This window comes from Sphingopyxis sp. GW821-FHT10B01, from assembly GCF_059415685.1.
The window spans coordinates 113,821-170,039 of sequence record NZ_JBWKNS010000005.1 but is presented as its reverse complement, the minus strand read 5'-3'; the positions used below and the strand labels follow the sequence as shown (position 1 = coordinate 170,039).

The following is a 56,219-nucleotide window of genomic DNA, read 5'->3' as shown; positions in this document are numbered from 1 at the left end:
GACCTTGATTCGGTCGGTGATCGACGTCGGACCGACGCGGATCTTATCGGACGACAACAGCAAAAACGACCAGGAAATTACTCTATTCTCAGACGGTTATGGACCATCTTGGATAGGTATTGGTGCCCCTGGCCGGACTCGAACCAGCACTCCTTGCGGAACCGCATTTTGAGTGCGGCGCGTCTACCAATTTCACCACAGGGGCATACGCCGTAGCCGGCGCGGCGCTTCCCCTAGGGCGAAGCGCCATATTTTGCCAAGCTATTTCTTGAGCTCCTTCGCCAGCGTCTTGGCGGTTGCCTTGCCATAGGGCGGTTTGAAACCCGCCAGACCCGCGACATCGAGCTTCGGCTGGCGGTACACCGCGCGTGCGTGGCTGAAGGTGCGAAACCCGTCGACCCCGTGATAATTGCCCATGCCCGACGGACCGACCCCGCCGAACGGCAGATCCTCCATCGCATTGTGGAAGAGGACGTCGTTGACCGTGACGCCGCCCGAGATCGTCCGCGTCAGCACGCGATCCTCCTCGCTCTTGTCCTGCCCGAAATAGTAAAGGCCGAGCGGCCGGTCGTTGGCGTTCACATAATCGATCGCGTCGTCGATCGTCTTGTACGTCTTGACCGGCAGGATCGGGCCGAAGATTTCCTCCTGCATCACCTTCATATCGTCGGTCGGATTGCGCACGATATGGAGCGGCATTTTGTGGCCGTTCGAACTCGCGAAATCCTCACCGCCCGGATTCACCTCGATCACCTCGGCGCCCTTCTCGCGCGCATCGGCGAGATAGCTCTGCAGCCGGTCATAATTGCGCGTGTTCACGACCGACGTGTAATCGTCGTTCGCAAGCAAGGTCGGATAGAGCGCGGTCGCGCCCTTGGTGACGCTGTCGATCACCGCGCCTTCCTGATCCTCGGCGACAAGCAGATAATCGGGGGCGAGGCATATCTGCCCTGCGTTCATCATCTTGCCGAGCGCGACGCGCTGGCCGACCAGATCCTTGTTCGCACTGCGCCCGATAAAGGTCGGCGACTTGCCGCCAAGCTCAAGCGTCACCGGCACCAGATTGTCCGCCGCCGCGCGCATGATGTGGCGCCCAACGCTCGTCGCGCCGGTGAAGATCATATGATCGAAGGCAAGTTTCGAGAACGCCACGCCCACGTCGGCATTGCCGGTGAACACCGCCATTTCGCTCTCGTCGAAATAGTCGGGAACGAGCCGCGCCATCAGCGCCGACACATGTTCGGTGAACTCGCTCGGCTTGATCATCGCGCGATTGCCCGCCGCCAGAACGCCCGCCATCGGTACAAAGACCATGCCGACCGGGAAGTTCCACGGCGCGACGATACCGACGACGCCCTTCGGCTGGAACACGACCTCAGCCTTAGCTCCAAGCAGCCCGAGCGGGAAAGTCGGCTTGCGCTTCTCGCCCTTCGCCCAGCTCGCCAGATGCTTTTTCGCATGTTTGAGCGCGCTGACGGAAGGCATGATGTCGGTCATCAGCGTCTGGTCGCGGCTGCGATGGCCGAAATCCTCGCTCACCGCCTTGGCAAAATCTTCGGCATTGTCGACGAGCAGCGCGATCGCGCGGTCGATGCGGTCGGTGCGTACGGCAAGGGTTTCGGGCATCGCCGCTGTAAAGCTAGCCTTTTGCGCGGCGAGCACTTCGTGCATGCGCGCCGTTTCGTCGGCAATATCCTTCGTAATCGCGGTGGCCATGACCCGTCCCCTTTTTGAATTTGCGCGAGTTCACCATGCCCGGCAGCCGGTTGCAAGTTGAAACCTGCGTAGGCGGCGCGATCCAGGAGCCACGGCTCGGTCCCGACGGCGAGGCATCAGAACCGTGAGGGAACGCGGACGGTCTGGAAACGACCGAAAGCGGCCACATTTTCTCCCTTTGTCATGCCCGTGAAAGCGGGAACCCAAGGATGGGCCAGCCGGCAGACGCTCTGGGTCCCCGCTTTCGCGGGGATGACGAAGTAAGGAAGGGACAGCGTCCGCTCCTCACCCCTCTCTGGTCCTTCGTCGCATTACGGTTCCCCAAACGGCCTCCCGGAAAAACCGCTTTCCTACAATATCCCGCTATGCTTCAAGCTTGTAGATGGATAGCATCCTTCCCGTCCCGGCACGCAATCCGCCCACCCGCCATCGCGCGCGGCAGTCCAGCGCGGGATCGCCATTGGGCTGAACTTCACTGAACTTTGAAACCGGCTAACATCGCGTTGATCCGCGCCTTCGCGCCGGGGAATGGTTGCAAGGCGAGGCGCGCTTCCCATCTTGCTTCATGCCCCTTTCGCAGTTGCAGCAATTCCGCTAATCGGGCCGCCGACCAACTTTCCCCTACGGAGTCTTGTCCCATGACCGCTACCGATCCCGTCGTCTTCCTCTCCTACGCTCGCACCCCGATGGGCAGCATGCAGGGCAGCCTGTCGGACGCGAGCGCGACCGATCTCGGCGCCACCGCGGTGAAGGCGGCGGTCGAGCGCGCAGGCGTGTCGGGCGACGATATCGAGCGCATCTATATGGGCTGCGTGCTTCCCGCCGGGCTCGGCCAGGCGCCGGCGCGTCAGGCGGCGATCAAGGCCGGCCTGCCCAAGTCGGTGCAGGCGACCACGGTGAACAAAGTGTGCGGTTCGGGCATGCAGACCGTAATCATGGGCGCCGAAGCGCTCGCCGCGGGCAGCGTCGACCTGATCGTCGCGGGCGGCATGGAATCGATGACCAACGCGCCCTATCTGCTCAAAAAGCATCGTTCGGGCGCCCGCATCGGCCACGACACCGCCTATGACCATATGTTCCTCGACGGTCTCGAAGATGCCTATGAAGCGGGCCGCGCGATGGGCACCTTCGCGCAGGACACTGCCGACGCATACCAGCTCTCGCGTCAGGCACAGGATGATTATTCGATCGAATCGCTGAGCCGCGCCAAGGCCGCGATCGCCGATGGCGCCTTCGCCAATGAAATTGCGCCCGTGACCATTTCGGGCCGCAAGGGCGACGTGATCGTCGACACCGACGAAGCCCCCGGCAAGGGCATGCCCGACAAGATCCCGACACTGAAGCCTGCTTTCGCCAAGGACGGCACGATCACCGCCGCGACCAGTTCGTCGATTTCGGACGGCGCCGCCGCGGTCGTGCTGACACGCCAGTCGGTTGCCGATGCGAAGGGCGCAAAGCCCGTTGCCCGCCTCGTCGCACACGCCGCGCACGCACAGGAACCCAAGGATTTCACTGTCGCCCCGGTTGGCGCGATCAACAAATTGCTCGCCAAGACCGGTTGGGCGATCGGCGACGTCGACCTGTTCGAAGTCAATGAAGCCTTTGCCTGCGTCGCGATGTTCGCGATGCACGACCTCGGCATCCCGCACGACAAGATCAACGTCCACGGCGGTGCCACCGCGCTGGGCCACCCGATCGGCGCCAGCGGCACCCGCATCATCACAACGCTGATCGCGGCGCTGCAGCGCCACGGCAAGACGCGTGGTATCGCCAGCCTCTGCATCGGCGGCGGCGAAGCGACCGCGGTGGCGGTCGAACTCGTCTGATACGATAAATCGGAAAAGTTGCACGGCGCCGTCGCAGGACGGCGCCGTTTTGTCGTTTTGGCCGCGACAAATTGCGACACTAATGTCCTGAAAATAAACGGAGCATTCCGGCTCCGTTCAATTCGAATCGCCTATTCCATCCTTGTCATCGGGCAAATCCCCTCCCCCTGACCGATTGAAATTGAAAAGGAATGGCACAATGAAGAGCAAATTTCTCACCGCCGGCCTGATCGCCGCGATGATGGTCCCTGCCATGGCGCAGGCGCAGACCCGCGAGATTCGCAACGACCGCAAGGAACTGCGCGAAGAACAGCGCGATCTGCGCAATGCCCAGCATCGCGGTGATCGCGGCGATATCCGCGATGCCCGCCACGATGTGCGCGATGCGCGTCAGGATCTGCGCGAGAGCCAGCGCGACTGGCGCCGCGACACGCGCTACCAGAATTATCGCGCGCCGTTCAAATATCAGCAGTTCCGAGTTGGTTCGACCCTTCGCTCGAACTATTACGCCCCGAGCTATCGTCCGACCTGGGACAGCCGTTGGGGTGTGCCGCGCGCGGGCCGCAACCTGACCTATGTGCGTCACTACAACGACCTGCTGCTCGTCAACGAACGCAATGGCAAGGTCGTGAAAATCTATCGCAACCACTTCAACTGGCGCCGCTAAACGACAGATATCCTTTCGTTTCAAAGAGGGTCGATGGGCAACCATCGGCCCGTTTTCGGTACGGCGATTATCGTTGCCGCGCCCGCGCGAAAGGCATAGCCTTCGGGTTCCTGACGGGGAGAAACGGACATGAAAAAGCTGGTTCTGCTTGCCGCGCTCACCGCGCTGTCGGCCTGTTCGCAAAAGGCTGAAGAGAAAAAGGAAGTTGCTGCCGCGCCGACCGCCGAGGCGACGCCGGCCCCCGCCGCCGACTCGGGGACGCCGCCAGGCACTTATGACGTCAAAATGGCCGATGGCACGATGGCCGTCACGACGATCAACGCCGACGGCACCTATGTCGACACCGACGCCAAGGGCAAAGCGATCAAGGGCCAATATGCGACCCATGACGGCAAGGATTGCTTCGATCCCGAAGGCGACGAAATGGGCATGTGCTGGGCGGTAACGAAACCCGAAGCCGATGGCAGCTTTACCGCAACCGCCGACGACGGCACGGTCGTAACGGTCACGCCGAAGAAGAAATAATCACGCGCCCGGATCCGGGGCGGATCAATCGCCCCAGATATGGCCGGTCTGGATCCAGCCCTTGCGGCCGTTCACGTCGAACAGGCACCAACCGTCCTTGCAGTCGGTAATGCGGCCGACGACGCCGGGTTCGGCGCGATAGGCGACCCCTGCCGACGCGCTCGCCGCTTCGCGCAACGGGCGAATTTCATCCGTGACGATCGCGGTGCGCGTCCGGCTGAGCAGCCGCGCCGCCATCCAGCCTTGCGTCCCGTCGGGATCCTCTATCTTGCGCCAGGTCTCGAACCGCGCGATCACCTTCACCGGCAGATCCTTGCGCCGATATTCCCAGATCACCGGGACGTCGGGCGACGGCCCCTTGCGCATCCGCGCCTCGTCAACGCTGATCGACGCCCAATAGGGCAATTGCGGGTCGGATTGTGCCGATGCCGGTCCCACGACGGTCATCAGTGCGGCGACTAGTAATATATGGCGGCTGGTCATCATTCTGCCTTGTCAAACTCGGGTCGGCAATTCAACCGCTCGCCGCGCAAAAGGCTGCGTTCATCCCCAGTCTTTTCGCAGTTGTTTTAGCGCCCATGCTCTTGACCACCGTGCCGCGGCGCGCTCTATCGGCGGCCATGCCCGATTCATCCCGTCCAAAACGCCCGCGCGTTATCGTCACCCGCCAACTGATGCCGCATGTCGAGGGCCGCATGGCTGAATTGTTCGACGTCGCACTGTCGGCACATGACGCCGCCTATACGGTCGACGAACTGAAAGCCGCCGTCGCCGACTGCGACGTGCTTGTCCCCACCGTGACCGACCGCATCGATGCCGATGTTCTGGCCGCCGCCGGCGACCGGCTGAAGCTGATCGCCAATTTCGGCGCCGGGGTCGATCATATCGATTTGGCCGCGGCGCGCGCGAAAGGCATCATGGTGTCGAACACGCCGGGCGTGTTCACCGAAGACACCGCCGACATGACGATGGCGCTGATCCTCAGCGTGCCGCGTCGCCTTGCCGAAGGCGAGAAGCTGATGCGGTCGGGCCAATGGGCCGGCTGGGCGCCCAGCGCGATGCTCGGCCATCGCGTCGGCGGCAAATTGCTCGGCATCATCGGAATGGGCCGTATCGGGCTGGCGGTCGCACGCCGCGCCCGCGCGTTCGGCCTGTCGATTCACTATCATAACCGCAGGCGTCTGCCCGAGGCGATCGAGGAAGAGTTGGGTGCCAGCTATCACGCCAGCGTCGACACCTTGCTGCGGATCAGCGACATCGTGACGCTCCACTGCCCACACACCAGCGAGACGCACGAGATGGTCAACGCCGCACGGATCGGCGCGATGAAGCCGACCGCCTATCTGATCAACACCGCGCGCGGCGAGATCGTCGACGAAAAGGCGCTGGTCGCGGCGCTCCAGACCGGCCGCATCGCGGGCGCCGGGCTCGACGTCTATACCCACGAGCCTGCGGTCGATCCGGCGTTGCTCGCGCTCGACAATGTCGTGCTGCTCCCGCACCTCGGCTCGGCGACGATCGAGGGGCGCGAAGCCTCGGGCGAAAAGGTCATCGCGAACATCCGCGCCTGGTGCGACGGGCATCGCCCGGCCGATCAGGTTCTGGAGGGGTGGGCGTAGCTCCACCCCTGCCAATCAATCCCCCGTCAAAATCCGGTCCACCAACTCCTTCACCGTCGGGGTGAAGTTGTTCGAGTAGAAGGGATCGGTCTTGAAATTGAATGCGGCGTGGCCCGCAAACATCAGATTTTTCTCGGGATCCCCGCCGTGCGCGATGTCCTGCAATGTCTTCTGGATGCAGAAGCTGCGCGGGTCGGCAAGGTAGCCGGTGGTGTAGTCGTCATGGTCCTTCCACGACGAGAAACCGCAATGCGACAGACAGCCCATGCAATCGGTTTGGTCCTTGCGGATCACCGCCTTGTCCGCTTCGGTGACGAAGACGACCGTGTTGTCGGGCGTTTTCAGCGCCTCGGTATAGCCTTCGGCCGCCCAGTCGCGCGCTCTGGCCCGGTCATGCGGAGTGACCCAGAAATTCTTGCCCTTCACCCCGACGTCGAGCTGGACGATATGATCGCCGGCTTCCTGCTTCGAATAGGGAATCTGACGCTCCGAGCGCGCTTCCAGGTCGCGCAGGAAGGGTGTGCGCACCGCGCTGGAATAAAAACCCGTCGGCGAGAAGCGGTGCAAAAGCACGTCGCCATCGTCGAGCGTACGGAGCCGGTCTTTCCACGCCTGCGGAATCGGGCTTTCTTCGGTCAGCAGCGGCCGCGTGCCATATTGGAAGACGATCTGGCCGAGTTCGGGATTGTCGATCCAGTTTTCCCAATCGCGCAGATACCAGACGCCGCCCGCCATCACGATCGGCACGCTGTCGGCAATTCCTTCGGCGCGCATCGTTTCGCGCACCGCGGCGACGCGCGGATAGGGATCCTGCGGCACCAGCGGATCTTCGGCATTCGACAGGCCGTTGTGCCCTCCGGCGAGCCAGGGATCCTCGTAAACCACCGCGCCCAAAAGATGCGGGACCTTGTGATAAGCGCGCTTCCACAGCGCACGAAAAGCCCGCGCCGAGCTGATGATCGGCAGATACATGACATTGTGCCGCTCGGCGATTTCGCTGAGCTTGTACGGCATCCCCGCGCCGCAGGTGACCCCGGCGATCATGCCCTTGGTGCGTGCGAGCACGCCTTCGAGGATCTGCTGGGCGCCGCCCATTTCCCACAGGACGTTGATGTTGATCGCCCCCTTGCCGCCCGACACCTCATAGGCGCGTTCGACCTGTGCCACCGCGCCGTCGATGCCGTACTGGATCAGCTCTTCGTGGCGTTCCTTGCGCGTCAGCGCGTGATAGATCTGCGGGACGATCTTGCCCTCGGCGTCGTAGCTGTCGGCGTTGACCGCCGACACGGTGCCAATCCCGCCTGCGGCAGCCCACGCGCCGCTCGACATATGGTTGGTTGCCGACACGCCTTTGCCGCCCTCGACCAGCGGCCAGACTTCGCGTCCGCCGTAAAGGATGGGCTTCAAACCTTTGAACATTCTAAATCTCTTTCTCTCCACCGGTCGCGTCCCGCAAACCGGCCCCCTGTGCCGTTTCCGTAAGCGGAACACGGCCATGAAAGTCAATGGGCGCGGCGCCTAGTTCGCCGAGAACAGCCGCCGTCCCGCAAGCATCCGAGCATAGAGATTTTCATAAGCGGCGACCATGGTAGATTCGTCGAAGCGTTCGGCGGCGCCGCGCCGGTTGGCGGCGCCAATATGCGCCCGCTGATCGGCGTCGTCTGCGAGTTCGGCCAGGGCGCCGCGAAAAACCGCCTCGTCGGCAGCGATGAAACGGTGGTTTTCTGTCGAGACCATCGCTGCGACGTCGCCGACATCGGGACTGACCACCGGCAACCCCGCCGCCATCGCCTCGATCACCGCGATCGGCGCCTGTTCGCTCCGCGACGACAACGCGAGCAGGTCGAAATGACCGATCCAGCGCGCCGGCTCGGCCATGAAGCCCGGCATCACCAACCGGTCGGCTAGGCCGCACGCCGCCGCCTCGGCCGCGATGGCGCCGCGCTCGGGCCCCTCGCCAACGATCGCCAGCCGGACATTCTTCGGCAGCGTGGCGACCGCACGGACGAGGCGCAGCAGGTCCTTGACCTTGCGCAGCCCTGCGACGGTGCCGATCACCACCTCGCCTTCGCGCCGTTCCAGGCCCGGAATTTCCATCGACGGCCCTGCGGCATAAGCTGCGACATCGATGCCGTTGCGGATCAGCGTCGTCCGCCGGGCCGCGCCCCACTCATCGGCCGCGATCCGCTCGAGCAAGGTCGAGGGCACTACGAGCGCCTCGGCGGTTGGCAGCGCGAGCCGGCGAAAGCCGTTTCGCTTCCAGTTGCGCCGGACGCTTTCGTCCTCGTTGAACCCGTCCTCGTGATGGATCAGCGGCGGAAGGGCGCGGAAGGGCGCAAAGATACGACGCGCCATCACCCCGTCCATCGATCCCCAATTATAGCTCAGCACCAGATCGAACTGCTGCATATAGCGCGCAAGATCGCGGTAGCGGGCGGGTCCCGGCTTTCCATACAGCGGCGGCGCATCGGCAGGAAACGCGACATCGATACGCGAATCGATCGCATCGCGCGCGCCCAGGGCCCCGGGCACCGCCGACAGGATGGTGTGGCGCGCGCGCGCTCCCATCAAATTCATCAGGCGCACGGCGCGCGCTTCCTTCCCGCCCAGCGAGAAGCTCGAATGGAGATGCAGCAGGCGCGCGGGACCGTTCGCCTCGGTCACGCGGCGGGCAGTTCCGCTGCCCATGCGTCGATCGCGGCGCGGGCCTCGGGCTCGTCCATCGTCGGCGCATGGCCGACCCCCGGCACCTCGACCAGCCGCGCCTTCGGCAATCCGGCGACCATCTTTGCGGCCGCCGACCGCGCGAGGATGTCCGAAAGCTCGCCACGCAGGATCAGCAGCGGGATATCGCCAAGCGCACGATATACGGGCCACAAATCGACGCCCGCATCGGCACCGCCGGGCACGCGCAAAGGCGCCGCAATCTGCTTGTCATAATCGGTGACGACACGCCCCTCGGCGGTCAGCCGGTGCGTCCGCTTGGTGAGCCGCAGCCAGTCGTGGATTTCATAGCCCGGATAGATCGCGCCGTTGAGTTCGGCAAAAGCGCGCGCGGCGTGCATCCACGTCGGCTGGCTGCCGCCCGTGCCGATATAGTCGCGGATTCGCGCAAGGCCCGCAGTCTCGAGTTCGGGCCCGACGTCATTGAGCACCGCACCGACGAGCCGCCCCGGCAGCGCCGCCGCCATCAACATCGCAACCAGCCCGCCCAGCGACGTGCCGATGACCGCAAAGCGTGCAATCTCCAACTCGTCGAGCATGGCCACGACATCCTGCACATAGGTCAGTGGGACATAGGTCATCGGGTCCTTGGCATAGGCACTCTCGCCCCGGCCGCGAAACTCGATCACGATCGTCTTGCGATGACACGCGACCTGCGGCGCCAGCGCCTCGAAATCGCGGGCGTTGCGGGCAAGGCCGGGCATGCACAGGATCGGCAACGCATTTCCGACCCCTTCGGGACCGGCATAGATACGCGCATGCAGCCGGACACCCTCGGACGACCACCAATAATGGTCCGACCAGTCGCGGCGGCTGTCCTGCTTGGCCAATATGGCACGTCCCCTTCGCTCGTGTCCCGGGGCCTGTGCCCCGGCACGTCCCGGCACGCGGGACTCGTCCGCGTCTATCGCCAACCCTGCCGCAGGGCGCAAGCAATCCGTCACGCCCGCCCGCCACAGGTTGCCGCCGCCCGCTTTCGCCGATAAGACCCGGGCGACCATGAGCGAGCCCCTGATTTCCTTCGAACCCGCAACCGGCGAAGAGCTCTGGCGCGGTCCGGTCAGCAATATCGACGACGAAGTCGAAATCGCCCGCCGTGCCTGGCCCGAATGGGCCGCCAAGCCCGTCACCTTCCGCACCGAGACGCTCCGCCGCTTCGTGGACCGGGTGAAGGCAGAGGGTGAGGCATTCGCCGACCTGATCGCTCGCGAAACCGGAAAACCGCTGTGGGAAGCGCGCACCGAGGTCGAATCGGTGTGCAACAAGGTCAATATTTCGGTCACAGCTTATGCCGAACGCACGCCCAACCGGCGCATCGAAGGCGCGATGGGGCTGCGCAATGCGGTCCGCCACAAGCCGCATGGCGCGCTCGCGGTGCTTGGCCCGTATAATTTCCCCGCGCACCTGCCCAACGGGCATATCGTCCCGGCGCTGATCGCGGGCAATTCGGTGCTCTTCAAACCCTCCGAAAAAACCCCGGCGGTCGGCGCCAAGCTGGTCGAGCTGTTCCACAGCGCCGGCGTTCCGCAAGAGGTACTCCGCCTCGTCATCGGCGGCCCCGACACGGGCAAGGCGCTCGCCGGCCACGAAGGCATCGACGGACTGCTGTTCACCGGTTCGGCACGCACCGGCCTCGCGCTCAACCGCCAGTTTGCGGGCCAGCCGGGCAAGATGCTCGCGCTCGAGATGGGCGGGAACAACCCGATCGTCGTATGGGACACCGCCGACATTCGCACCGCGGCCGTCATCGTGGTCCAGTCGGCGTTCCTCAGCGCCGGACAGAGGTGTAGCAATGCGCGGCGCTTGATCGTCCGCGACAGCCTCGCCGACCGGCTGATGGAGGAAGTGCGCGACCTGACAAACCGGTTGATCGTCGACCATCCGCACGCCGAACCCGCACCCTATATGGGCCCGGTGATCGATAATGAGTCGGCCGACGGATTGACCGAAAGCTTCCTGATCCTGATGTCGAACGGCGGCAAAGTGATCCGCCACATGACGCGCCCCGTCGCGGGCCGCCCCTTCCTCACGCCCGGCATCATCGATGTGACGGCGATGCCTGAACGTCCCGATATCGAGCTGTTCGGCCCGCTGCTCCAGGTCGTCCGCGTCGACAGCTTCGAAGCTGCGATTGCCGAGGCAAACAACACCGCTTTCGGCCTTTCGGCCGCGCTGATCGGCGGCACACCCCAGCTATACGACCAGTTCTGGGCGAATGCGCGCGCGGGGGTGATCAACTGGAACCGGCCGACGAATGGCGCCTCGTCCGCCGCGCCCTTTGGCGGCATCGGCCTGTCGGGCAATCACCGGCCGAGCGCCTTCTATGCTGCCGACTATTGCGCCTATCCGGTGGCGTCTGCCGAAAGCGATGCGATGCGCGCCTCGATCGGCGTTGGCCTGCGCGATCCTGAGGGCTCGCAGTTGGTGACCAAGAACTACCTCTAGATCATCCCAATTTTACCTTCACTGGTGTCAAAAAAGCCTGCTTTGCCATCCGGGCAGTGCGCGACCATTTACGGTGCATGGAAAAGACTCTCCCTCCTGCGGGTAAGCTATGGCTCGTTGGCGCCGGCCCCGGCGATCCCGACCTGCTCACGCTGCGCGCCGCGCGGTTGCTCGAAAGCGCCGATCTTGTCGTTCACGACGGGTTGGTCGGTGAAGGCGTGCTCGCGCTGATCCCAGCGGATGTCGAGCGGATCAGCGTCGCCAAGCAGCGCAGCCGCCATACGATGAAGCAGAATCTCATCAACGAATTGCTCGTTCGCGAAACGCTTGCCGGCAAACAGGTGGTGCGCCTGAAGGGCGGCGACCCTTTCATTTTCGGCCGTGGCGGCGAAGAACTTGAGGCTGCGCGCGAAGCGGGTGTGGCGTGCGACGTTGTCCCCGGCATCACCGCTGCTGCGGGTTGCGCCGCGCAGGCCGGCCTTCCCCTAACCCACCGCGAAGACGCCAGCGCGGTCAGCTTCGTCGCGGGCCAGTGCAAGGATCTGACCGACCAGGACTGGTCGGGCCTCGCGGGCCACGGCCGTACCCTCGTCATCTACATGGGCCTCGCGACTGCAACCGCGATCGCCGACAAGCTGATCGCCGACGGCGTGGCGCCGGACTTGCCCGTCGCGGTGATCGAGCGCGGAACGACCGCCGACGCGCGTGTTCTGCGTAGCCTGCTCACCGATCTCGGCGACCTTGTCGTCCGCGAAAACGTCCAAAGCCCGTCGTTGATCATCGTCGGCAAGGTCGCGGCACGCGCCGACGCGCTTGACTGCCTCGGCGCGCCGGGCATCGCCGCACAAATAAGGGATTTCACATGAAGCTGCTGACAGGCAATGACCTGAAAACAGGATTTGTCACCTGGTGGACCGGTGCCGACTGGTCGCTGCATATCGAGGACGCCGCCGATGTCGGCGAAGCAGGCGAAGCCATTCTCGCCGTCGAAGAAGGCGCGCGCCGCGTCAATGCGCCCTATATCATCGCCGGCGAAGCAACCCCTGAGGGACCGCGCCCCGCGCATATCAAGGACCGCATCCGCGCGCTCGGCCCCACCGTGCGTCCCGACCTGACTTTGAAACCTGCCGATCCTGCGGCCGGCGACTGGGTGATCTGACATGTATAAATATGACGAATATGACCATGCGATGGTCGATGCCCGCGTCGCCGAGTTCAGCGATCAGGTGCGCCGCCGCCTTGCCGGCGAGATCACCGAGGATCAGTTCAAGCCGCTGCGGCTGATGAACGGCCTCTATCTCCAGCTTCACGCCTATATGCTGCGCGTCGCGGTGCCGTACGGCACGCTCGACGGGCGCCAGATGCGGATGCTCGCGCACATCGCGCGCAAATATGACCGCGATTACGGCCATTTTACCACGCGCCAGAACATCCAGTATAACTGGATCAAACTCGAGGACGCGCCCGCGATCCTCCAGGATCTGGCATCGGTCGAGATGCACGCAATCCAGACGAGCGGCAATTGCATCCGCAACATCAGCTCGGACCAGTGGGCCGGTGCCGCCGCCGACGAAATCACCGACCCGCGTCCGTGGGCCGAGTTGCTTCGCCAATGGTCGAGCTTCCACCCCGAATTCAGCTATTTGCCGCGCAAGTTCAAAATTGCGGTGATCGCGGCCGAGGAAGATCGCGCCGCGATGCGCCTTCACGATATCGGCATCCAGATCGTCGAGAAGGACGGTGTCCACGGTGCCGCCTTCTACGTCGGCGGCGGCATGGGCCGCACCCCGATGATCGCGCCGCTGATCAAGGATTTCGTGCCGCTCGACGACATGCTGAGCTACGCCGAGGCGTGCCTGCGCGTTTACAATCGCTACGGCCGCCGCGACAATATCTACAAGGCACGCATCAAGATCCTGATCCACGAACTCGGCGCCGACGAATATCGCCGCCAGGTCGAGGAAGAGTTCAAGCATGTGAAGTCGCTCGGCATCGACCCGCCGAAGGCCGAATTCGACCGCATCGCCGCGCAGTTCGCGCCGCCGCCGCTCGACGCCTCGGCACCCGACGCAATCGACCGCAGCGATCCCGACTTCGCGGTCTGGGTTGATCAGAATGTCGCGAAGCACAAGGTTTCGGGCCATGCGATCGTCAACATCAGCCTGAAGCCCGTCGGCGGCATCCCCGGCGACGCCAACTCGGCGCAGATCGACCTGATGGCCGACCTTGCAGAGAAATACAGCCATGACGAACTGCGCGTCACCCATGCGCAGAATATCGTGTTGCCGCACGTCCGCAAGGCCGATCTCTTTGCCGTGTGGCAGGCGCTCGACGAAGCGGGACTTGCGACGCCGAACCTCGACCTGATCAGCGACATCATCGCCTGCCCCGGCCTTGATTATTGCAGCCTCGCCAATGCGCGCTCGATCCCGGTCGCACAGAAGATTGCAAAGCGCTTCGCGGATCCGGTGCGCCAGCGCGATCTGGGCGAACTCAAGCTCAAGATTTCGGGCTGCATCAACGCCTGCGGGCACCATCATGCCGGCCACATCGGCATCCTCGGCGTCGACCGCAAAGGCACTGAAAATTACCAGCTGTCGCTCGGCGGATCGGGCGCAGAGGATGTCAGCCTCGGCACGATCACCGGCCCCGGGTTCGACGAGGACGGCGTGGTCGATGCGATCGAGCGCGTCACCGACAAATATCTTGCCGAGCGGACCGAGGGCGAGCGCTTCGTCGATACCTTCCGCCGCGTCGGCATGGCCCCGTTCAAGGAAGCGATCTATGGTTGAGCATATCCACTCGGACGGCGAAGAACCCGCGGTCACCCTCGACGCCTTCCTGTCGCAATCGAACGCGACCGCGGTCCGGCTCGAGCCCGATGAGGATGCGCGCGCGCTGATCCCCCATCTCGGCCGGCTTGCGCTGATCGAGGTCGCCTTCCCCAAGTTTCGCGACGGCCGCGGCTATTCGTCGGCGCGCATCCTGCGCGAGGCGGGCTACGCCGGGGAACTGCGCGCCCAAGGCGACGTCCTCGTCGACCAGATCGCCTATCTGAAGCGCTGCGGTTTCGATACATTCGCGCCCGAAAAGGAGCTGAATTCGGCCGATGTTGACGCCGCGCTGTCGCGCTGGCCCGAACATTATCAGGGCGCCGCCGACGGTGCGGTGCCAATCTGGAAGTTGAGGCATGGCTGACGTGAAGACCTCTCCGCACGACCGCACCCGTGACCGGATCGACGTGGCGCCACGTTTCACGCAGGCCGATGTCATCCGTCTGAACAACCTCTTCCGCGGTCAGGATGCTGTCGAAGTGGTCGCGAGCGTAATCGGTGCGGGCTTGCTGGGCGAGACCGCGATCGTCTCGAGCTTCGGTGCCGAGAGTGCGGTGCTGCTTCATCTAGTGGCACAGACCGCGCCCGACATGCCGGTGCTGTTCCTCGATACCGCCAAGCATTTCCCCGAAACGCTCGCCTATCGCGACACCCTCGCGGCGCGGCTGGGGCTGAATATTGTCAACCTGACCCCCGACGCCGACGATCTCGCCACCAAGGACGCGACCGAATTGCGCTGGTCCTACGACCCCGACGGCTGCTGCGAAATCCGCAAGGTCAAGCCGCTCGAAAAGGCGATGACCGATTTCGACACGTCGATCACGGGCCGCAAGGGGTTCCAGTCGTCGACACGGCAGGGGCTGGCGCGCTTCGAACTCGACGGCAGCAGCGGCCGGTTGAAATTCAACCCGCTCGCCAACTGGACGCGCGCCGAACTCGACGCCTATTTCGAAGCGCATGAGCTGCCACGCCACCCGCTCGAAGCCGAAGGCTATCCCTCGATCGGCTGCTCGCCGTGCACCTCGAAGGTCAAGCCGGGCGAAGACCCGCGCTCGGGCCGCTGGCGCGGCTGGGACAAGACCGAATGCGGCATCCACGAAGTGGTGACGCCGATCGACGACGATCCCGCGAACGATCCGGCGTTCTAGGCCGCCTCACTCATAATCCTCGAATGCCTGGCTGCCGTCCGCCAGATCGCTGAATTTCGTCGTCTTCGCCTCGAAGTGGAGGCGAACCTTGCCGATCGAGCCGTGTCGTGACTTTGCGATGATCACCTCGGCCAAGCCGAAGACCCGCTCCATCTCGGCCGCCCATTCTTCATGCTGCGCGTGGATTTTGACATCGTCGCCCTCCATCGGGCGTTTGGGCTCGCGTGAGCCGACATAATAATCCTCGCGAAACACGAACAGCACCATATCGGCGTCCTGCTCGATCGAGCCCGATTCGCGCAGATCGGACAGCATCGGCCGTTTGTCCTCGCGGCTTTCGACCGCACGGCTAAGCTGCGACAGCGCCATCACCGGTACATGAAGTTCTTTCGCCAAGGTTTTCAAGCCGCGCGAAATTTCCGAGATTTCCTGCACGCGATTGTCGCCGCTTTTCGAAGAGCCCTGCAGCAACTGGAGATAATCGACGATGATGAAGCCAATGCCGTGGCGCCGCTGCAGGCGCCGCGCGCGCGTGCGCAGGCCGGCGATTGTGAGCCCCGGCGTGTCATCGATGAACAAAGGCAGCGTCTGGAGCTGTTGCGCCGCACGGCTCAGCTGCTGGAACTGTTCCTTGCTGATCTTGCCCATGCGCAGCGCCTCGCCCGACACCCCCGATTGTTCGGCGAGCACGCGCGTCGCGAGCTGGTCGGCGGACATTTCGAGGCTGAAGAAGGCAACCTTCGCGCCCATATTCTTCTCGGGCGGAATGCCGTCATCCTCGTCACGACGCCAGCGTTCGGCGGCGTTATACGCTATATTGGTCGCAAGCGAGGTCTTGCCCATGCCCGGACGTCCGGCGAGGATCATGAGATCCGAATTGTGCATGCCGCCGATTTTGGCGTTCATGCTCGCGATCCCGGTCGTGATTCCCGATAGATGACCGCCCGAGTTGAGCGCGCGCTCGGCAGCCTGCAGCGCGGTCAGGCTGGCCTGACTGAAGCTCTTGACCGAACCCATTTCGGCTTCGCCCCCGGCAACGCGGTACAGAGCGGTTTCGGCTTCCTCGATCTGCGATTGGGGATCGACGCTTTCGCTGGTGTCGAGTGCGTTGTCGACCAGAACGCGGCCGACACCGACGAGCTCGCGCAGCAGCGCAAGGTCGAAAATCTGTCGCGCGAAATCGCGCGCGCCGATCAGGCCCGCGCCGCTGCCGGTCAATTGTGCCAGATAACCGACCCCGCCGACCGCCTTTATCGCCTCGTCGGCTTCGAAAAAGGGCTTCAGCGTCACCGGCGTCGCGATACTGTTGCGCTCGATCAGCGCCATCGTCTGCTGGAAAATGCGGCCATGCAGCGGTTCGAAGAAATGATCGGGGGTCAGCGCGACCGGCAGGTCCTCGACGACTCGGTTGTCGATCAGAATCGCGCCGAGAAACGCGGCCTCGGCTTCGATATTGCGCGGCATTCGGCGCTCGTCGCTGTTGGCGACTGCGGTCGGGATAAGAGCTAGTTCGGGCATCTTTGTCTTCATGGGCCGGTGCCCAAGGCGGTGCAACCGGCGATGTCGCCCAGCATATCATAACTGTGGAATGCTGTGAATAAGTCGGCTTGCCCTTCGCCGCGCGCCAAGTAGAAGCACGGACAGCATGAGCGAAGCAGACCCCTCGAAACAACGGATCATTTCGGTCGAACTCGACGAGGGTTCGATCGTCTGGCGCAATCCCGACGTCGAGCAGGAACGCCGCGTGGCGATCTTCGACCTGATCGAGGACAACAAGTTTGTGCCGCAGCGCGGCCATGCCGACGGCTATGCCGGCCCCTATCGCTTGATGCTGCGTGTCGAGGAAGGCCGCCTGATCTTTGAAATCAGCCGCGAAGATGGCTCGCCGCTCGAGGCGATCATCTTGGGGCTCGGGCGATTTCGCCGCCCGATCCGCGACTATTTCGCGATCTGCGACAGCTATTACCAGGCAATCAAGACGTCGACCGCGCAGCAGATCGAGACCGTCGACATGGCGCGCCGCGGCCTGCATAACGAGGCGGCCGAAATGCTGATGGATCGGCTCGACGGCAAGATTGCGGTCGACTTCGACACGGCGCGGCGGCTGTTCACGCTGATCTGTGTGCTTCACATCAAAGGTTAGGCATGGCGACGGGGGCGATCAGGGGCAAGCGACCGGCAAAGCCGGGCGGCGATTGGCGCGCCTCCATCGCGCGCGCGCTGCGCAAGATCGGCGCCGCCATCGTGCTGTCGCTGCTCGCCGCCGGCCTCGCCTTGTGGTGGGCGGCGCGCTGGACGCCCGACCGCACGCTCTATCCGACGCAAGGGGTGACGATCGACGCGGGCAATGGCGATGTCCATTGGGGCTCGATCAAGGCCGCCGGCGCCGATTTCGCCTATATCATGGGAACCGATGGCGCCACGAACATCGACCCGGTCTTTGTGCGAAACATGGCAGCGGCGCGCGAGGCCGGCGTCCAGGCGGGCGCGATCCACCGCTACAGCCTCTGCCAGCTCGCGACCGATCAGGCCGCCAATTTCATCCGCCATGTCCCGCGCCGTGCCGATGCGCTGCCAGCCGTCGTCTGGCTCGACTATGACGATCGGTGCCCCGACCGGCCGACGCGCGCGCTGCTTCTGTCCGAGCTTGCGACCTTTCTCGCACAGATCGAGGCGCATATGGGCAAGCGGAGCCTGATCGCGCCCGGCCCGGCATTCGAGAGCGATTACAGGGTGACACAGGGTATTGCGCGGACAACATGGCTGCGGCGCGATTTCTTCGAACCCGACTATGGTGCGCACCCTTGGGCGATGTGGCAGGCCAATAATTATGTTCGCCTGTCGGGTGCTGCCGGCACCGTCGGCTGGAACGTGCTGCGCCCGGAAGGAGATATGCAATGACCGAGGACCGTGATGCGCTGATCGACGCCGCGCGCGACGCCGCGAGCCGCGCCTACGCCCCCTATTCGGGCTTTCATGTCGGTGCCGCGCTATTGCTCAAAAATGGCGACGTCGTCACCGGCGCCAATGTCGAAAATGCCAGCTATGGCCTGACCCTCTGCGCCGAAACCGTGGCGGTCGCAAAAATCGTCAACGAAGGCTGGATCGGCGAGCTTGCCGAGGTCGCCATCGTCGGCGGCCGACCGCATGGCGATGGACTGCTGGGCGCCGATCCGGTCAACCCGTGCGGTCGCTGCCGCCAGATCCTCAACGAAGCAGCCGAGCGTTCGAAAACCGACATCCTTGTCCATTGCGCGTCGGGCGACGGCAAGGAAGTCAGGACCTACCGGCTCAGCCAATTGCTGCCCGCCGCCTTCGGGCCAAAGGATCTTGGCCTCATCCCCGACTGACCGCTTGCGCAATCGCGCGGCCCCCGACAAGACAGCGCCATGGCTATTCTTTCGGACAAATGGATTCGCGAAGCCGCCCGGACGCAGGGCATGATCGAGCCTTTCGTGGAGGCGCAGCGCCGCGACGGCTGTATCAGCTACGGCCTCTCTTCCTATGGCTATGATGCGCGCGTCGCGCCCGAGTTCAAGATTTTCACCAATATTGATTCGACGATCGTCGATCCGAAGGATTTCGACCCGAAGAATTTCGTCGACCGCAACACCGACGTCTGCATCATCCCGCCGAACAGCTTTGCGCTCGCGCGCACGGTCGAATATTTCCGCATTCCGCGCGACGTGCTTGTCATCTGTCTCGGCAAATCGACCTATGCGCGCTGCGGCATCATCGTGAACGTCACCCCGCTCGAACCCGGCTGGGAAGGTCATGTGACGCTGGAGTTTTCGAACACCACCCCCCTGCCCGCCAAGATATACGCCAATGAAGGCGCGTGCCAGTTCCTGTTTCTGCAGGGCAACGAGCCGTGCGAGACGAGCTACGCCGACCGCGCGGGCAAATATATGGGTCAGAAGGGCGTCACGCTTCCCAAGCTTTGACACCGTAAATTACGCGAGCGGCTTGCTCTCGCGACTGAAATTAATAACGTTCCCACAAATCAAAACGGCGGGGACGAGACCATGAAATTCCGTTTCGTTGTAGGGGCTCTCGCAGCCATATTGTCTTCCACGACCGCCCATGCCGAAGGCTTTCTGAAAGTCGAAGGCACGCAGATCGTCGACGACAGCGGCAGGCCGGTCATCCTGCGCGGCATGGGGCTCGGCGGCTGGATGCTGCAGGAAGGCTATATGCTGAAGCTCGGCGAAGTCGGGCAACAGCACAAGATCCGCGCCAAGCTCGTCGAACTCGTCGGCGAGGAGCGCACCGCCACCTTCTATCGCACGTGGCTCGACAACCACACGACCGAGGCCGACATCGCCGCGATAGCGAAATGGGGTTTCAACTCGGTGCGCCTGCCGATCCATTTCGACCAGCTCACCCTGCCCGCCGATCAAGAGCCGCGTGCGGGGCATGACACATGGCATGAAGAGGGTTTCCAGCGCATCGACCGCCTGCTCGAATGGAGCAAGGCGAACCGCATCTACCTGATTCTCGACCTCCACGCCGCGCCGGGCGGTCAGGGCAACGACCTTGCCATCTCCGACCGTGACCCCGCCAAGCCGTCGCTGTGGGAAAGCGAGGAAAACCAGCGCAAGGCCGTCGCGCTGTGGACAAAACTCGTGCAGCGCTACGCGAACGAGCCGTGGATCGGCGGCTATGATTTGATCAACGAACCCAACTGGAGCTTTGCGACCCCCGGCAAGGGCAATGGCTGCGACGAAACCGAAAACAAGGCGGTGTGGAGCCTGCAACAGCGCTTCACGACCGCGATCCGCAAGGCCGACAAGCGGCATATCGTCATCGTCGAAGGCAATTGCTGGGGCAATAACTACAAGGGCCTGCCGCCCGCTTGGGACGCCAATATGGTGCTGAGCTTTCACAAATATTGGAACCGCAACGACGACGCGAGCATCGCGGAGATAAAGGCGCTGAGGACCCGCTATAATCGCCCCGTCTGGCTCGGCGAGTCGGGTGAGAACAGCAACGGCTGGTACCGCGACGCGATCGCCCTGGTCGAAGGCGACGGGATCGGCTGGAACTTCTGGCCGCTCAAGAAGATCGGCTTCAACCAGCCGCTCGAGATCGTCGCCGGCGACGGCTGGATGCGGATCGTCGCGTGGATGACCGGCAAGGGTCCAAAGCCCCGCGCCGACGACGCCTTTACCGCAATGATGCAGCTCGCCGAAAACACCCGCTTCGACCGCAACATTCCCAAACCCGACGTGATCGACGCCATGATGCGCCAACCCCGCGACGCGACCACCCGCCCCTTCACGCCGCGCGTGCTGGACAAGGCGCCGATGACGATCCGCGCCGCCGATTATGACCTGGGTCCTCCCGGGGCAGCCTATCGCGACACGGTCGACGCCAATTATCATGTCGCGACGGGGGGCGAGCGGACGCCGTGGAACGATGGCACGACCTGGCGCAACGATGGCGTCGACATCGCACGCGGTGTCGACGGCACCCCCTATGTCAGCGACTTCGTCACCGGCGAGTGGATGCGGTACAGCGCCGACGTCGCGAAACCCGGCCGCTGGGCCGTGACCGCCCGCATGCGCTCGGCAAAGGGCGGGCGCATCGGTATCGATGAGCGCGGTGTCACGATCCCCGCCGGCAAAGCCTGGAAAATCATCAAGCTTGCCGATGTCGATCTGCCCGCCGGGCCCGGCACCGCCACCCTGCGCGCGATCGATTGCAGCGATTGCGAGATCGCCGAGCTGGTCTTCGCACCGCGCTAGGGCGGAACCCCATCCCCTCCCCGCGCGTCCTGTCTGCACAAGCGGACGGGGCCTGTTTGGAGGATCGATCCATGTCCATGCTTGCCGTTTTCATCGGACGCCTGTTCATCGCCGTGATTTTCATCGTGTCGGGGATCAACAAGCTGATCCATGTGTCCGACACCAGCGCGATGATTTCCGCCGCCAGCCTGCCCGGCGGTCTCGCCATCCCCACCGGCCTTTTCGAACTGATCGCGGGGATCTGCATCGCGCTCGGGATCGCGGTGCGCACAGTATCGATCTTGCTCGCGGGCTTTGTGCTCGCGACGATCCTCTTCTTCCACCGCGACCTCACCGATCCGATGCAGGCAATGGCGGCGATGAAAAATCTGGCGATTGCGGGCGGCCTGCTATGCCTGTTCGGCTATGGCCATACCCGCTGGAGTTATGACGCGCTGCGCCAGCGCCGCCGGGCGGAAGTTGCCGAAAGTGCCGCGCAGCGTCATGCGCTCGAAGCTGAAATGCGCGCTGCACGGGCAGAAGGTCGCGCCGAAGCGGCTGGCGCGCCGGTGGTTGTCGAAAAGCGCCCGTTCTGGCGTCGCTGAACCTTCGGGCTTGGAAAGTTTCACCGCCTGCGCTAGCCTCCACTTAACGTTTACGTAAAGGGAGGATAGCCATGGCGGGGACCCGCGAGTTCGATATCATCGTCTATGGCGCGACCGGTTTCACCGGGCGCCTCGTCGCCGAATATCTCGTCCAGCATTATGCCGGCCGCAAAGATGCGCCGAACTGGGCGATGGCGGGGCGCAGTGCCGACAAGCTTGCCGAAGTCCGCGACCTGATCGGCGCGCCGAAGGACACCGCGCTGATCGTCGCCGACGCGAGCGACCCGGCCAGCCTCGACAGCATGGCGGCGCGGACCGAGGTCGTGCTGACCACCGTCGGCCCGTACCAGCTTTACGGCGCGCCGCTTGTTGCCGCCTGCGTCAAGGCGGGCACCGCCTATGCCGACCTTTGCGGCGAGCCCGGCTGGATGCGCGAGATGATCGACGAGTATCAGGATGCCGCCAGGGCATCGGGCGCGCGGATCACCTTTTCGTGCGGCTTCGACAGCATCCCCTTCGACCTCGGCGTCCATTTCCTGCAAGCCGAAGCGGTGAAGCGTCACGGCAAGCCCGCGCCGCGCGTCAAGGGCCGCGTCCGCAAGATGGCAGGCGGCGCATCGGGCGGCACCGTCGCCAGCCTGACCGAAACGATGAAGGCGATCGCGCGCAAACCCTCGCTCGCGCTGCTGCTCAAATCCTCCTTCGCGCTCACTCCGGGTTTCGAAGGCCCGTCGCAGCCGACCGGCCTCATCCCCGAATATGACAGCGCGACAGGCACGTGGACCGCGCCCTTTGTGATGGCGGCGATCAACACCAAGAATGTCCACCGCACCAACTTCCTGCTCGGCCACGCATGGGGCGAGGATCTGGTCTATGACGAGATGATGATGACGACGATCGGCGACGCGGGCAAAGCGATGGCCGAGGCGATCGCCAAGGCGAACCCGTTCGGCGAATCCAAACTGAAGCCGGGCGAAGGACCGAGCAAGGAAGAACGCGAAAACGGCTTTTACGACGTGCTGTTTGTCGGCGAATATCCCGACGGAACGACTGTTCGCGCGAGCGTTCAGGGCGACCGCGACCCCGGCTATGGTTCGACGTCAAAAATGCTCGCCGAAACGGGCATCGCGCTGCTGGCGAACAAGGGTGACGGCGGCGTCTGGACCCCGGGCGCGTTGCTCGGCGATGCGCTGATCGACCGGCTGACCGCCAACGCGGGCCTGACCTTCCAGATCGAGGAATAACGACCAGATGACGACCTCTCCCAGCGCGCTCGACGCGCTGCTCGCGACGCTGCGCACCGAGGACGGCGTGGCCAAGGCGCATATCGACGCAGGATGGATGCAGGGCCGCACCGCTTATGGCGGGATCAGCTCGGCGGTCGCGCTCGCGGGCACGATGGCGCTCCACCCGACCGAAACGCCGCTACGCTATGCGCAGATCAGCTTCGTCGGTCCGGTGGGCGGCGATTGCACGGTCAATACACGCGTGCTGCGCCAATCGAAATCGAGCCTGTTCATCGACGCGGGGGTATCGAGCGATCAGGGTTTCGGCACCGCCGCAGTCTTTGCCTTTTCCGGGGATCGGACCAGCCACCTGGACCATAATCGCATCTCCATGCCCGATACGCCTGATCCCGAGACGCTGGCACCCGTTCCCGATCATCACGCACGTCCCCCCTTTACGCGCCATTTCGACATGCGCCCGACCACCGGCCCGCGCTTCGGCTGGAAAAGCGATGTGGGCGAATATCTGACCTGGGTCCGCTTCGTCGAGGAACCGGTGTGTCACCCGGCCGTCGCCCTGCTCGCTATGGGCGACGCGCTGCCCCCTGCGGCGATGGCGCTGTTCAGCGAATTCGGGCCGATCAGCTCGATGAATTGGACGGTCAACATGCTCACCGGCAGGCCGACGACCGACGACGGCTGGTGGCTGCTGTCGGCGAAGACCAGCTATGCGCGCCACGGGCTGTCGGTGCAGGACATGATGCTGTGGAACCGCGCCGGCGAGCCGGTGCTTAGCGGCAGTCAGGCGATCGCGATTTACGCCTGAAGCGGCAGCGCAATCACCGCATCGAGGCCGCGGCCGGTGCGGTTGGACAGCGCCAGCGACCCACCCTCGCCCTCGGCGATATCGCGCGCAATCGACAGGCCCAGTCCAGCGCCACCGGTCGCGCGGTTACGCGATTGTTCGCCGCGCGCGAAGGGCTCGATCAGCGTCCGGATCTGTTCGTCGGACAGGCCCGGGCCGTCGTCCGATACGACAATCCGCGTTACGGCTCCATCGATCACGACCGACAACCGCGCCCGCACGCCATAAGCCAGTGCATTATCAACCAGGTTGCGCAATGCGCGCTTGAGCAGCATCGGCCGCGCCAGCACGATTGCTTCGGCAATATCGCCGACCCCGACATCCTTGCCGCGCTCCTGATAATCGGCCGCGAGTTCGCCAACCAGTTCGCGAAGCGGGATGCGCTCCTGCGCCTCGGTCCCGGCTCCCGACCGCGCGAGCGACAATATGTCGGTCAGCATCGCGGTCATTTCCTCGATGCTCGCAATCATCTTGTCGCGAAGCTTATCGTCCTCGACCTGCTCGACCCGCACGCGCAGACTGGCGAGAGGCGTGCGCAGATCGTGCCCGACCGCGCCAAGCATCCGGTCCTTGTCCGAGAGCATCGTCGAAATGCGGCTACGATAGGCATTAAAGGCACCGATCAGCTCGCGGACGTCGGACGGCCCCTCTTCCTCAAGCGGTTCGACATCGCGCAGCGCCGGATTGGCCCGCGCCGCGCGGGTCAGGTCGCGCAGCGGCCGCGCAGCACGATACGCGATCAACATGATCGGGACGAGGAGGAGCAGATAAAGCGACAGCGTCTGCCAGACGAGAAAGCCCTTCAGCCGGTTGCCGCCTGCGGCGATGCGCGTCCGCACCGAAAAATAGCGACCCTCGACCTTGGCGACGACGATGACGGGGCGATCCGGGAAGGCCGGGCGCCGCAACCGCGGTCGTAGCGGCAATGCCCAGGCATCGACCGTATCGACCCGAATATTGGTCTCGCCGAGCAAACCGCCCACATACGCCGCCATATCGGGCAGCCGAACGGCGCCGGTGGGCATTGCGGGCTGTTGATCGGAGATCGACAGCTTCTCGGCGCGCTCGCGCTCCTCGTGCCTCTCGCGTTCATTCCGCGGCGGGCGAAAGTCACCGCGCCGGTCGCGGTCGATCGCATCGATGATCCGCGCGACGGCCATGCCGCCGCCATGCGCAAGTGTCTGCTGCTTTTGCCCGCGCGCCAGCAGAACGAAATTGATCGCCTGCGCAACGAACAACATCACCGCGACGGCGAAGACGAGTTGCCCGATCAGGCTTTTCGGCCACAGGCGCAGTTTCACGCGGCGGGCCCCATACGCCGGACCTCGCAGGCGAGCGTATAGCCACCGCCCCACACCGTCTTGACGAGCTGCGGATGCGCGGCGTCGACCTCGATCTTCTTGCGCAGCCGGCTGACCAGATTGTCGATAGCGCGGTCGAAAATATCGGCCTCGCGCCCACGCACCATGTCGAGCAGCCGGTCGCGGCTCATCACCTGCCGCGGATGACGCACCAGCGCGTGGAGCAGATGATATTCGCCCGACGACAGCGCAACCTCATTGCCCTCGCCATCGACGAGCACGCGTTCGACTTCGCGCAGCACCCAGTCGCCAAAGGCGTAAGCGGTTCCGCCCGGGTCGAGCGCGCGGCCGCCCTGTTGTGTGCGGCGCAGCACGGTGCGGATACGCGCCACCAGCTCGCGCGGATTGAAGGGTTTGACGACATAATCGTCGGCACCGATTTCGAGCCCGATGATCCGTTCGGTATCCTCGGCGCGGGCGGTCAGCAGGATGACGGGAATGTTGCTTGTCTCGCGCAAATGGCGAGTCAGCGACAGGCCGTCCTCGCCGGGCATCATGATATCGCTGACGACCAGATCGACGCCCTGCGCGCGCAGCACCGAACGGGCCTCGGCCGCGCTGGCGACATCGGTCACCGCAAATCCCTGCGCGGTCAGATATTCGCCCAGCGGTTCGCGGATCGACGGTTCGTCGTCGATCAGCAGGATGCGGGGCGTGTCGCTATCGGTCATGAAGCTTCCGTCAAAAATATGCTGGTTCGCCCACCGGCCGCGAGGCCGATGGGCGATAGCTGACAGGGACCGGCGGCAAAGGCAATGCCGGGAGGGGGGAAGGCCTTGCGCTTTACCGCCGGGCCCCTGCCAAATGGCTTACTGGCTGGCGGGGGCAGCCGGCGCCGCGCCGCGCTTGGCGCGCCATGCAGCGCGCTGCGCCTGACGCTCCTCGGCGGTCACCTGACCATCCTTGTTCGCGTCTGCCGCGTCGAAGCGGGCAAGCGCCGCGGTCTGGAATTCGGACTGGCTGATCGCCTTGTCGCCATTGACGTCGGCTTTCATCCAGCCGCCGCGCATGCCGTGTCCGCCGCGCTTGCCACGATGGCCGCGCATGCCATCGCGCTTGCCTTCGCCGGTCTCACCCGCAGCAACGCGCTTTTCCTTACGCTCGGTTCGCTTGGCGGCGCGATCGGCACCATGCTGGTCCCATTCGGCCTTGCTGATGCTGCCATCCGAATTCGCGTCGAACGCGGCAAAGCGCTTCGCCTGCATTTCGGCATGACGCGCCGCACGATCGGTCGCGTCGATCTTGCCATCCTTGTTGGCATCCATCTTCGCGAACATCTGCGTGGCGTTGGCCTGCGCCTCGGTGCGGGTCAGCACACCGTTACCGTCGGCGTCGCCCTTGGCGGGACCACCGGGAGCGGCGAGTACGGGCACGGCGAAAAGCGCAGCGCCCAGCGTCAAAAGAGTGATTTTCTTGTTCACGTAACGAACTCCTTCATGGGACCTTCGCGAGGGAAAGGTCTGGTCCCGATGACGGCGTTCTAGATGCCATTTGTCCCAGCACAGTGCCGGATCAACGGAAAATTGTCGCAAAATGTCGCAGAAACGATGTGCCGTTCATTTGCCGGCAAGCGGCGCCGGGAGCAGATAGGTCAGCCCCTTGGTAAAACCGCGCGGCGCTACCGACACATGATCCTCGTCGTTCAGCACATCCTCGCGGATTTGCAGCCCTGGATAGCCGCGCCGTTTCAGCGTTTCGACCAGTGCATGGCTGTCACCGACCATATCCGTCGTCTTGTTGAAGCGGGGATCGGCGGCGCGCGCCGCCTCATATTCACCGGTATAGACATAGACTTTCGCCGGGAGGTCGCGATGCGCCGCGGCATAAGATTTTTCCACCGCGAAGATGTGCCGCTTGTCATACCACAGCGACGGACTGCCCAGAATATAGCCGCTGAACAACCCGGGTTCGGTGAACAGGATCTGCGCCCCCAGAAGAGCGCCGTAGGAATGGCCCAGAAAAAGCTTTTGCCGGGGATCGGTTCGATAGCGGCGCGTAACAAAAGGCAAAACATGATCGCGCAAATAGGCTTGATACACGGGCCCCTCGCCATGCACCGCGTCGGCTGGCGCGTCGCTGGTCCCTGCGGCGGTCGGTGTATAATCGCGCCGCCGGCTCCGTACCGGATCGTCGCCCTTGGCATAGGATAATCCGACGAGGATGAAATCCTGCACCTTTGGGCCTTCGACGTTCAATCGCCGCGCAATCTGTCGCACCACCGGAAAAGCATAGTCGGCGTCGGTGACGTAGAGCACCGGATAGGCGCGCTGCGGTTCCTTTGCATAGGATGGCGGCAGGCTGACAAAGACCTGATAGTCGCGGCGCGAAACCGGATCGGGCACGTCCCAAACCTCGCTGCCCAGCAGGGCATAGGGCCGTCCATGCCCATCCTGAGTAGCCTGCGCCGCGACTGCCGTGCCGTCGGCCTGTCCCGGCACTGCACCGCTGCATCCCCAAAGCAGCGCCACGCCGAACGCGACTGCTGCCCGATATCCCCTTGCCATCGTTACCGAATCTCCACCGCCCGTCCTGATGGCGAACTAGTCTGAAATCGGCGAAGGACTGGCAATGTCCCGAAGCGAACGAACGGCTCGGCCGTTCATGCCATGCGGCGGAGTGATGGATGGGGTGAACGAGGGCAGTTGGACACAATCCAACTGCCCTCGCGGGGAATGAGCGCTTTACGGGCTGACGGGGGAATCATCGTCCTTGTCGGCGATCAGGATAATCGCCCCGACGCCGACCAACAGGCCAACGAGACCGATGATCCAGCTCGAATTGCCTTCGAGTTCGCTTTGGCCGTCGACGACCGATGCCGCACGCGCGCCGCTCGCCGCCGAAGCCGCAACAGGCGCCGCGACCATCGACAGTGCCGCTAAAGATATCGCCGCTTTTTTGAGCATGTTCATTTCATTCTCCATCCGCTGGAATGTCTCCCTACCGAGCCGAGCAACGAACGAGGCGAGGCGATCGATCCGTGCCGACGGGGGCATTCGTCGCGAAAGTCGGACGGGTCAGCCGAGAGAGCCTGGACGGATTGAGCGAAAGTTTCGGGCGGCTCCAACATGTTGCGGCGGCCGAACGCCACCCCTACGCTCTGCCGGAACCGGACAGGAGAGAGATTCGCATGACCGACTACGCCCCCGATCGACGGGCTGTTTTGGCAGGGATCGGCGGCCTGGCCGTCGCAAGTGTCGCTGGTCCCGTTGCCGCGAAAGAAACCGCGGACGCCCGCCTCGACACGCTCCTCGCCGCGCAGTTCGAACAAGGGCTGCACGACGACCCGACCCGCGCGACGTCGCTCGGCATCGACACCGGCGCGCGCGCGGCGCTTCGGGCGCAATTTCCCGACTGGTCGCCCGCGGCGCGCGCCGAACGGACGCGCCGGATCGACAGCGATCTGGCCGCAGTGCGCGCAATCAAGGGCGAAACCCTCGGCGAACCGGCGCGTATCGCGCACGACAGCGCCGAATTCGACCTTGCGACCCGCCAGCGGCTCGCGCGCTTCACCTATCACACGGGCGGCTTCGGCCATCGCCCCGGCCCCTATGGCGTGACCCAGCTCGGCGGCTTTTACACCGGCGTCAGCACCTTTCTCGACAGCCAGCACCCGGTCGCGAACAAATCCGACGCCGACGCCTATATGGCGCGGCTCGAAGCCATCCCCGCGCTGCTCGACACCGATACGGAAATCGTCAAGACGAACGCCGCGATGGGCGTCGTCGCACCGCGCTTCATTCTCGATCAGGCGCTGCAACAGCTCGGGCGGCTGCAGGGCGGCGATGTCGCAGACAAGACGCTCGTCGCCTCGATCGCCAGGCGGAGCACGGCCCTCGGCCTGTCGGGCTATGGCGAGCGCGCGGCCAAAATCTTCGACGGCCCGATCCGCGCCGCTCTCGCGCGCCAGATCGAACTACTCACCGCGCTGCTGCCGCGTGCGGGCACCGACGCCGGCGTGACGCGCCTGCCCGATGGCGAGGCCTATTATGCCGCTACCCTCGCCCAGCATACGACGACCAACCTCGATGCGGCGGAGATTCACCGCATCGGCCGCGAGCAGGTCGCCGACCTCACGGCGCAGATGGACGTGCTGTTAAAGGCGCAAGGCTATACGAATGGCAGCATCCGCGACCGGCTGGGCGCGCTCGGCAAGGCGGACGGGCAACTCTTCGCCAACGACGACACCGGCCGCGCCGAGATGCTTGCCTATCTCAACGGCTTGCTCGTCACTATCCGCGGCAAGCTGCCACGGGTGTTCAGCCGCCTGCCCAAAGCGCCCTATGAAATCCGCCGCGTCCCGCCCGAGATCGAAATCGGGGCGCCCGGCGGCTCGGCGCAGGCAGGAACCCCCGACGGCTCGCGGCCCGGCATCTTCTTCATCAACCTGCGCGATACCGCCGAATGGCCGCGCTATACGCTGCCGACGCTGGCTTGGCACGAAGGGGCTCCGGGGCATTTGTTCGAAGGGGCGCTGAAGTTCGAAGACGCCGACCTGCCGCTCTATCGCCAGGCCGCGTCGGTCACCGCCTATGGCGAAGGCTGGGGCCTCTATGCCGAACAGGTCGCCGACGAGCTTGGCGTGTATGACGACGATCCGCTCGGCAAGATCGGCTATCTCGCTTCCTATGCGTTTCGCGCATCGCGGCTGGTCGTCGACACCGGCCTCCATGCCATGGGCTGGAACCGCGAACAGGCCATCGCCTATATGGTCGAGAATTCCTCGAACTCGCCGAGTGCCTCGCGCACCGAGATCGATCGCTACATCGTCTATCCGGGACAGGCCTGTGCGTACAAGGTCGGGCAGATCGCGATCAGCCGCGTGCGCGACGAGGTGTCGCGCCGGCCGGGCTACGATATCAAGCGCTTCCACGATGTCGTGCTGGGCGCCGGGCGCATCCCGCTCGCCGTGCTCGAACGCCGCGTCCGCGCGGCTTTTCCGGCCTAGAAACAGGTTAGCCCCGTCGCATTTCTGCGGCGGGGCTCCCCAGGTTCCGTCCGAAGACAGGAACCATATTCTACCGTCTCTTTCGATCGGATAGACAAATCAAACGCGGCGGGCCCGATATGGTTCCCGCCGCGCCGAATTTTTCAGGTAATTTTCTTCGCGGCCGCCGATCCAAGGATCAGGAACAGGACAACGAGCGCCAGGCCGACGAAGAACAGGATCTTCGCAGTGCCTGCCGCCGCACCCGCGACGCCGCCAAAACCGAGAACCGCAGCGACCAGCGCAATCACTGCAAAGATCAAAGCCCATTTGAACATCCGAAATCTCCTTTCGTGACCCAGAGCAGGACGCGCGACAGCGGCTTCGAAAGCCCTTCACAATGGGCCTTCGCAAGAATTTGCGGAATATGGTCGCGCTTCAAGTCTCTGATTATTGTGTACGAAGGCTAAACGGCGGTCGTCGACGAAAGTTCCTGTCGCCCGCTTGCATTCATCGAACGCCGGCGATCGATAAGCTATTGCGCATGACCTGCACGATGCGCTTATGCGCAAAGGAATCGAGGGAGTTTTCATGCGCATGTCTTCACTGAACCGGCTGCTCGCGGCGGCTGCATTTACCGTTTTCCTCCCGGCGGCCGTCAGCGCCCAGCAGCCAGTCGCTGCCCCTGCAGAAAGCACCACGGCTTACCTGAACAGGCAGATGGCGGCGCTCGCTGAGCGCAACGGCGCCGACGGCTGGCGCGTGACGCCGAGCGGATTGCGGTGGCGCCGAATTGCAGGCGATGGCAGCGGCCCCCACCCCGGCCCGGCCGACGGCGTGACCGTCCATTATGTCGGCACCTTTGCCGACGGCCGCGAGTTCGACAGCTCGGTGCGGCGCGGCGAACCGACGAGCTTTCCGCTCAATCGCGTGATCGCGGGCTGGCAGGAAGGTGTCGCGCTGATGGCGTCGGCGACAAGGTCGAATTCGCAATCCCCTGGCAGCTCGCCTACGGTCCCGACGGGACGGGCCCGATCCCGGGCGGGGCGACCTTGCTGTTCACCGTAGAGTTGCTGAGCGTCGAACCGGCTGGATGATTATCGGGGTCGGGTTGCCGCGTGGGCGGCGGCAAGCGCGCCCGGTTTCATCTTCGGGCGATGGGGTTTCCGCTAGCCGTCCGTTCGGGCTCTTCCCTGCACCGATGGCGCCCCCCTCCCCCCAACGCTGGAGCCGGCCGGTTTCGGATATCCGCCTTCGGACGGACGAGGTGAAAGCCCAAGGCTCAACCGATCGGGCGCCCCGCTCGGCGAGCGGAGCGCCCTCTGCGGTCAGACGCGCTTCTCGCGAAATACGACCAGTAGCCCGGCCACGACGAGAGCCAGTCCGGCAACGGCGTAGAGGGACATCGGGTTACCCAGAACGAACCAATCCATCGCCGCTGTTACGCCGGGCACCAGATAGAAGAGGCTCGTCACGTTCACGAGATTGCCTCGGGCGATAAGCCGGTAGAGCAGGAAGGTCGCGCCGACAGAAATGCCCAGCCCAAGCCACAAAACCGGCAGCACGAACCCCAGCTCCCACGATGCGTGGAGCGGTCCGAACGGGGCGATGGCGCCCGCGAAGGCCAATCCGACCACATATTGCATGGGAAGCACGACCCACGGTGCCTGGTCCTCGCCTTTCTGAACGATCGATCCGGCCGTGATTCCCACGAGAGACATGGCGGCAAAGAGCAAGCCCAGCGCGTCGAAGCGCATAGCGACCAGCCCATCCCATACCACGAGCACCAGTCCGGCCAGCGCACAGGCCAGTCCGAGCAGCCTTATCCTGCTAGCCCGCCTTTCGGTCAGCAAAAGCGTAGCGATCGGCTGCACCCCGAGAAGCGTGGCAAGCGCGCCGGGCGTGAGCCCGTTGTCGAGCGCGAGAAGATAGCAGGCGGAATAGAGACCCGCGATCGAAAGCCCGACGAGGGCGACACGTTTTCGGCTTCCCCGTGCGGGCAGGAGCGCACCGTTCCAGACAGCAAAGGCGGCCAAGGCCGCTAGAGCAACAACATAACGGCCAATCAGAAGAGCAAAGGGCGAACCATATTGAAGTCCGATTTTGGAGACGATCGCGCCGCTGCTCCACAGGAGCACGAACGCGGTTGTCGACACAAGTGCCGACGCATGACGATTGAACATGAAAAATCACCTGAAAATTGTGACGCCTGCGCGCACAGCGCAGGTTCGTTCGGCCGATGGATCAGCCGGCGTCGATTGCGACGGGCGGGGGCGGCGCCCCGGCAAGCCCGACCAAAGTCGTCACATCAGGTGGTGAAATGGAGAAAGACGCGGACGCCAGCGACCCTGCGAATTGGTGCTTGAAGATGGAGAGCGTCGGCATGACCCTCCATCTACAGGTTGGTCCCCGTCAGTTCAAGGTTCGAAGCCAAGCGCGCGAACGATAGCCATCTGCAAATTCGCCATTCCCGTCACGACCTTGCTGCTTACGCGTAACGATTGCCCGAGCGACCGGCGGATGCATGACGCCATATCCGTTCAGGCGCCCGGCGGATCACCCATGTCCCGGCGAACCACCGCGAGCGCCTGTGCGGCCGTGAGCGGCCCACCATAGAGAGCGCCTTGCGTGAGCTGGCAGCCTTGCTCCGCGAGCGCCGCTTCCTGCGCCGCCGTCTGGACGCCGTCGGCGCGCACGGACAGTTCGAACCCCTGGCCTACCGCCACCAAAGCCCGGACCATCGCCGCCGCCTTGCTGTCCTCGACCATGGCCGCGATAAAACTCGGGTCGATCTTGACCCCGTCGAGTTGCAGCTTCTGCAAATTCTGGATGTTCGAATACCCCGTCCCGAAATGATCGGCGACGACGGCGACGCCGGCTTCGCGCAACGGGCCGATCAAGGCATGTGCTGCGGCCGTATCGCGTACCAGCGCGCCCTCGTCTATCTCGAGTTCGAGCCGTGCCGGCGACAGCGCCGAACTGGCGATCACCGACAGGACGCGCGAGGCCAGGCCGGCGTCGTGAATCAGCGCTCCGGGGAGGTTGAACGCGAGCCGCACCGTAGCGGGCCACTGGACCGCCTCGGCGCAGGCGCGCGCGAGCAACCGCTCTATCAGTTTGGCAAGGACGCCCGCATCGTCCGCGACTTGAACGAACCGCTCGGGCGCAAGATCGCCGAACTCGGCATTTGACCACAGGAACCGTGCCTCGAAGCGCGCAACCAACCCGCCACCGACGCGTGCGGCGGGCTGGAAAAAGAGCTGGAAGGCTTCGCCGTCCATGTCAACGAGCAGCGCCTTCTCAAGCCGGTCGCGCTCGAGAAGGCGCGCATCCATCGCTTCCTCGAAAAAATGCAACCCCGACTTCTTCTCGGCCTTCGCACGATAGAGCGCGACATCGGCCTTGCGCAGCAGTTCCTCGGCAGTCACGCCGTCTTCCGGTGCCAGCGCGATACCGATCGCCGCGCCCACCTGATGCCGGAATCCGCCTATAGCGACCGGATCCGCAAGGCCCTCCAATATCCTGAGGCCGATTGATGCGGCGCCGTCGGCACCTGCAACATTGCGCGCCAGAATCACGAACTCGTCGCCGCCAAGGCGTGCGACCAGATCGCCCTCGCGGGCCGCACGCAACAGGCGCAGCCCGACATGGATCAGGACCTGATCGCCCACCGGATGGCCGTGCACGTCGTTGATCTTCTTGAAGCTGTTGAGGTCCAGAAGCAGGACGGCGTGCGCTTCGGGCGCCACCGGCGCGGATTCGAGAGCCGCCTTCAACGCCTGGTCGAACTGGCGCCGGTTCGGCAGTCCGGTAAGCGGATCGTGCAAGGCGAGCTGAAGCACTTCGCTTTCCGCAGCGAGGCGCGCTCGATTCTCGCGCTTATGCTCGCTGGCACGGCGCCAAGTATAGAAGAGCGCGCCCGAAACGAAGAGTGTCGCGAGGATCAAAAGCTCGTCGAGCTCGATCGTTTGCTCGTGCTGGCTCACATGCCCCTGATGCAGGATGATATCGACTTCGAAAGCAAAAAGGCCGACCGCAAACAGCGCCACAAGAATGAAGCCCGCGTCGAATATCTTGACCTTGTGGCGCATGAAGCCGGTCCTTAATTTGCCGAGTGAGAGAGGTCCGGGCATAGTCCTATATTCGTACGGGCGTCAGGTTAAGCGCGCGTTGCACCCGACCCACCAGAATCCTGTGCCGCACGGGAGAAGGAAGGATAGACAGCTTCTCGGGCCGGGTTGGCTTTCGATCTGCAATTCCGGATCAAGACCACACGGCGTCATGGTCACATCTCGTATCAGGCGCCATCGATCGAACGCCCCGCCGAAGGCTCGATGACCGTTGCGGCGGTGATGAAGAGCATAATGCAGGCCTCACCGCCCTTCCCGATCGCCGCGTCAATGACGGAGGGCTGATCGCCAGTTGAGCGGCGCGCCAAGCCGCCGCTCCCTAGCGGTCACAGGACACCTCTCGACCAAAAACAGGCCGTTTGCGGTCTGACTGTTTTTGGAGCGGAAGGTTCGAAACGCGGGCGCCGCAGCATATCCCGTCTTGGCTGTGCCTGGCATAGGGCGACGCGCAACCTTCAGGCGGCATTCTTCGCCAAAGGCTCTACATAGCGAGACGCCGGCCGGATCAGCCGACCGGTCAGCGCCTGTTCGCGAGCATGCGCCAGCCAGCCCGCGACGCGGCCCATGGCGAAGACTCCGGTGAATACATCCTTTGGAAATCCCACCGCGTCCAACAGCAATGCCGTATAGAATTCGACATTGGTTTCGAGCACCCGATCGGGTTTGCGACGATGGAGCGCTTCGAGCGCAACCTGCTCGACACCTTCCGCAAAACGCAACCGCGCATCGACATCTCCGAATGACCGGAGCGCGGCCTTGAGCGCGTCGGCGCGGGGATCGCGCGTGCGATAGATGCGGTGTCCGAATCCCATCAGCCGCTCGCCTTCATCCAGCGCACGCTCGATCCAGCCAGCGCTGTCCCCCTCCTCCGCGATCGCATCGAGCATGTCGATGACGGGACCGGGGGCGCCGCCATGAAGCGGGCCCTTGAGCGCGCCCAGCCCCGCGAGGACAGAGGAGGTCAGCCCCGCCTGCGTGGAGGCGACCACGCGCGCCGCGAAGGTCGAGGCATTGAGACCATGATCGCTCACGGTGACGAGATAGGTATCGAGCGCCTCCGCGCCGTCCGATCGGCCCAGCATATGGATCACGTCCGCGGCGTGACCGGCATTGGTCGACGGCTCGATTGGCTCATCGCCCGCCTGCAAACGGATCAGCGCGGGAAGAAGCACCGCCGGGGCCGCGAGCAGGCGCAACGCATCGCGCAGCGCCGTGCCGTCGGGCAGCATGGCCATCGCCGTGCGCATGCCGTCATAGACGGGCAGTTTCGACATCGGTCGGAGCAAAGCCCGCGTCTTCTCGAACACGTCGACGCGCGCGGCGCCCAGCCTTGCCGAAAATTCCGCTGCATCGGGCAAATCGGCGAAGAAGCCGGTAAACAGCAAGTGCGCGGTCTGTTCGAAGGTCCAGCGCCCGGCCAATGCGACAAGCGGATATCCGCGGATGATCAACTGTCCTTCGGCGCCGCGCACATCCGACAGGATCGTTTCGGCCGCCACGACATCTTCAAGACCATTATTCATTTTCTTCGCTCCTTGACTGGCGAGAAGCGAAATGATCCGTTCGGCAAAGCGAATCAATCTTGATCAAGTGAATCAATCATGCGCGAATGGATGACCCGGGAGGAGGTGCTGGCGAAGCTCAACGTCCGGCCCCAGACACTTTATGCCTATGTCAGCCGCGGCCAGATCGAGCGGCGCGCCGATCCCGCCGACCCGCGGCGCAGTCTCTATCGGGGCGACGATATTCTGGCGCTGGCCGACCGGCGCGCACGCGGGCGCCGCCAAACATCCGTCGCGGCGAGCACATTGGCATGGGGCGAGCCGGTCATCCCCACGGCCATTGCGACGGTCCATCACGGGGAATTGATCTATCGCGGCGAGGCCGCGACCGCCCTCGCTGCACATATGGGACTGGAGGAGGTCGCCGCGCTGCTTTGGGAGCAGCCGGATGTCGTTGCCTTTCCACAGCTCGCCGCGGGCGACGATCCGTTTCGGACTCTCGCCGCACTGACTGGAAAGGCGCGGTCGCTGATCGGCAGACCGGCTACGAAGCTGGTGAGCGAGGGCGCGATGTGCGTCGCAGCGATGGCGTCGGCTTTCGGTGCCGTCGGGACGGGGCCGATCCATCGCCGCCTTTCGGCGGCATGGGCCCTCGACACCGAAGGCGAGGAGCTGGTCCGGCAGGCACTGGTGCTGCTCGCCGACCATGAACTCAATCCGTCGACGTTTGCGGTACGCATCGCGGCCTCGACGGGCGCGGGAATGCCCGCCTGCATCCTTGCCGGGCTGGCCACGCTCTCGGGCCCCAAACATGGCGGGGCTGGCGCAGCACTGGAATCTTTTCTCGTCGAGGCGATCAATACCGGCGCCGACGCCGCAATAGAACGCTGGCTTGCGGCCGGGCATGGACTGCCCGGATTTGGCCACCCGCTCTATCCCTATGGCGATCCCCGAGCGCGCACCTTGCTCGCCCGCATCCATCCGGACGGAGAACTCGCAGCGTTGCAGGATGCGGTCATGAATATGCTGGAGCTACAGCCCAACATCGATTTTGCGCTCCTCGCGATCGCGCGCCGATACGCCTTGCCGCCGCGATCGGGTTTCGGCCTGTTCGCCATCGCCCGAACGGTCGGCTGGGTGGCGCATGCCCTGGAACAGGTGTCGACCGGCGCGACCATCCGTCCCCGCGCCCGATACCAAGGGCGAAGTCAAACCCCGCCCTTGCCGGGACCTCCGACATAGATTTTGTCGATAGCCGGCTGCCGCATGAGCGAGCCAGCTCTTGCAAGATGGCTTCATAGACCGCCTGCGCGGGTTCGCGACCAGATTCGATCCCGAAGAAGTTCCTACGCCAGCCCCTGCCCCCTTGCCGGGGAGAATGGGTCAGGCTTCCTCTCCCGTCAAACCTCATAATAGAGTGCATCGACAAGGGCTGCGCGGCAATCCCAGGCTTCTGCATCTGCGCCGATCGGGCGTTTGGCATTATACCAGGTCGCCAGACGAATGGGTTCGATGACACGCTCCCAATAGTTTTCGAGACTCAATGTCGAGGGTGAAAAACAAAGTGCCTTCGCCAGATTGGCCTTGTTGCCGTCGTTCACACATATGAAGACATCGGGGCGCTTCATCGCCAAAAGCCTTGTTGCAGTCGGGTATCGCCCGGTCCTTGCCGAGCCGGCAAATGCGGCTGTGAAGAGATCGCAGAACATCTCATAATCTGCCTTGGTCACCGGGCCCCGGCGCGGAATGGCATCAATGGCCTCCGCAATGCCCCTGTCCCGGTTCGCTATCAATTTGGTGAACGACCCCGAGCCCTGCATGGAGCCGAACCAACCGATCTGATATTTTTCCAGGCCAGAATCGGCGACGGCATCGGGATGGACAATGCCAGCCACGGCCTTCCACTCCGATACCGACAACTCACCGAACGTCTCCGTTCTCGCGAAGAGCGACTGGAGGTAGCGCAGAAACTTCATTCGGGTTTGAAAATGATGGTTCGGATCCTGTCGCGCCTCACGGATGAATGCAGGCCAGCTCATCTTGAGCAGATCGGAATCGATGCGCCGGAACGCTTTGGGTTCTGACGGCAACACTGGCGCTGGCGGCCGAGGCCGATTGGCCGCTATCTCCGCCTGGCGCCGATAGGCTTTCGCCAGCTGTTTGGTCACGGGCTGGCGATGCGCATCATAGGATTTGAAGGTTGCAAGCAGGCTTTCGATCACGGGCTCGCTGGCATCGCAGCGAAGATGGAGACAGGCTTCGACATTCGACCCAAGCCCGCCATTGGTAAAATTTGCGCTGCCGACAATCGCCTCGGCCTTTTCGCCGGTCACAAAGAGAAACGCCTTGGGATGGAAACATGCTCCCGGCTTCTTGAAAACATAGGCATTGGGCACCTTGCGGATTGAATCCACGAAGTCGGGATCGGTGGCACAGAAATCCAGGCCGACGGTCACCGATCGGAACTTGCTTTTGTGCTCGATCAACCGGTCGGCGACGGGACCCGAATCGGCCCATGCCACCGCCATATAGATCTCGTCATGTTTCGTTATGAGGCGAAGCAAGGTCTTGCGCAGCGAACTCGCATCCAGAAGCGAAACTTTCATATCCTCTCCCCATTTCATTCTCGGCAACTCCCTATCTTTGCCAGGACAAGAGCAGCAAATGCCATGAAGCGCCGTCACCAGGGACGGACATCGGGCGGCGTTTCAGGCCCGCGATCGTCGAACGGAACGTCGCGGACGTCGATCTCGATGAGCCTGCTGATCCCTCGTTTATGGAATATGTCTTCGGATATCTCGGGCCGAACGGCGTCGCCCCGCCGCTCGAAGATGCCGGCGCGGCCCGGCATTTCGATATCGAAATTGTTCAATTCGTCGATCGTCGGGAATATGTCGCCGAGGGCGGAATCCGCTTCCCCCGTTTCCGGAACCGGAAACTGAAGAATGCCTTCAGCGTTCAGGAATTGCGTCGTCGTCTCATCCTCGACAATTCCGACCTCCGAGAGCCGGCGAAAGCGGCGCCGGTCGGCCAGATAATGCCAGGGCACGCAATCCGCCTCGATGGCGGCCAGAGACTTTGGATTTTTGGCCCTCACCTTGTGCGCACTGGCCAGCAGGCAACCGAACTCGAACGGACTCGTGATGCCGTGGTGCTGATTGCTGACCTTCCATTTTTGGCGCTGCTGCTCCGACGAATAAAGACAGTAGACCGGCATGAGCTGATGCATTTTCGCATCCTCGATCAGCAAATCGATCTGCTCCTTGCCCGACGATTTGACGATGTGCCGGATCTTCAGGACATTGTCCTGCTGCAGCCGTTTCGCCTGAACCCGCATCCCGAAGGATCTGGCGCGCCCGATAATATGCCATTCCCAATCCGCGCCATTCTTGGCTTCCAACGGCTTGCCGAATGTCTTGAGCTGGATCATCGCCGGGTGCCGGCGCCGCAGCTCGAGAAGATTGGTCTCGGTGATCGTCTCCTCGCCATAGCTGACATCGACATCCTTCCGGTGCGCGAAGGCAAGATTCTCCGAGGTCGCGTGCGCAAGTTCGAGGAGCGAATTCAGTAATGCCATGTGCATGGGGCGCGTGTTTCTCAAAAAGAAATGATGTTGCGGCGGTAGAGGTCGATGATCTCGTCCCGATCTTCCAACTCGGCATCGGGATCGTCGATCGCGAGGGCGTCCCTCACGAAGTTGCGCGTCACTCGCGGATCGAGATCGCTCTGCCAACACCAAAATATCATATTCATGATCCCCCTCCGCAGGCGCAGCCTAGCGCGGCCCACTATCGCCACAATCGCGGATTGTACCGCTCTCGAACATATACTTCTCGCTTGGAGCGTTAACGAAGGCTGCGAGATCGGGCCAAAAGCAATCCCTGTTTTTCAATAATATAGAGGTTTGCATTTCCTGGCGGTGACATCGAATACAAGACGAAAAGGCTATGGCCGCAGCGGGTCTGCACTACACCTGATTCCAAGTCCAACACATCAATCGAACCGAGACAAACAATAATACCCAAATTGAGCCTATCTCCATTATTTTGTTGCACCAAGACCGGCAATCATAGTTAATATCGTCTCGATCAACCAAATTACTTCGCAGGAACGAACCGATACGGACTTGGAATTTGCTGCCACACCGGCGGCAGAAGCACCGGCTCGTGATCGCTCCGTTCGATGTCGGCGATTGGGGGGGGCAGCAGTGCAATCTTGCATCCCTATGGGCGAAACGCATCCGCCGATGGCGCCGGGATCTGGCGGAAGACCCGGGGCGCCGGCGGCTGGCCGACCGTCCCGAGCCGGATACGCTATCGGCACGAACGCAATGCGGTCCATTTCCGCCGATCGCTTGCCGGACATAGTTTTTCGCCGCGCAAGCCGGGGTGCGGGCTTCCTGTTTCACCACGCGACCAGGCAAGGACAATCCGATGCAGGAAATCCCCCTTACCGATTTCGCTTCTGAGGATGCGCCGCCCGAAGGCGGGGTTGGCCTCTGCCTTTCCGGAGGCGGCTATCGCGCGATGCTTTTCCACGTGGGTGCGCTGTGGCGCTTGACCGACATGAATCTGTTGAAGTCGCTGACACGAATATCGAGCGTGTCGGGCGGGTCGATCACCGCCGCGGCTCTCGCGCTTTCATGGGATGCGCTCTCGGACGGCGACATACAGATGTTCAAGGCCAGGATCGTCGATCCGCTCCGCAAGCTTGCATCGAAAACCATCGACCGCCCTTCGATCATCTCGGGTGCCTTCCTCCCGGGAACCGTGGGGAATTATGTAGCGAAAGCCTATGCGGACCATTTGTTCGACGAAAGAACACTTCAGGCTTTTCCGGACGAGCCGCGGTTCATCATCAATGCCACGAACCTCGAGACCGGTTCGCTTTTTCGCTTTTCCAAAAAGCATGCCAGCGACTGGCGCCTCGGGCAGATTGCGGCGCCCGATATCCGGATCGCCGACGCAGTAGCCGCATCATCGGCCTTCCCACCCATTTTGTCGCCCTTCCTCCTCGCGGTCGAACCCGGAAGTTTTGCAGGGGGCACCGGCATCGACGAGGATTTCCTGACCGATATCGCGCTGACCGATGGCGGCGTATATGACAATCTCGGGATCGAGACGGTGTGGAAACGCTGCGCGACCGTTCTGGTCTCCGATGGCGGCGGCAAACTCGCCGACGACAGCGAACCGCCGTCCGACTGGGCCCGCCAGTCAAAGCGCGTACTCGACGTCATCGACCATCAGGTCCGAAATTTGCGCAAGCGGCAGATCGTCCATTCGCTCGAACAACGGCAGCGCCAAGGCGCTTATTGGGGCATTCGCACCGATATCGCCGATTATGGTCTCAGCGACGCCCTTCCCTGCCCGTTCGCGAAAACGATTGCGATCGCCGACGAACCGACGCGGCTCAAGCGTATGTCCGCGGAACGGCAAGAGCAGATCATCAACTGGGGCTATGCCGTCACCGACGCCGCCTTGCGGAGATATCATGTTCCAGGACGGCCGGCACCGGAGGGATTTCCCTATCCGGGCACAGCTTTGGGGTGATCGAAAAGGGGGGAAATATGTGGCAGGAATATCCCGATCCCGTGGTGCGGCGCCTGCGCGTCTATGCCTTCGATCCCCAGAGTTCGACACGGATCGCCTCGGCAGGCTTCAACGTCGCCACCATCGAGCTTCCCTGGGAGCAATGGCATGAGGAGGAGCTGCGGCCCGGCCCGATCAACGAATATCTCGAGATCATCGACGTCGACCCGGTCAGCGGGCAATTTTACGAGCCGGTAAATCTCGATCATCCGGCAATTCTCGCGCGCGATGGTCTTGATCCGTCGGAAGGGGATCCCCGCTTTCATCAGCAAATGGTGTTTGCCGTCGCGATGAAGACAATTCGCAGTTTCGAACGCGCATTGGGCCGGCGCCTATTCTGGTCGCCCAAATGGGACAATAAAAGACTACGTTACACGCCGGTCAAAAAGCTGCGCGTTTATCCGCACGGCCTCCGCGAGGCGAACGCCTATTACAGCCGCGACAAGAAGGCGCTGCTCTTCGGATATTTCCCGTCGACCAAACATGAATCGTCGGCAAATTGGGTCTTCACCGCGCTCTCGCACGACATCATTGCCCATGAGACGACGCACGCGATCCTCGACGGGCTGCACAGGCGATATGCCGAAGCGACGAGCATCGATAGCCTCGCGTTCCACGAGGCCTTCTCCGACATCGTCGCGCTGCTGTCGCACTTCACTCTCGGCGATGCCCTCAAGGCGCATATCCAGAATGAAGGTGGCAATCTCGAAGAACGCGGGCTGATGACGGGCCTCGCCCAGCAGTTCGGACACGCCCGCGGGAACAAAGGCCCTTTGCGCGAGGCGATCGACAACCGGCTTGGCGAGCAGGATGTCGACACGACGCTCCTCGCATCGGCGACCAAACCCCATGACCGGGGGGCGATCCTTGTGGCAGCGATATTCGACGCCTTTCTGACCATCTACAAGCAGCGCACCGCCGATCTGATGCGCATGGCCAATGTCAGCCTCAGCCCGAAGGAAAGGCGCGAACTCCATCCCGATCTCGCCGCGCGGCTCGCGCGCGAAGCGTCCAAATCGGCGGATCATGTGCTGCGCATGTGCATGCGGGCCCTCGATTATCTCCCGCCGGTCGACGTCCGGTTCGGCGAATTTCTGCGGGCCATCATCACCGCCGATACCGATCTCATCCCCAATGACCCCTACCGGTACCGGCTCGCCGTCATCGAGGCATTCCGCCGCCGCGGCATATTGCCCGAGGGCACATTGTCGCTCGCGCCCGACAGCCTGTGCTGGGAGCGGCCCGAGACCGATCTCGGGCTCGATGCGAAATTCCCGAAACTCGAGCTCGAATGGGCTCCCGACCGGTCGCTCGCCCAGCAAATGGCCGAACGGAACCGTGCCCTGGTGCATGACTGGCTCATCGAAGACGAAGGCGAGGAATATGATCTTGCCTGGCAGCAGGCGTGCGGCGTCATCTTCCGCGAAAATCTCATTCCAAAGGAATGGAAGAGCCGGCTGCAGAGCATTCTCGTCTGGCCTGGAAAAGGAAGCAAGCCGGCCTCGCAAAGCGCGAGGATCGAGGTGCATTCGGTCCGCACCACGCGTCGAACGGGCCCCGACGGGCAAGAACTTTATCAGCTGGTGGTCGAGGTTACGCAGCGGCGCCGGGGCTTTTTGAGCGCCGAGCGGCAGCGCCGATCCGAGAAGGGGCAAAAGGCGCCCGAACGAGAGGATTTCCTGTTCCGAGGCGGTGCCACGCTCATCTTCGACCTCAAGAGCCGAAAGCTGCGCTACGCCATTCGCAAATCGATCGCCAACGATGCCCGCCTCGACGAACAGCGCCTGTTTCTCGAAGCCAACCCGGCCTTCCGCGTGCGCTCGCACTATGACGATGATGCCCTGGGGGCGGTGGCGATGGACGAGCCCTTCGCCTTTGCCCATCGAGGATATTGAACCATGGCCAGCCAGGAAAATTCGATCGGCGAGGTTACTGTCCGCATGTATCGCGGAATATTGGGCGATTGCTTCCTCGTTCGCGTCGCGAGCGGTGGTGGCAGCTGGAAGACCATGCTCATCGACTGCGGCGTGCTGCAGAATGTGCAGGACGGAAAAATAGCGGTAACCACGCTGCCGAAACCCGTCGTCAAGGCCGTCGGCCGAAGCAAAATCGAAGCCATCGAGGCCGGCAAGGATCGCATCCGCAAAATAGCCGAGGATATCGCGACCACCTTGCGCGAGCCGGACGGCAAGATCCGGATCGACATACTCGTGGTGACACACGAGCATTATGACCATATCTCGGGCTTCGCGCTTGCCCGCGACATATGGGAAGATCCCAAGCTCGAAATCGGCCAGTTATGGATGGCCTGGACCGAGAATGAACGCGACGAGGACGCCATTGCGCTGCGCGCGCATCTCGGATCCGCGAAACATGGGGTCGTCAGGGCGGCGATGGCCGCACAAGTGCTCGGAGCGGCCGGGAAAAGCGACGAACTGGACGCGCTGACTTCGTTGGCCGATTTCATCGGTCCGCTGAACGTCGACGGGATGGCGCTGTCCGATCCTGGCGACCTGGGGGAGATACCGCCGACGATCGAAACGCTCCGCGTCAATGCGCTGGCGCTCGAGGAGGCCCGCGAGAAGCGCACGCGCATGACAACCGCCGACACCATGGCCATGCTCAAGACCAAGGCCGGGGCCGACCGCATCTTTTATTGGGAGCCGGGCGACATCATCGAGCCCTCTTCGGACTTCGGTTTGAAAAGCTATGTTCTCGGCCCGCCGCGCAATGTGGAGCGTATAAAGAACGACACGCCTTCCGCAGGCGAAAAAAGCGAGGTCTATCTGACCGAACGCGACCAGGTCATGGCGGTCGAGGCGACCGCGCTCCGCATGCTTGAGCGCGCAGGGAGCAATTTCGGGATCGCCTCCGCGTCGAGCGAGGTGGCGGCCGCATCGGCACATCCCTTCGCCCGGCCCCACTCGCGCGCCTATGTCTATGGACAATGGGATGCGGCTAAAGACGGAAAGACCGAGACGCCCGAACGGGCACGGATCCGAAAACTCTACGAGACCGACGGCGCGCCGCGGATCGACGCCGAATGGCTGTCGGGTGCCGAAGCGCTGGCCCTGAAACTTGATTCCGACACCAACAATACGAGCCTGGTGCTCGCCTTCGAACTTCCGAACGCGCATCGCTCGATCCTCCTTTTCCCGGGCGATGCGCAGGTCGGCAACTGGCTGTCATGGGGCGATCAGAAATATCCGCGCGCGGACGATGGACCACCGCAGCAATCGGTCGACGAGCTTCTCGCCCGGGTCATTTTCTACAAGGTCGGGCATCATGCGAGTCACAATGCGACCGCCAAAGCGCGGGGGCTCGAGTTGATGACGCATGGCAATATCGTGGCCGCGATCCCGCTGGTCGAGGCCGTCGCGCAGATACAGGGACCGGGCAAGAAGACACCGGGCCGCGGCTGGAAGATGCCTTATGACCATCTCCACGAGCGGCTCGCGGAAAAGACCGATGGCCGGATCGTCCAGGGCGACGGCGACCCCGGCCATGAAACTGATGCATTCCGGGCAAGACCGGACAGTCCGGATATCGATTATGCCCCCGACAATCTGTGGGTGGAGTTGACATTTCGCGCCGACTGATGCGGCTAAAAAATGGGGGAAGATCATGGCCGTTCGCACAATTGCCCTTCTGCTCGCGCTAGGCGCGGGATGCACTTCGCCGCAGGCGGAAGAAACGCCCGCTTCGAACGGTGTCGTCGAGATCATATCCAAAGGCGATACTGCGGGGCATATCCTGCTCGACGGCGAGTTTGCCGGCTTTACCCCCGCGACGGTCCAGCTAAATCCGTCGGTCGACAATGTCCGTGTCGAATATGGAATGTGGGGCGAAGAAAGCTTTTATACGCTCCATCTCGTGCATCGGAACAACGGCCCGGCGATCGCCCGCGCAGAGGTGGAATTTCCGTCCGAATCCTGCCTGGTCCGGCACCCCGGCGAACGAGAGGCGGCGACGCGCTGGGCCAGCGAGACCCAGCAGAAAGGCGGCCTTCCCACCGAACTGCGATTGCCGGGATATGCCAGTATCGTGAAGCGCTGCCCGCAAAGCCCATGGTTCGGCGAGTCACGCTATTATGATCTGCAGATAAACAGCGCGCCGTCCGGTGCGGAGGTACGCGTGGAAGGAAAACCCGTCGGAAAAACGCCGCTCCAGCTCAAGATCAAGCATGACTTCGCGCAGAACCGGATGAACCAGCTTCGGATCGCCGCATCGCTGAACGGCTATCTCACCGCCTCCAAAGTCTATGTAGCGCGAGGCGAGACGACAAAGGATGCGGTCAATCTGACGCTCAAGCCCGCGAGGTGAATAGCCAAAAAGACATCCGTCATTTCAATATATGAAACGGACAGGATCCCATGAAGACGTCGATAATCGCCGCTTTGATATTGAGCTCGCTCTTGATCATGACCGTCGTTCTGACGGTCGACAGGCTCTATATCACCGGACCCGATATGGCACCGGCGCTTGGCGGAAAGCTCAATCAGGCCCAGATGAAATCGATCGACCTGATCGTCGATCTGACCAAGATCGTGATGGCGGCGTCGCTGGGGGTCATCGGTTTCATCAGCTATTATATCAAGGGCGAGATGCTGGGCGCAGAGCGCAAGCAGACCCAGATATCGATGATCTTCCTGTCGACATGCTTCGGTATGGCCTCGATATATTTTGGCCACAGGGTTATCAGCACGATCGTCGAAATGCTCGCGAACGACTATTTCGCATTGACCGGCTTCTCGGTGGCAAGGGCGGTTTCCATACAATATATCTTCTTCTGCACCTCGGTTCTCTGCGCGATCATCTTCATCGTCCTTCGTCATGCGGGAGTGATCGCCGCCGACCGACCGCCGCAAGACGCCGCGAGGGAATGAAACATGCCCGGACCGCAAACCGACCCCAATAGCGTCGTCTCGCACATGATGGCGGGCGCCGGAACGACGTTGGCGATGACCGAGTCCGAAACCGGCTGGAGCGTCGAGCGGATGGCGGCGGCGGCGCCCTTCGACATCGACCAGGTCGATATGCCGCCGCTGGACAAAGGGATGATGAAACAGGTCCGCCCGCCGACCAGCGGGCCGCGTCGGCGGACTTTCAGAGGGGTGGAGCAATCCCGCAACACCGAGATATTCTCGCCCGGATTCTCGGCGGGACTGGCCTGCACACGCGTCGACGGGACCACCAATTTTCCCTATCGCGCGGTCGGCAAGCTCTTCGTGCGCGTCGGCGGCGCCGACCGCAGCGGAACGGCCTTCGTGATAGGCGAGCGCGCGATCGTCACCGCTGGCCATTGCATCTTCCCCGATATGGGCGGGCAATGGGCGGACGAGGTGATGTTCGCCCCGCATTATGCGAATGGATCGCCGGCCGGCCAATGGCATGGCCGAAAGCTCCATATCCTTGCCGGGTGGCAGGCCCAGGGGAGCGACGCGCGCTGCTATGATATCGGCGGAATCCTGCTCGATCGCCCGGTCGAGCCCGTCACCCAGCGGATCGGCTGGTATGCCAATATCGCGCCGCAGCAGGGCCTCTTCCAGGCGGTGGGCTATCCACGCCACTGGGTATCGCCGAGCCATGATTTCGATGGCGAGGAAATGTGGCGCTGCACCGGCGACCAACTCGCCAGCGGCGCCATACTCAAGATGGCGAACAATATGACGCAGGGCGCGAGCGGCGGCCCCTGGCTCATCGCGCGCGGTGGGCAGATATATGCGAACGGCCTCAACAGCTTCCGTCAGTCGAGCGAGCCCGACGCCCTCGCCTCGCCCTATTTCGGGGCGGGTTTCGTCAATCTCGTCACTGCCCTGACGCGCCCGTCATAGCGGCGAGCGCGGCTTCGGTCTGGAGCCGTTCGAGCTTCGCTTTCAGAAGCGCGATGTCGGCGGCGATCGCGGCGGTCTCGTCGCGTGTCGCCTGCAAGGGATCGACGGCGGGCGGGGTCTGGAGCTTTTTGAGCTCCTGCTCCTTGGTGAGCCGGGTGATGTCCTGCTGCAGCTCCGCAAACTTCTGCTCGCGGGCATATTTGAGATCGTCGCGCGCCTCGGTTTCGCGCTTCTCGAGGAAGGCCTCGGCCTGCCCCGCGACATCGGCGCCCGCGCCCGCGAGCGCCTGCGCCGGGGCCTTGGTCGATTTGTAGGAGAAGGTCTCGACGCGCCCCTTCTCGGTCATGAAGACAGCCATCTCGCGCGCCTGGAACATGCCGACCCGGAACGGCAGAAAGCGAAGCTGACCGAATTGTGGGAAATCGCCGGCGGCAATCTTCGCTTCGTCATAAGCGAGCGTGCAAAGCGGATCGGATGTCTGCGCTGCGGATGCAGGAGCAGCGCCGCCGGGCGCTGGCGCAGCGGCCCCGGGTTGCTGCGGCGGATCCATACCCTCGAGCCCCCCCGCTCCCGTTCCGGCGGAACCCGTCCCGCCCTGCGTTCCGGCCGACCCGATGTCGGCGCCGCCCGCAGGCTGCACCACCGGCGGCACGGCGGCTACAATGGGGAGCACGGCTTCGCGGCAGAAGAGCAGCCGCCCGACCACCGGATCGCGAACGAAGATGCCTGCATCGGCCACCTCGTCGCGCGCCCGGCGATAACGCGGACTGCTGTCCTTGATTTCGGTCAGGCATTCGGGCGGCGCGGCCCCCTCTTCGCCGCAGGGCTTGAGATCGCGCTCGAGATAGAGACCGCTGCGAAGCGCAAGCTGGGCATTCAGGCAATTCGTGACGCCGGCCGCGGCGCCGAAACAGGGCTTCATGAGCCTCTGGCGTTCGACCTCGGCATCGTCGAGCGGATAGGCGGCCGGCGGACTAGCGACGGTCAGCAGCGCCTCCAGCTTTGCGAGATGCGCGGGCTTCAGGGGATAGCGCTTTGCATGGCCGGGGTTGGTCGCCCCGCCCTCCCAGACGATCGTCTCGGAGACGCCCAGGTCGCCCGCGAGGTCGGACTGCTTTTTCTTGAGGAGGGCAATGTCGGCCTCGGCCTGAGCGATATTGTCGAAAAGGGCGAGAAATTTGGCCCTGCCCGCAGCATCGAGGGTACGTGCCGCGCCGGCGGCGCGGTAGCGCTCGGCGCTCTTTTCATAGACCTCGAGCTGGCCGGTGAGCGTCTTGAGGTCGGTTTCAGTCTTTCGCGCGTCGGCGATGAGCGCCGCTGCGGTATCGGTGCAGGTGACGATCTGCGATGGCCTTGTGGCCCCGCGTGGAAGCTCGCCATCCGACAGGCCGATGATGGTCGCAAGCGAAAGTGCCGTCTTGGCAACGCTCGAGATGGTCTCGGCGGTCTTGTCCTCGCCAGCGACGCCGATCGATTTCAGCGTGCCGTTTTCATAGCGCTTGATCTCGAAATTCGCGATCCGCAGCCAGCCGGGCAGTTTCTGATAATCGATGATATAGGATTCGCCCGCGAGGAAGGCCGGCGTCGCCTCGGCCGAGATCGCGAATTTGAGCGCGGTCGGCTTGCCCCCGACGCTCGCGCCCGGACATTCGGCGAGCGAGCGGCGAAGCTTGACCTCGTAGCGCACCTTCGGAAGCGCATAAGGCTCCCCTTCGAGCGCCCCGTCGGTCGCGGTATAAGCGCGGTTCGGCAGGGTTCTGATCTCGCCGGCGCAGCCGCCGGTCAAAAAGGTGCAGGCGCACAGGCTCGCAGCGATCATCTTGCGCATCGGTCCCCCCCAATTTTCCGGGCACACCCCCTGCCCGTCCCGGAGACTAGCACGCGCGGCTGTGCAAGTATCGGCATTTTGCACCAGTATTGAGGGTAATATTATTACTAAAAAAGAACATTAAGGATGCACCTTGAGATAACAATCAGCAAATGCGCTCAAATTGGGGACAGGTTCTCTTGCAGCATGCAACAGCATTGAGCAGAGTATATCCGTAACAGATATGCGAGGGGGCATATGGGGTTCGATCGACTGCTTGCGCATGAGCGCGGGCATATTCTTCTTGTCAATCTGGCGGAGACCTGCCGCGTGGAACTGCTGCCGCCCGAGGTTCGCAAGCCGGTTCTGAAACGTCTCGAGAGCGGGCTCGCCTCGCTCCGCCCAACGCCTGCAGAGAAGGAAATTCTCGGGGTATTTCGCGAGGTTATTCTTTCGACCGCAGCACGGATGCAAGTAAAGGGCGTGGAAGGACCCGACGAAGACATCAAATTGTCCGCCGTGGTTTCGTTCGACAAGATCCGTGGTCTTCTCGAAAAGGTGCGGATGCGCTTCCCAGACCGAACCGGCCTGATCGACGCCATTCTCGCGACCGATGCGCCGGATGCCACCGTCGCGCGCGCAGCGACGCTGCTCAATGAAATAGGGCCAAGGGCACTCGACCTGACGCTCAGCGAATGGGGAACGCTTTTCTGGGCTGCGCCGATGCAGGAGATAGACCGGCTTTTTACATCCTGTCCGCCAGCAGCCAGCCCGATGGCACGGGCCAGAGCCATCCGGGATGCCTTGGGGCTCATCCATCTCGACTATACGCTCGGCGACCCCAACCGGCATCTCTTCCTGTTTCGCGCGACCCGCTCGCTGGCCGAAATCGATCCGGACCATGCGACGAACGTCAGCCGTCCGACCACGCTCGACGGGTGGGACAATCCCCGCTTTTGCCAACCCATCCTGCCGCCCGCGCCATTTTGCCATGGCTGCGGCATGACGGTCAATATTGCCGAATGGCAGGTCGAGCCCGGCGCCGCCGAAGTCGTCAGCACGCCGATACCGATCCGCTTTTTCGAATGCTCCTATATCGGCCCGCTCGACAAGAGCGAGTTCGGCCCCGATTCCGACTTCCTGAAGATGATATTGGGCAGTCACAAACTGCACGATCTTGTAGACTATCTGACGAACGAAGCGGCATGACTATATCCGACTCGCAAGCTGACTCCTCGAGGCTGAAGGAGGCCATCGTCCCATCCCCGTTCGCCGAATTCGTCGCAATCGCCCCCCTTGAGGGGGTATGCCAGCATCTGGCCGATACGGTCCGCCTCGTGCTGCAATATTCGATGCTCGAAATCGGCAACGAGAAGCGGGCCGATGTGGTGATGGCAATGAACGTGCAATTGCCGCCGCTCGAATTTCATTCGCGTCTCGAACCGCAAGCGACGGTCACATCGGCATGGCGCAACGCCGGAGCTTTTGCGACGTCGCGCTTCTTCGCGGCGATCGATCTGCTACTTCCGCAAATCGAGCCGGACTGGGGGCGCGAGCAAATCCGCATACTCCTGAAGCTTCTGAGCGAGGCGGGCCTGATCGCGCCGCCAGCAACGGCTTTTCTCGCCCAGGCGCGGCTTAGATATGAGTTCGAACGATCGGGCGAACCGATCGCGCTTGCGTCGCTGATGGCAATCGTTCCCAATGACGCGGGATCGATCTTCTCGATGCTCGAACGGCTCAAGGCCGATGCGATGCTCGACACGCGCGCAGCGCAGGCCGCGGTGCGGAAGATCGGCAAATGGGATCCGGGCAATCTCGAGCGATCGCTTGCTTTTTTCGGCGACGAGCTTTTCCAGTCGGGCGACGATGCCGACAGCGTGCAGTTTTTCCTTGCCGATCTCGTCGAGCGGGCCGGCACGACCCCGGTCATGCTCGCCATATCGGGCATCGATCCCGGCGCATCGCCGCAACTGATCGCGGCTGCCTTCGGGGGCTCCGTCCCGCCCTTCCAGATCGTCATCGAGCTCGACGGCGCCAGTTCCGATCAAAAGCCGCTGCGGGCTTTCATCAGCGATGGCGAGCGGATCGTTTCGCAGATGCAACTCGGCGAAGCGGCGCGCCAGCCCGAATGGCTGCTCAAGGTCCGACTCGCGAGCCGCGCCACGCCGATCATCAGGATAGCCGGCAATATTCCCGCGATGCCTTCGTTCAACGACGATGAGGAATTGATCATCGTGGATGCAATCGAGGTGGGAGCGGCTCCGGCAGGCACCGAGCTCCCCTCCCTCGCCGAGCAACTCGCGCATCAGTTGAATGTCAGGATCATCGCATGACGGCAGAGCATTCCTCTCCGTTCCGGGTCCTCGAACGATTGATCGAGGATGTGCTGCGGCTTCGCCGTGTCATCGCGCAGAATGATCTCGACGCGCGGATGCAGGACGCCGGCTATGGCTTTAACTACCTCATAGACACGCCAGTTTTCAGGCTCTTCGCCGAACCTGCGCGATATGCGGGGATGGTCGCCGCGATCCCGTCGCTCACCATGCTCGACGATCAGGATCTCGAGGACCCCGATGCCGCCGGACCGCCGCAGATGCGCGAGGAGGCCTTCGAGGACGCCCTGTTCGCAAATGCCCTCCTGACCGGCGAATATATCTTCAAGCTCGCCCGGACAGGCGGCGCGGAGGCGGTTCTCATTTCCCCCGAGCATGCCAACGAGATTTATGCCTATATCGGCCATCTCGAAAGCAGGTCGCGGGGGTTGTTCCGGCTTGCCCAGCAAGGCCCGATGGAAATTTTCCATGACCTGCGCCAGATTTTCCAGACAGGGGCGCTCCCGGGCGGCGAACCGCAGGATGCCTCGATATGGCTCAGCTCGCATCGCCAGCCGATCATTCAGCGCATCTCGGAGGCGGCGCATTCGCCGCTCCTTGCGCCGTCGCGGCTCGCCAGTCTTTTTCAGCGGCAGGCGATCGCAAACGCCGCGCAGGCGCTCGGCTTCGACGAGGCGACCATCGCGCCGCCCTTCGAGATCGTATCCGACTGGGCCAACCGCATCAGTTCGGTCAAACGGGGAAATGACACGGCTCCCTCGGCGAGTGCGATCGAGGCCGATGCGATAACATGCGCACAGATCGAGATGCTCAATCGCGACTGGAAGACAACGAAACGGCTCCATGTCCTGATTACGAGCGACCGCGGACTCCACCGGGCCTTTGCGCGGCGCAAGCGCGAACTCGAGGCAGAGATGCCGGGCCGCGAGATTTTCTACCCGGTCCGCGATCCCCGCCAATATGTTCCGCTCCTCAATGTCCAGGCCATGGGCGGCGGGCTCAGCGACCCCGAGATTTTCAAGAAGGTCGCCGAGTCGACGCGCATCTTCACCTCCTCCTTTGCCTCAACCGACAGCCGGATCGACGTGGATTTCGAACGCGATCCCTCGAGCATGCCGGGAGCGGGCGCGATCCGCCGCGTGATCCAGACGCGGGCCGAACAGCATGAAGGCGGGCTCGGCGATTATGAAGATGTGGTGCGCGCCCAGCTCGGCGAGATAGGGCAGCATTGGCTCGAAGCGGTGGAGTCCGCACTGGTCGCAAAATCCGACATCATCTCCGAGCTTGGCAGCAGGGAGATGGATATCTGGAAGACCGCGATCATCCGCGGCGCGCTGCGCGACGACCTGCGATCGCAGGTATCCGATCTCGGCGTCTCGTTCGAGGATCTCGCATCGACCTCTACGCTCCTGCGCCATGAGATATGGGCGGTCGAACAGGGCGTGGTCCAGCATGAGGAGCAGGCGTTCCGAAATCATCGCAAGCTCGCGAGCGCATTCGATCATTTTCAATATTCCGCTTTTCGCGGCAGCACGCTCAACGACATATTGTCGATGCTCCGTTCGCGCCGGGGGGATATGGTCGATGTACTGCGCGATATGGCGCGAAGTCGCGCCGACCGGGCCGAGCGCATGTTCCTGACCGGCTGCCTGTCGCTGGAAATCGGGGCATGGACGAATGCCGAGGTGCTGCTTGCCAACGCCCGGCGGCTGGAGCGCTCGCTGCGGCAGACCGATCTCAAGCGCGAGGTGACCTTTTTCCATTGCGTGGCACGGCGCCTGTCGGCGTCGGCGGAAAGCTATACGCGCAACTATAAGTTGGCGCGGCAGGATCTGGCAGGCCTGCTCGATGCCAACCCGCGTAATTTCGACGGAGTGCGCATCCGCAACGAGCTCTTCGCGCTCGATCTTTCGGACATCGCCTTCCGGCGCTGGTCAAAACATCCGGTGACGGACGCGCTCCATGTCGCGACCGAGAGCTGGCGCAAGCTTGGAAGCTATCATACGCGCCTTCTCGAGCCCGCGACCGACGATGTCTGGCGCATCGCCTCCAAGCAATTTATCCTCAACAGCTGTAATCTCGCTTATTGGCACTGTGCCGCCAATGCGCAGCTTCCCGATAATCTGCGCGCCGTGACCGAGGAGGCGCTGCGGAGCATCGAAGGCCATGCCAAGGACTATGCCACCGACACCGTCCATGGGACGATCTATCCCCTGCTCGCGCGCTATGCGCTCGGCGAAGGTCAGGAACGCGAACGGCTGGGAGAAGAGATTCTGCACGCGATCGACGAGGCGGTCGCCTATGACCGCAGCGCGGGGATCGCCTTCGACCTTCCTTATGTCGACAAGGCCGAATTCCAGACCGTCCGGGAGGTCATCCTGTTCGGCCCCGATCGCTGACAAGGCCGGATAGCGAACGACAGAAGAAGAACGAGCCTCCCCTTACCCTGCCGCGCGGGCCGGTTCCGCCCGCGACGAGGATATAGCGGCGGTCGGTGACAGTCTGGCCGAAGATATCGGCCTGCGCGGAGGGCAATATCTCCGCGGCGACATCGTCAGCGAGGGTGACGATTGCGACCGCGGGCGGGAGCAGCCATTCGAGCCGTTCGCCGCCCTCCGGAAGTTCGGCCGATACGCGCGTGCGGCGGCATGCACCTCGGCCCCGACATGGTGCGCCACGAGGCGGCGGCCATAGGCGTCCTGCCGGATCGTTTCTGCCGTCATGGGAACTCCGTCAGCCTGTCCGGACAATCGCGCCCGGCTCGATGGGGATGCGTAAAAGACCCATAAATGGTGTCGCTTCAACAGCGGTTTGGGCGCATCGTACAATGGGAAAAAAGACAATATTTGTCGCAGGGGCCAGGATAGACGCGGCTATTGCCATCGCGGCGCACAATCCGGTTTGCTTGTGCGCCGGGACTTTGTGAGAAATGAACGAATATGGATGATTCGGGGTCGCAACCTTCGGAAGACGAACAACGCTGGGCGAGGCTGACCGACAAGCAGCGCGCCTGCCTCGACCTGCTGCTCGAGCATCTGACCTCCAAACAGATTGCGCGAAGGCTCGGCATTTCGAAGCATACGGTCGATCAACGGCTCGCCGGAGCGCGCGAAATCCTGGGCGCAAGCGATCGGAGCGAGGCCGCCTTCATCTACGGGCAGCTCAAACCGATATACGACCGGATGACATACGACGCAGTGCAGGTTCCGCGCGGACCGGTGTTGGTGCGATCCGAGTTCGCGAACGGCGACGCAGCGAGCCTGCTGGAACTCCATGACAGTGCGAAACTGTCCAGCGGGTCGGCAAGCAGCGGGTTGCCGTTCATGGATTTATGGAGGCACGATCATAGTTCGGCGCGAAGGATGGCGATCATGACGGCAATGCTTGCCGCCATCGTCCTCATCCTCCTCGGCGGCCTTGGCATCGCGCAAGCTCTCAACCAGCTTCTCTCCGACTGATCCTTCCCTGCCCACGCACAAGCTCCGGAGCGGTAGCGCTCCGGAAAAGGAGTAGTCATGCCCCAGACAATCGCCGCCATTACCGCCCGTCTCGCACGCGACGTCCCCCACGCCGAAACGGCGATCGACGCGGCGCTCATTGCGGTCTCGTCGCTGATGACCAGCGTCGTGACGGCGCGCCGCGAAACCGGCGTTCCCGCAAAGACCGGCCAGGGAACGATCCTCCGCCTTGCAAGGGCGCAAATGTCGCTCGCCGCGGTCAGCGGAGACATTTTGCGCGCGCACGGCGAGCTTGCCGAGATCGGCAAGGAAACCGCAGGATATGATCTTCGCGAATGCCCGGCCTCGGCGAACGCCGGAGCCTCGCCCGTCGCCGCGGTCGCCTGAGGCCGGTTGACCGGGAGCGACCCGCATGGATAGTGACGGACATGCGGATCGCCCTGTTCGTCTCTTTCCTCGCTGCCGCTCTCGGCTACGCCGCATGGCGCGGAGGCGGCCCAGAACGCGCGATGGTCGGCATCGCGTTGACGATTGTGATCTGGGACCGGCTCCTCGCCGCCTTTGGCTCCGTGGTCTATCATTCGCTCGATCTCGGCTATCTCGCGCTCGACCTGTTCGGCGCCGCGGCCACCATCGCCCTCGCGCTGGTCGCCCATCGCTTCTGGCCGATGATCGCAGCGGTGCTGCACATTCTGCCGCTTCTCGCCCATTTCAGCCGGGCGGTGGATGTCGCGATGAACCCAGTTGTCTATCTCACGATGCAGGTTGCTTCCTCATGGCTCCTTCCTCCGCTGCTCATCGTGGCAACCTGGCGCCATCAGGCTCGCCTGAAAGCGAACGGCAACGATCCGTCCTGGCGAAACTTCTCGCGACGATCGGACGCCAGGACAGCGAAGCCCTAGCCGGACGGCTTCTCGGCGAGTTCGGGAGCCTGAGCCGGATTCTTGCCCAACCTCCCGAAACGCTGGCCCGCATTTCGGCTCCCGGGGCGCCGATCGCGGACCTTCTCCACCAGGCCCGCGACATGATGATCGCGGCGATGCACGGAGATCTTGCAGGCATCCCGATCGATCCCTTTCATCCGAAGCTTCGCCAATATCTTCTCACATCGATGGGATCGCTGCCCGACGAGGTGCTGCGCATCCTGTTTCTCGACGGAACGCAGCGCCTGATCGCCGACGAACAATTGCAAAGCGGCTCGCTCGCGCAGCTCGCCATCTATCCGCGAACATTGTTCCGGCGCGCCCTCGAGCTCAACGCGGCGGCGATGATTCTCATCCATAATCATCCAAGCGGCGACCCGACCCCGAGCGCGGACGATCTTCGCGTCACCCGGCGGCTCACCGAAATCGG

53 protein-coding genes, 1 tRNA gene and 1 pseudogene (1 of these 55 running past the window's edge) are annotated in these 56,219 nt (G+C 63.3%); 34 read left to right on the top strand and 21 right to left on the bottom strand.

Annotation, left to right across the window (positions count from 1 at the left end; translation table 11 throughout):
• Positions 1-120: 120 nt before the first annotated feature.
• Both AC07NV_RS16350 and AC07NV_RS16345 read right to left on the bottom strand, forming a co-directional pair.
• Positions 121-205, bottom strand: a tRNA-Leu gene (locus tag AC07NV_RS16350).
• A 56-nt stretch (positions 206-261) separates the two neighbouring features.
• Positions 262-1,716, bottom strand: coding sequence for a coniferyl aldehyde dehydrogenase (locus AC07NV_RS16345; RefSeq protein ID WP_495167441.1), 1,455 nt, complete (start codon positions 1,714-1,716; stop codon positions 262-264).
• Positions 1,717-2,354: 638 nt separating this feature from the next.
• On the opposite strand from AC07NV_RS16345, the gene AC07NV_RS16340 reads away from it, so the two are divergent.
• From AC07NV_RS16340 to AC07NV_RS16330, 3 genes are all read left to right on the top strand, one after another.
• The gene (locus AC07NV_RS16340; RefSeq protein ID WP_495167440.1) at positions 2,355-3,542 is read left to right on the top strand and encodes an acetyl-CoA C-acyltransferase; all 1,188 of its coding nucleotides are present in this window, start codon (positions 2,355-2,357) and stop codon (positions 3,540-3,542) included.
• A 199-nt stretch (positions 3,543-3,741) separates the two neighbouring features.
• Complete coding sequence (locus AC07NV_RS16335) at positions 3,742-4,209, top strand: hypothetical protein (RefSeq protein ID WP_495167439.1); 468 nt, start codon at positions 3,742-3,744, stop codon at positions 4,207-4,209.
• Between the two features lie 129 nt (positions 4,210-4,338).
• Positions 4,339-4,734 carry a hypothetical protein gene (locus AC07NV_RS16330; protein ID WP_495167438.1) on the top strand — a complete coding sequence of 132 codons (396 nt, stop codon included), beginning with the start codon at positions 4,339-4,341 and terminating at the stop codon, positions 4,732-4,734.
• Positions 4,735-4,758: 24 nt separating this feature from the next.
• On the opposite strand, the gene AC07NV_RS16325 is transcribed toward AC07NV_RS16330, so the two are convergent.
• On the bottom strand, positions 4,759-5,220 hold the full coding sequence (locus AC07NV_RS16325; protein ID WP_495167437.1) for an SH3 domain-containing protein: 462 nt from the start codon (positions 5,218-5,220) through the stop codon (positions 4,759-4,761).
• A gap of 134 nt (positions 5,221-5,354) precedes the next feature.
• Here AC07NV_RS16325 and AC07NV_RS16320 point away from each other — a divergent pair, with 134 nt between their 5' ends.
• The gene (locus tag AC07NV_RS16320; protein WP_495167436.1) at positions 5,355-6,353 is read left to right on the top strand and encodes a 2-hydroxyacid dehydrogenase; all 999 of its coding nucleotides are present in this window, start codon (positions 5,355-5,357) and stop codon (positions 6,351-6,353) included.
• 15 nt (positions 6,354-6,368) lie between these two features.
• On the opposite strand, the gene AC07NV_RS16315 is transcribed toward AC07NV_RS16320, so the two are convergent.
• From AC07NV_RS16315 to AC07NV_RS16305, 3 genes are all read right to left on the bottom strand, one after another.
• A complete protein-coding gene (locus AC07NV_RS16315; protein ID WP_495167435.1) occupies positions 6,369-7,772 on the bottom strand; it encodes an NAD(P)H-dependent flavin oxidoreductase in 1,404 nt (467 codons plus the stop codon).
• A gap of 99 nt (positions 7,773-7,871) precedes the next feature.
• Positions 7,872-9,041, bottom strand: a complete 1,170-nt coding sequence (locus AC07NV_RS16310) for a glycosyltransferase family 4 protein (protein WP_495167434.1) — start codon at positions 9,039-9,041, stop codon at positions 7,872-7,874.
• A complete protein-coding gene (locus AC07NV_RS16305) occupies positions 9,014-9,907 on the bottom strand; it encodes an alpha/beta fold hydrolase (protein WP_495167433.1) in 894 nt (297 codons plus the stop codon). Before AC07NV_RS16305 ends, AC07NV_RS16310 begins: the two co-directional genes overlap by 28 nt.
• Before the next feature lie 169 nt (positions 9,908-10,076).
• Here AC07NV_RS16305 and astD point away from each other — a divergent pair, with 169 nt between their 5' ends.
• The 6 genes from astD (at position 10,077) to AC07NV_RS16275 (ending at position 15,504) form a co-directional block, all read left to right on the top strand.
• On the top strand, positions 10,077-11,522 hold the full coding sequence (gene astD, locus AC07NV_RS16300) for a succinylglutamate-semialdehyde dehydrogenase (protein WP_495167432.1): 1,446 nt from the start codon (positions 10,077-10,079) through the stop codon (positions 11,520-11,522).
• 77 nt (positions 11,523-11,599) lie between these two features.
• Positions 11,600-12,388 (top strand): uroporphyrinogen-III C-methyltransferase, encoded by a 789-nt coding sequence (cobA, locus tag AC07NV_RS16295; protein ID WP_495167431.1) that lies wholly within the window; start codon positions 11,600-11,602, stop codon positions 12,386-12,388.
• A complete protein-coding gene (locus AC07NV_RS16290) occupies positions 12,385-12,681 on the top strand; it encodes a DUF2849 domain-containing protein (RefSeq protein WP_495167430.1) in 297 nt (98 codons plus the stop codon). Before cobA ends, AC07NV_RS16290 begins: the two co-directional genes overlap by 4 nt.
• Position 12,682: 1 nt before the next feature.
• Complete coding sequence (locus tag AC07NV_RS16285; protein WP_495167429.1) at positions 12,683-14,314, top strand: nitrite/sulfite reductase; 1,632 nt, start codon at positions 12,683-12,685, stop codon at positions 14,312-14,314.
• A complete protein-coding gene (locus AC07NV_RS16280) occupies positions 14,307-14,720 on the top strand; it encodes a DUF934 domain-containing protein (protein WP_495167428.1) in 414 nt (137 codons plus the stop codon). Before AC07NV_RS16285 ends, AC07NV_RS16280 begins: the two co-directional genes overlap by 8 nt.
• Complete coding sequence (locus AC07NV_RS16275; protein WP_495167427.1) at positions 14,713-15,504, top strand: phosphoadenylyl-sulfate reductase; 792 nt, start codon at positions 14,713-14,715, stop codon at positions 15,502-15,504. The genes AC07NV_RS16280 and AC07NV_RS16275 overlap by 8 nt, the downstream gene beginning before the upstream one ends.
• A 6-nt stretch (positions 15,505-15,510) precedes the next feature.
• Here AC07NV_RS16275 and AC07NV_RS16270 read toward each other — a convergent pair whose 3' ends face one another.
• A complete protein-coding gene (locus AC07NV_RS16270) occupies positions 15,511-17,022 on the bottom strand; it encodes a replicative DNA helicase (RefSeq protein ID WP_495167426.1) in 1,512 nt (503 codons plus the stop codon).
• 127 nt (positions 17,023-17,149) lie between these two features.
• On the opposite strand from AC07NV_RS16270, the gene AC07NV_RS16265 reads away from it, so the two are divergent.
• The 8 genes from AC07NV_RS16265 to AC07NV_RS16230 all read left to right on the top strand — a co-directional run bounded on the left by AC07NV_RS16265 (position 17,150) and on the right by AC07NV_RS16230 (position 23,887).
• The gene (locus AC07NV_RS16265) at positions 17,150-17,647 is read left to right on the top strand and encodes a UPF0262 family protein (RefSeq protein WP_495167425.1); all 498 of its coding nucleotides are present in this window, start codon (positions 17,150-17,152) and stop codon (positions 17,645-17,647) included.
• 2 nt (positions 17,648-17,649) lie between these two features.
• Complete coding sequence (locus tag AC07NV_RS16260) at positions 17,650-18,405, top strand: glycoside hydrolase family 25 protein (protein WP_495167424.1); 756 nt, start codon at positions 17,650-17,652, stop codon at positions 18,403-18,405.
• Positions 18,402-18,854, top strand: a complete 453-nt coding sequence (locus tag AC07NV_RS16255) for a cytidine deaminase (RefSeq protein ID WP_495167423.1) — start codon at positions 18,402-18,404, stop codon at positions 18,852-18,854. Before AC07NV_RS16260 ends, AC07NV_RS16255 begins: the two co-directional genes overlap by 4 nt.
• 39 nt (positions 18,855-18,893) lie before the next feature.
• A complete protein-coding gene (gene dcd / locus AC07NV_RS16250) occupies positions 18,894-19,448 on the top strand; it encodes a dCTP deaminase (RefSeq protein ID WP_495167422.1) in 555 nt (184 codons plus the stop codon).
• Positions 19,449-19,529: 81 nt separating this feature from the next.
• Complete coding sequence (locus AC07NV_RS16245) at positions 19,530-21,251, top strand: cellulase family glycosylhydrolase (RefSeq protein WP_495167421.1); 1,722 nt, start codon at positions 19,530-19,532, stop codon at positions 21,249-21,251.
• A gap of 71 nt (positions 21,252-21,322) precedes the next feature.
• Positions 21,323-21,835 (top strand): DoxX family protein, encoded by a 513-nt coding sequence (locus tag AC07NV_RS16240; RefSeq protein WP_495167420.1) that lies wholly within the window; start codon positions 21,323-21,325, stop codon positions 21,833-21,835.
• Positions 21,836-21,906: 71 nt separating this feature from the next.
• On the top strand, positions 21,907-23,079 hold the full coding sequence (locus tag AC07NV_RS16235) for a saccharopine dehydrogenase family protein (RefSeq protein WP_495167419.1): 1,173 nt from the start codon (positions 21,907-21,909) through the stop codon (positions 23,077-23,079).
• A gap of 7 nt (positions 23,080-23,086) precedes the next feature.
• A complete protein-coding gene (locus AC07NV_RS16230; protein WP_495167418.1) occupies positions 23,087-23,887 on the top strand; it encodes an acyl-CoA thioesterase in 801 nt (266 codons plus the stop codon).
• On the opposite strand, the gene AC07NV_RS16225 is transcribed toward AC07NV_RS16230, so the two are convergent.
• The 5 genes from AC07NV_RS16225 to AC07NV_RS16205 form a co-directional block, all read right to left on the bottom strand.
• Positions 23,878-25,227, bottom strand: a complete 1,350-nt coding sequence (locus AC07NV_RS16225) for a sensor histidine kinase (protein ID WP_495167417.1) — start codon at positions 25,225-25,227, stop codon at positions 23,878-23,880. The genes AC07NV_RS16230 and AC07NV_RS16225 overlap by 10 nt on opposite strands.
• Positions 25,224-25,958, bottom strand: coding sequence for a response regulator (locus AC07NV_RS16220; protein ID WP_495167416.1), 735 nt, complete (start codon positions 25,956-25,958; stop codon positions 25,224-25,226). Before AC07NV_RS16220 ends, AC07NV_RS16225 begins: the two co-directional genes overlap by 4 nt.
• A 138-nt stretch (positions 25,959-26,096) precedes the next feature.
• Positions 26,097-26,708 carry an EF-hand domain-containing protein gene (locus AC07NV_RS16215; protein WP_495167415.1) on the bottom strand — a complete coding sequence of 204 codons (612 nt, stop codon included), beginning with the start codon at positions 26,706-26,708 and terminating at the stop codon, positions 26,097-26,099.
• A gap of 135 nt (positions 26,709-26,843) precedes the next feature.
• On the bottom strand, positions 26,844-27,791 hold the full coding sequence (locus tag AC07NV_RS16210; protein WP_495167414.1) for an alpha/beta hydrolase: 948 nt from the start codon (positions 27,789-27,791) through the stop codon (positions 26,844-26,846).
• Positions 27,792-27,968: 177 nt separating this feature from the next.
• A complete protein-coding gene (locus AC07NV_RS16205; RefSeq protein ID WP_495167413.1) occupies positions 27,969-28,196 on the bottom strand; it encodes a hypothetical protein in 228 nt (75 codons plus the stop codon).
• Between the two features lie 218 nt (positions 28,197-28,414).
• On the opposite strand from AC07NV_RS16205, the gene AC07NV_RS16200 reads away from it, so the two are divergent.
• The gene (locus AC07NV_RS16200; protein ID WP_495167412.1) at positions 28,415-30,232 is read left to right on the top strand and encodes a DUF885 domain-containing protein; all 1,818 of its coding nucleotides are present in this window, start codon (positions 28,415-28,417) and stop codon (positions 30,230-30,232) included.
• A 143-nt stretch (positions 30,233-30,375) separates the two neighbouring features.
• On the opposite strand, the gene AC07NV_RS16195 is transcribed toward AC07NV_RS16200, so the two are convergent.
• Positions 30,376-30,549, bottom strand: a complete 174-nt coding sequence (locus tag AC07NV_RS16195; protein ID WP_495167411.1) for a DUF1328 domain-containing protein — start codon at positions 30,547-30,549, stop codon at positions 30,376-30,378.
• A gap of 226 nt (positions 30,550-30,775) precedes the next feature.
• On the opposite strand from AC07NV_RS16195, the pseudogene AC07NV_RS16190 reads away from it, so the two are divergent.
• Positions 30,776-31,308: pseudogene (locus AC07NV_RS16190) on the top strand (FKBP-type peptidyl-prolyl cis-trans isomerase).
• 231 nt (positions 31,309-31,539) lie between these two features.
• Here the strand turns inward: AC07NV_RS16190 and AC07NV_RS16185 are convergent.
• From AC07NV_RS16185 to AC07NV_RS16170, 4 genes are all read right to left on the bottom strand, one after another.
• On the bottom strand, positions 31,540-32,394 hold the full coding sequence (locus AC07NV_RS16185; RefSeq protein ID WP_495167410.1) for a DMT family transporter: 855 nt from the start codon (positions 32,392-32,394) through the stop codon (positions 31,540-31,542).
• A 357-nt stretch (positions 32,395-32,751) separates the two neighbouring features.
• On the bottom strand, positions 32,752-34,302 hold the full coding sequence (locus tag AC07NV_RS16180) for a putative bifunctional diguanylate cyclase/phosphodiesterase (RefSeq protein WP_495167409.1): 1,551 nt from the start codon (positions 34,300-34,302) through the stop codon (positions 32,752-32,754).
• Between the two features lie 206 nt (positions 34,303-34,508).
• Entirely contained in the window at positions 34,509-34,649 is a 141-nt protein-coding gene (locus AC07NV_RS16175) for a hypothetical protein (RefSeq protein ID WP_495167408.1), read from the bottom strand.
• A gap of 147 nt (positions 34,650-34,796) precedes the next feature.
• A complete protein-coding gene (locus AC07NV_RS16170; RefSeq protein WP_495167407.1) occupies positions 34,797-35,864 on the bottom strand; it encodes a citrate synthase/methylcitrate synthase in 1,068 nt (355 codons plus the stop codon).
• Between the two features lie 78 nt (positions 35,865-35,942).
• Between AC07NV_RS16170 and AC07NV_RS16165 the strand changes: the two genes are divergently transcribed.
• Positions 35,943-37,085: a citrate/2-methylcitrate synthase gene (locus AC07NV_RS16165; protein ID WP_495167406.1), complete on the top strand. Its 1,143-nt coding sequence runs from the start codon at positions 35,943-35,945 to the stop codon at positions 37,083-37,085.
• 158 nt (positions 37,086-37,243) lie between these two features.
• On the opposite strand, the gene AC07NV_RS16160 is transcribed toward AC07NV_RS16165, so the two are convergent.
• The 3 genes from AC07NV_RS16160 to AC07NV_RS16150 all read right to left on the bottom strand — a co-directional run bounded on the left by AC07NV_RS16160 (position 37,244) and on the right by AC07NV_RS16150 (position 39,596).
• Complete coding sequence (locus AC07NV_RS16160) at positions 37,244-38,449, bottom strand: hypothetical protein (protein ID WP_495167405.1); 1,206 nt, start codon at positions 38,447-38,449, stop codon at positions 37,244-37,246.
• Positions 38,450-38,523: 74 nt separating this feature from the next.
• The gene (locus tag AC07NV_RS16155) at positions 38,524-39,420 is read right to left on the bottom strand and encodes a DUF6615 family protein (RefSeq protein ID WP_495167652.1); all 897 of its coding nucleotides are present in this window, start codon (positions 39,418-39,420) and stop codon (positions 38,524-38,526) included.
• 20 nt (positions 39,421-39,440) lie between these two features.
• Complete coding sequence (locus AC07NV_RS16150) at positions 39,441-39,596, bottom strand: hypothetical protein (RefSeq protein WP_495167660.1); 156 nt, start codon at positions 39,594-39,596, stop codon at positions 39,441-39,443.
• Positions 39,597-40,276: 680 nt separating this feature from the next.
• On the opposite strand from AC07NV_RS16150, the gene AC07NV_RS16145 reads away from it, so the two are divergent.
• Genes AC07NV_RS16145 through AC07NV_RS16120 form a run of 6 tightly spaced genes read left to right on the top strand, consistent with a single transcriptional unit; the run spans position 40,277 to position 47,265 of the window.
• Entirely contained in the window at positions 40,277-41,392 is a 1,116-nt protein-coding gene (locus AC07NV_RS16145; RefSeq protein WP_495167404.1) for a patatin-like phospholipase family protein, read from the top strand.
• A gap of 17 nt (positions 41,393-41,409) precedes the next feature.
• On the top strand, positions 41,410-43,326 hold the full coding sequence (locus AC07NV_RS16140; RefSeq protein ID WP_495167403.1) for a hypothetical protein: 1,917 nt from the start codon (positions 41,410-41,412) through the stop codon (positions 43,324-43,326).
• Positions 43,327-43,329: 3 nt separating this feature from the next.
• Entirely contained in the window at positions 43,330-45,030 is a 1,701-nt protein-coding gene (locus tag AC07NV_RS16135; RefSeq protein WP_495167402.1) for an MBL fold metallo-hydrolase, read from the top strand.
• A 25-nt stretch (positions 45,031-45,055) separates the two neighbouring features.
• Positions 45,056-45,754, top strand: coding sequence for a PEGA domain-containing protein (locus AC07NV_RS16130; protein WP_495167401.1), 699 nt, complete (start codon positions 45,056-45,058; stop codon positions 45,752-45,754).
• A gap of 50 nt (positions 45,755-45,804) precedes the next feature.
• On the top strand, positions 45,805-46,317 hold the full coding sequence (locus AC07NV_RS16125; protein ID WP_495167400.1) for a hypothetical protein: 513 nt from the start codon (positions 45,805-45,807) through the stop codon (positions 46,315-46,317).
• 3 nt (positions 46,318-46,320) lie between these two features.
• On the top strand, positions 46,321-47,265 hold the full coding sequence (locus AC07NV_RS16120) for a trypsin-like serine peptidase (RefSeq protein ID WP_495167399.1): 945 nt from the start codon (positions 46,321-46,323) through the stop codon (positions 47,263-47,265).
• On the opposite strand, the gene AC07NV_RS16115 is transcribed toward AC07NV_RS16120, so the two are convergent.
• Positions 47,240-49,093 carry a hypothetical protein gene (locus AC07NV_RS16115; RefSeq protein WP_495167398.1) on the bottom strand — a complete coding sequence of 618 codons (1,854 nt, stop codon included), beginning with the start codon at positions 49,091-49,093 and terminating at the stop codon, positions 47,240-47,242. The two genes, AC07NV_RS16120 and AC07NV_RS16115, sit on opposite strands and share 26 nt — an antisense overlap.
• A gap of 237 nt (positions 49,094-49,330) precedes the next feature.
• Between AC07NV_RS16115 and AC07NV_RS16110 the strand changes: the two genes are divergently transcribed.
• From AC07NV_RS16110 to AC07NV_RS16080, 7 genes are all read left to right on the top strand, one after another.
• Positions 49,331-50,281 carry a hypothetical protein gene (locus AC07NV_RS16110; RefSeq protein ID WP_495167397.1) on the top strand — a complete coding sequence of 317 codons (951 nt, stop codon included), beginning with the start codon at positions 49,331-49,333 and terminating at the stop codon, positions 50,279-50,281.
• Positions 50,278-51,408, top strand: coding sequence for a hypothetical protein (locus AC07NV_RS16105; RefSeq protein ID WP_495167396.1), 1,131 nt, complete (start codon positions 50,278-50,280; stop codon positions 51,406-51,408). Before AC07NV_RS16110 ends, AC07NV_RS16105 begins: the two co-directional genes overlap by 4 nt.
• Complete coding sequence (locus tag AC07NV_RS16100) at positions 51,405-53,807, top strand: hypothetical protein (RefSeq protein WP_495167395.1); 2,403 nt, start codon at positions 51,405-51,407, stop codon at positions 53,805-53,807. The genes AC07NV_RS16105 and AC07NV_RS16100 overlap by 4 nt, the downstream gene beginning before the upstream one ends.
• Before the next feature lie 540 nt (positions 53,808-54,347).
• Complete coding sequence (locus tag AC07NV_RS16095; RefSeq protein ID WP_495167394.1) at positions 54,348-54,866, top strand: sigma factor-like helix-turn-helix DNA-binding protein; 519 nt, start codon at positions 54,348-54,350, stop codon at positions 54,864-54,866.
• A 57-nt stretch (positions 54,867-54,923) separates the two neighbouring features.
• The gene (locus AC07NV_RS16090; RefSeq protein ID WP_495167393.1) at positions 54,924-55,253 is read left to right on the top strand and encodes a hypothetical protein; all 330 of its coding nucleotides are present in this window, start codon (positions 54,924-54,926) and stop codon (positions 55,251-55,253) included.
• Between the two features lie 41 nt (positions 55,254-55,294).
• On the top strand, positions 55,295-55,768 hold the full coding sequence (locus tag AC07NV_RS16085; protein WP_495167392.1) for a hypothetical protein: 474 nt from the start codon (positions 55,295-55,297) through the stop codon (positions 55,766-55,768).
• 122 nt (positions 55,769-55,890) lie between these two features.
• Positions 55,891-56,219, top strand: partial view of a JAB domain-containing protein gene (locus tag AC07NV_RS16080; RefSeq protein ID WP_495167391.1) — the beginning only. Its footprint extends 478 nt past the window's final position; the window shows 329 of its 807 coding nt (coding positions 1-329); it begins with the start codon at positions 55,891-55,893; its stop codon lies beyond the right edge, outside the window.

What these genes read in the sequence shown, in the direction of transcription:
- AC07NV_RS16345 (WP_495167441.1), bottom strand. Translation starts at nt 1,716, where the DNA reads ATGGCCACCGCGATTACGAAGGATATTGCCGACGAAACGGCGCGCATG.
- AC07NV_RS16340 (WP_495167440.1), top strand. Translation starts at nt 2,355, where the DNA reads ATGACCGCTACCGATCCCGTCGTCTTCCTCTCCTACGCTCGCACCCCG.
- AC07NV_RS16335 (WP_495167439.1), top strand. Translation starts at nt 3,742, where the DNA reads ATGAAGAGCAAATTTCTCACCGCCGGCCTGATCGCCGCGATGATGGTC.
- AC07NV_RS16330 (WP_495167438.1), top strand. Translation starts at nt 4,339, where the DNA reads ATGAAAAAGCTGGTTCTGCTTGCCGCGCTCACCGCGCTGTCGGCCTGT.
- AC07NV_RS16325 (WP_495167437.1), bottom strand. Translation starts at nt 5,220, where the DNA reads ATGATGACCAGCCGCCATATATTACTAGTCGCCGCACTGATGACCGTC.
- AC07NV_RS16320 (WP_495167436.1), top strand. Translation starts at nt 5,355, where the DNA reads ATGCCCGATTCATCCCGTCCAAAACGCCCGCGCGTTATCGTCACCCGC.
- AC07NV_RS16315 (WP_495167435.1), bottom strand. Translation starts at nt 7,772, where the DNA reads ATGTTCAAAGGTTTGAAGCCCATCCTTTACGGCGGACGCGAAGTCTGG.
- AC07NV_RS16310 (WP_495167434.1), bottom strand. Translation starts at nt 9,041, where the DNA reads ATGGGCAGCGGAACTGCCCGCCGCGTGACCGAGGCGAACGGTCCCGCG.
- astD (WP_495167432.1), top strand. Translation starts at nt 10,077, where the DNA reads ATGAGCGAGCCCCTGATTTCCTTCGAACCCGCAACCGGCGAAGAGCTC.
- cobA (WP_495167431.1), top strand. Translation starts at nt 11,600, where the DNA reads ATGGAAAAGACTCTCCCTCCTGCGGGTAAGCTATGGCTCGTTGGCGCC.
- AC07NV_RS16290 (WP_495167430.1), top strand. Translation starts at nt 12,385, where the DNA reads ATGAAGCTGCTGACAGGCAATGACCTGAAAACAGGATTTGTCACCTGG.
- AC07NV_RS16285 (WP_495167429.1), top strand. Translation starts at nt 12,683, where the DNA reads ATGTATAAATATGACGAATATGACCATGCGATGGTCGATGCCCGCGTC.
- AC07NV_RS16280 (WP_495167428.1), top strand. Translation starts at nt 14,307, where the DNA reads ATGGTTGAGCATATCCACTCGGACGGCGAAGAACCCGCGGTCACCCTC.
- AC07NV_RS16275 (WP_495167427.1), top strand. Translation starts at nt 14,713, where the DNA reads ATGGCTGACGTGAAGACCTCTCCGCACGACCGCACCCGTGACCGGATC.
- AC07NV_RS16270 (WP_495167426.1), bottom strand. Translation starts at nt 17,022, where the DNA reads ATGCCCGAACTAGCTCTTATCCCGACCGCAGTCGCCAACAGCGACGAG.
- AC07NV_RS16265 (WP_495167425.1), top strand. Translation starts at nt 17,150, where the DNA reads ATGAGCGAAGCAGACCCCTCGAAACAACGGATCATTTCGGTCGAACTC.
- AC07NV_RS16260 (WP_495167424.1), top strand. Translation starts at nt 17,650, where the DNA reads ATGGCGACGGGGGCGATCAGGGGCAAGCGACCGGCAAAGCCGGGCGGC.
- AC07NV_RS16255 (WP_495167423.1), top strand. Translation starts at nt 18,402, where the DNA reads ATGACCGAGGACCGTGATGCGCTGATCGACGCCGCGCGCGACGCCGCG.
- dcd (WP_495167422.1), top strand. Translation starts at nt 18,894, where the DNA reads ATGGCTATTCTTTCGGACAAATGGATTCGCGAAGCCGCCCGGACGCAG.
- AC07NV_RS16245 (WP_495167421.1), top strand. Translation starts at nt 19,530, where the DNA reads ATGAAATTCCGTTTCGTTGTAGGGGCTCTCGCAGCCATATTGTCTTCC.
- AC07NV_RS16240 (WP_495167420.1), top strand. Translation starts at nt 21,323, where the DNA reads ATGTCCATGCTTGCCGTTTTCATCGGACGCCTGTTCATCGCCGTGATT.
- AC07NV_RS16235 (WP_495167419.1), top strand. Translation starts at nt 21,907, where the DNA reads ATGGCGGGGACCCGCGAGTTCGATATCATCGTCTATGGCGCGACCGGT.
- AC07NV_RS16230 (WP_495167418.1), top strand. Translation starts at nt 23,087, where the DNA reads ATGACGACCTCTCCCAGCGCGCTCGACGCGCTGCTCGCGACGCTGCGC.
- AC07NV_RS16220 (WP_495167416.1), bottom strand. Translation starts at nt 25,958, where the DNA reads ATGACCGATAGCGACACGCCCCGCATCCTGCTGATCGACGACGAACCG.
- AC07NV_RS16210 (WP_495167414.1), bottom strand. Translation starts at nt 27,791, where the DNA reads ATGGCAAGGGGATATCGGGCAGCAGTCGCGTTCGGCGTGGCGCTGCTT.
- AC07NV_RS16205 (WP_495167413.1), bottom strand. Translation starts at nt 28,196, where the DNA reads ATGAACATGCTCAAAAAAGCGGCGATATCTTTAGCGGCACTGTCGATG.
- AC07NV_RS16200 (WP_495167412.1), top strand. Translation starts at nt 28,415, where the DNA reads ATGACCGACTACGCCCCCGATCGACGGGCTGTTTTGGCAGGGATCGGC.
- AC07NV_RS16195 (WP_495167411.1), bottom strand. Translation starts at nt 30,549, where the DNA reads ATGTTCAAATGGGCTTTGATCTTTGCAGTGATTGCGCTGGTCGCTGCG.
- AC07NV_RS16185 (WP_495167410.1), bottom strand. Translation starts at nt 32,394, where the DNA reads ATGTTCAATCGTCATGCGTCGGCACTTGTGTCGACAACCGCGTTCGTG.
- AC07NV_RS16180 (WP_495167409.1), bottom strand. Translation starts at nt 34,302, where the DNA reads ATGCGCCACAAGGTCAAGATATTCGACGCGGGCTTCATTCTTGTGGCG.
- AC07NV_RS16170 (WP_495167407.1), bottom strand. Translation starts at nt 35,864, where the DNA reads ATGAATAATGGTCTTGAAGATGTCGTGGCGGCCGAAACGATCCTGTCG.
- AC07NV_RS16165 (WP_495167406.1), top strand. Translation starts at nt 35,943, where the DNA reads ATGCGCGAATGGATGACCCGGGAGGAGGTGCTGGCGAAGCTCAACGTC.
- AC07NV_RS16160 (WP_495167405.1), bottom strand. Translation starts at nt 38,449, where the DNA reads ATGAAAGTTTCGCTTCTGGATGCGAGTTCGCTGCGCAAGACCTTGCTT.
- AC07NV_RS16155 (WP_495167652.1), bottom strand. Translation starts at nt 39,420, where the DNA reads ATGGCATTACTGAATTCGCTCCTCGAACTTGCGCACGCGACCTCGGAG.
- AC07NV_RS16150 (WP_495167660.1), bottom strand. Translation starts at nt 39,596, where the DNA reads ATGAATATGATATTTTGGTGTTGGCAGAGCGATCTCGATCCGCGAGTG.
- AC07NV_RS16145 (WP_495167404.1), top strand. Translation starts at nt 40,277, where the DNA reads ATGCAGGAAATCCCCCTTACCGATTTCGCTTCTGAGGATGCGCCGCCC.
- AC07NV_RS16140 (WP_495167403.1), top strand. Translation starts at nt 41,410, where the DNA reads ATGTGGCAGGAATATCCCGATCCCGTGGTGCGGCGCCTGCGCGTCTAT.
- AC07NV_RS16135 (WP_495167402.1), top strand. Translation starts at nt 43,330, where the DNA reads ATGGCCAGCCAGGAAAATTCGATCGGCGAGGTTACTGTCCGCATGTAT.
- AC07NV_RS16130 (WP_495167401.1), top strand. Translation starts at nt 45,056, where the DNA reads ATGGCCGTTCGCACAATTGCCCTTCTGCTCGCGCTAGGCGCGGGATGC.
- AC07NV_RS16125 (WP_495167400.1), top strand. Translation starts at nt 45,805, where the DNA reads ATGAAGACGTCGATAATCGCCGCTTTGATATTGAGCTCGCTCTTGATC.
- AC07NV_RS16120 (WP_495167399.1), top strand. Translation starts at nt 46,321, where the DNA reads ATGCCCGGACCGCAAACCGACCCCAATAGCGTCGTCTCGCACATGATG.
- AC07NV_RS16115 (WP_495167398.1), bottom strand. Translation starts at nt 49,093, where the DNA reads ATGCGCAAGATGATCGCTGCGAGCCTGTGCGCCTGCACCTTTTTGACC.
- AC07NV_RS16110 (WP_495167397.1), top strand. Translation starts at nt 49,331, where the DNA reads ATGGGGTTCGATCGACTGCTTGCGCATGAGCGCGGGCATATTCTTCTT.
- AC07NV_RS16105 (WP_495167396.1), top strand. Translation starts at nt 50,278, where the DNA reads ATGACTATATCCGACTCGCAAGCTGACTCCTCGAGGCTGAAGGAGGCC.
- AC07NV_RS16100 (WP_495167395.1), top strand. Translation starts at nt 51,405, where the DNA reads ATGACGGCAGAGCATTCCTCTCCGTTCCGGGTCCTCGAACGATTGATC.
- AC07NV_RS16095 (WP_495167394.1), top strand. Translation starts at nt 54,348, where the DNA reads ATGGATGATTCGGGGTCGCAACCTTCGGAAGACGAACAACGCTGGGCG.
- AC07NV_RS16090 (WP_495167393.1), top strand. Translation starts at nt 54,924, where the DNA reads ATGCCCCAGACAATCGCCGCCATTACCGCCCGTCTCGCACGCGACGTC.
- AC07NV_RS16085 (WP_495167392.1), top strand. Translation starts at nt 55,295, where the DNA reads ATGCGGATCGCCCTGTTCGTCTCTTTCCTCGCTGCCGCTCTCGGCTAC.